Here is a 43,638-nt window from a genome sequence, read left to right as displayed (position 1 = left end):
GGCCCGTTCGGCGGCGGCCGCCGCCGCGGGCTCGGCCCGTCGTCCGCTCCGCTCGGAGTGGGGCCGCCCGGCCCGCGCCGTGCGCCGTCCGCACCGCCCTGGCCCCGACCAGTGGCGCCGCTCCTCCTGGGGCTGAGATGACGAAGGTCGTGCTGGCCTCGGCCTCCCCCGCGCGTCTGGCGACCCTGCGCGCGGCGGGGATCACGCCCGAGGTCGTGGTCTCCGGGGTCGACGAGTCGGCCATGACCTCCCACGACGCGGCCAACCTCGCCGCCGCACTCGCCCAGGCGAAGTGCCGGGCCGTCGCGAAGGACCGCCCCGGCGACCTCGTCATCGGCTGCGACTCGGTGCTCGCCTTCGAGGGCGAGATCTTCGGCAAGCCCGGCGACGCCCGCACGGCGGCGGCCCGCTGGCAGCGCCTGCGCGGCAAGTCCGGCCTGCTGCACACCGGCCACTGCCTGCGCCTGGGCGACCAGGAGGTCGTCGAGACGGCGTCGGCGGTGGTGCACTTCGCCGATGTCAGCGACGCCGAGATCATCGAGTACGTGTCCAGCGGCGAGCCGCTCCAGGTGGCGGGCGGCTTCACCGTCGACGGCCTGGGCAGCGCCTTCATCCGGGGGATCGAGGGCGACCACCACACCGTGACCGGCATCAGCGTCCCGCTGCTGCGCGAGCTGGTGGCCGACTTCGGGCTGCGCTGGACCGACCTGTGGGACCCGGCCCACCGCCGCGCCCGCTGAGCGCTTCGTCACCCCGACGCCCGGAGAGGGAGGGCGTTCCAGGACAATCAGCACGACGACATCGCGGACCGCGCGCGGTGTCCACGGCAGGGAGAGCCATGCGACGACCGATCACTCACCTCGCCATCGGGGCGGTGGTCGCCCTGATGGCGCTGGTCGGCGTGCCGGCCGTCGCCGAGGAGCCGAGCGCGACGCCGTCGGGCGCGCTGATGGTCGTGCTGAGCGCCTCGTCGTCGATGGCCGACTCCCTGGACGACGGGCGACCTCGCGCCGACGCCGCCCGTGACGCGCTGACGGCGATGGTCGACGACACACCCGACGACCAGCCCCTCGGCCTGCGCGTCTACGGCGCCACCCCCGACGCCACGGACCCCTGCGTCGACAGCCAGCGCGTCGTCGACCTCGGGGCCGACGACCGCGGCGGCCTCACCGACGCCCTCGCCGCGTATCAGCCCGTCGGCGAGGCTCCCCTCGCCCACGCGTTGCAGGAGGCCGCGCTGGACGTCGGCGAGACCGGACAGCGCTCGATCCTGCTCGTCGCCGACGGCTCGTCGACCTGCGATCCGGACCCTTGCGAGACAGCCCGCCAACTCCGCGCCGCCGACCCCGCCGTGCGGATCGACGTCGTCGGCCTCGGCGTCGAGGGTGAGGCGCGCGACCGGCTCGTCTGCGTCGCCACGGCCGGCGGCGGCTCCTACACCGACGCCCGGGACACCCCGTCGGCGACCACCGCCCTGGCCACGGCGCGACTGCGCGCGACCCGGCCCTTCGACCTGACCGGCGCTCCGGTCGTCGGCGCTCCGACCCCCGAGGCCGCCGCGACGCTCACCGCGCCCGGCCGACACCTCGACACCCTCGCCGTCGACGACGGCCGGTGGTACGCGATCGACCGCACGGTCGACGCCAGCACCGTGCACGTCGGACTCGCCCACGAGTCGAGCGCGCCGCGCGAGCAGCTCGAGCAGGTCGAGGCGAAACTGTACGCCGACGCAGGCCAGACCGTCTGCGACGAGACGCTCTCCTCCTCGCGCGGCAGCCACGGCTTCGCGGCGCTCGACTCCTGGCAGCCGGACACGGCTGGTCCGTGCGCCACCGCCGACCGGCTCTTCCTCTTCGTCCGCGTCTCCCGCGACGACGACGGCGTCCTAGCCGGCACGCCGTTGGAGATCGACGTCTACGAGGAGCCCCCGCTCTCCGGCGACGCCCCCGCCGCGCCCGCAGCCGTCGCCTGGACGCCGCTGGAACCCGCCGAGCCGGTCACCGACGTCACGCCCGGCAGCGGTGACGCGAGCGCCCCGGTGGTCGAGGACGGCACCTACTCCTTCGTCGTCTCCCCCGGCCAGACGCAGGTCGTCGCGGTGCCGCTCGACTGGGGCCAGAGCCTGCAAGCGCAGTTCGACGGCGCGATCACCGACGAGCACCGCGACGGCGACTTCGAACGTCCCGACGTGCAGATCCTCGCCCCGCTGCGCCAGCCCGCCGACGACGACCTCTTCGGCGCTCCGGACGACCCGGAGGACTGGACGAGCTACCCCGACCGGCTGCTCTACGGGACCGAGGTGTTCCGCATCGGGGCCCAGACGGCCGCCGTCGGCTACGCCCAGCGCTCCGGGGACGCCGCCTCGCTGCGCGGCGCCGCCCTGCCGGGCCTGCGCTATGTGCACGTGTCCTATCCCGCCGACAACGACGCGCCGCTGGCCTACACGCTGACGCTGCGCACGAACGGCACCGCAGGCGAAGGCGCCCCCGACTACGACACGGCGACGCTGCCCGCGCCGCGGCCCGACGCCGACCTGACCGTCGCGCCGACGGCGACGCCCGACGACGGGAGACGAGCGAAGACAGGCGAGGCCTCCGACGGGTCGCATGCGACCGCGCTGTTGCTCGGCCTGGCCGGGCTCGCCTCGCTCGGCGGAGCGGGCTTCCTGCTGCGGAGGTCGGGCCGCCTCAGCCGCTGAGACGCCTCACCAGGTGAGGAAGGCGGCGATCAGCAGGATCACGCCGAGCACCGCGAGCACGATGGTCGCGGCGAGCACCGGGTCGAGCCGGTCGCGCAGGTCGGCGATCAGCGTCTCCACCGCGTTCGGGCCGGTCTTCGGCCCACGGGCGGGCTTGGACGCCTTGACCGACGGGACCGGGCGTCCGCCGGGACCGTCCGCGCCCCACCCCTTCGGCAGCGGGCGCAGGCGTGAGCGGACGTCGAGCCGTCGGCCGAGCGCGGGGGCGACGGCGACGGCGGCGAGGTCCCAGCGCGCCTCGCCCGCCGAGGCGTCACGGTCCTCGGGACGTTCGGCGACGAGGCGCGCGAGGGCCTCGGCCAGCGGGCCCTCGGGGATGGTCAGCTCGTCCCAGACCTGGCGGACCCGCCCGGTGAGCAGGTCGATCAGGCACAGGCCGACGGCGTAGAGGTCCTGGCGCGGCTCGGGGCCGGCGCCGGCGAGGGCCTCGGGAGCGACGTAGCCGGGGGTCGGCTCAGCGCCGAAGCCGGACAGGCGCACGGTCGGCGTGCCGGTTGCGGTGGCCTCGACCCACACGTGCGCCGGGGCGAGGGCGCCGTGGACGCCTCCGTCGGCGTGGACCGCCTCCAGGGCCTCCAACAGCTGTCCGGCGAGCGCCTTGACCCACCAGGGGTCGAGCGGGCCGCGGTCGGCGATCAGGTCGGCGAGGGTCTCCCCCTCGACGAGCGGTGTCACCACGAGGGCCTCGCCGTCGCCGTCGACCCAGTCGGTCGGCGTCAGGACGTGCGGGTGGTCGATCACACGGGCCTGCTCGAAGCCGCGACGCCACGCGTCGGCCTCGCCCGCCGGGACGAGCGTCGCCATGACGTAGCCCCCGTCCTCACGGTCCCAGGCGCGTCGCAGCGCGCCGTCGGCGCCGATCACGTCGACGATCTCGTAGCGTCCCTCCACGTCGTCTCCCACACCGGCATCCTAGACGGTCGCGCCGCTCATTCCCCGGAGCGTGAGGCCGGGCGACGCGTCTGCGCGGCGACTCGTTCGGCGTGGGCGACCGCCGCGTCGAGACGTCCCGCGCCGTAGACGCGCAGCAACTCGGCGATCTCGGGGTGGCGGTCGGCGAGCAGCGCGGCGGCGTCCAGGTGGTCGGTGGCCGACGCGACGCCGCGGAAGAGCGCCTGGACCACCCCGGCGGTCTCCTGGAACGAGACACGGCGCGTGGTCCCGGTCAGCGCCTCCCCGGCGGCGCCGGAGTCCTCCACCCGTCGCAGCGCCTCCTCGACGCTGAGCTCGCCGCGCTCGACCTCCGGCAGGGTCGCGACCATCGCCTGCAGCCGACGGACCGCGGCGGGGTGGCCGATCTTGATGCGCTGACCGCTCGTCACCTGCGACACCATGGGCGCCGACAGACCCAAGGCCTCGGCGAGACGGGCCTGGTTCAGGCCGAGCACGGCACGACAGCGGCCGAGGACGTCGCCGAGCGGCTCGCCGTAGAGCTCCCGTTGGGCGGCTCGGTTGGCCTCGACGTCGACCATCGCGATCTCCTCCGAAAAAATTTGCAGATGCGAACGCTGACATCTTGACACGGCAACGATCACGAGGCACAGTCAGAACAAGAATTTGCAACTGCAAAGATTTCGGGGGAAATCATGCTCCGCTTCATCACCGCGTCCGCGCTCCTGATCCTCGCCACCGTGACCGGATGGCCCGCCCAGGCCGACGAGACCGCGCCCGCCTCCGAGGCCCCGGTCGGCCGGCTCATGCTCGTGCTGGACGCCTCCGGCTCGATGGCCGAGCCCACCGGCGACGGCGCGACCCGCATCGAGGCGGCCCGCGAGGCCCTGCACGCCGTCATCGACCAGCTCCCCGACGACCAGCAGGTCGGCATGCGCGTCTTCGGGGCCACCGTCGACCCCGCCGTCGCCGGCGGCACGACCGAGTCCTGCACCGACTCCCAGCGCGTCGTCGACCTCGGCGCCGACAACCGCGAGGAGCTGGCCGAGGCGGTCGACGCCTACCAGCCGCTCGGCGAGACCCCCGTCGGCCACGCCCTCTCCGAGGCAGGGAAGGACCTCGGCGACGAGGGCCAGCGTTCGATCATCCTCGTCTCCGACGGCGAGCCCAACTGCGAGCCCGACCCCTGCGTCGTCGCCGCCGACCTGTCCGACAGCGGCGTCGCGGTGCGGGTCGACGTCGTCGGCCTGAACGTCGCCGGCGTCGCGCGCGAGAAGCTCCAGTGCGTCGCCGACGCCGGCGGCGGCACCTACTACGACGCCGACGACACCGACAGCCTCGTCGACTCGCTCACCACCGCCCAGACCCGCTCCAGCCGCCCCTTCGACTTCACCGGCGAGCCGGTCGAGGGCGCCCCCGAAGCCACGGGCGCCCCCGTGATCGAGCCGGGCGTCTGGCTCGACGCCCTGCCGAGCACCGGAGCGAAGTGGTACCGCGTGCCCCGGACGGTCGAGGGATCGACGATCCACGTCGGGACGATGATGCTGGGCGCCGCGTACGAGGCGGGCACCGGCGCCCACGTGTCCCTCCTGCCCGAGCCCGACGGGATGAGCTGCGACGACGCGAGCGCCTACGGTGCGACCTTGGGCGAGCGGGCGCCGATCCTCACAGCGAGCGGCGACACCTGGAAGTCCGATCCGGCCGACGAGTGCAACACCGCTGGGGAAATCTGGCTCAAGGTCGAGGGCAGCGGCTCCGGGGACGTCGGCGGCCATCCGATCAGCCTCTACGTCTACGAGGAGCCGCCCGTGTCGCCCGACGCGCTCGACGCCCTGCCCGACGAGCCCGAATCCCCCGCCTGGACAGCCCTGACCCCGGCCGACGACCCGGAGGAGGGCGTCGTCCCCGGCACCTCGTTCATCAACGCGCCGATCGTGTCCGACGGCTCGTACGCGCTGGACGTCAATCCCGGGGAGACCCAGGTGATCGGGGTTCCGCTGGACTGGAACGAGAGCGTGCAGGCCCAGCTGGACGCCAGCTTGACCGCGCAGATCGCCGACGCCGCGGCCGCCGGCAGCGACATCACGATCGACGTCGTCGGCCCGCTGCTCAGCGAGAGCGCCGTCAGCTTCTACGGCGACCAGCCAGAGGACTGGTCCGATCCGTCGCTCGTCGCCGCCGAGGAGGGCGACCCCCTGCGGATCGGCGCCCAGAGCCAGGTGATCGCCTACCGCAACCGCGCGCAGACCGACAGCGAGGTCGAGGGGGCCGCACTGCCGGGCGTGCACTACATCCGCGTGACCCACAACGTGCGCGGCGACGACGCCAACCTGCCCTACACCCTGACGATCAAGACGACGGACTCCGGCGGCGACCACGCGCCCGCGTACGAGGAGGCGAGAGGGCTGACCCCGCCGCAGGCCGACTCCCGGCTCGTCGACATGGCCTGGGTCGAGCAGAACGCCCCGGCCGAGGGCGGCTCCTCGGCGGCCGGCGAAGGTGGCGACACCCCGTGGCTGACGGTCGGCCTCGGCTCCGCCGGGGGTCTGACCCTGCTGGGCGCCGCAGCGGTCGTCGTGCGCTCGCGACTCACCGCACACCGGTGACGACGGCCGCCACGACGAGCCCGACGCCCACCGCCGCCAGCAGCCAGGCCGACGCCGGGACTGACGAGCCGCCCCGCGCGAGGCGGCTCGGCTCGGCCGTCGGCGGGCCCGGCAGCGGCGTGGTCGCCCGCTCCTGGCGGGCCGGGACGGGAGCGGGCGCCGGGGCGGACGTCCGGGCTGGCGCCGGGGTCTCGGCCACCGGGCCGTGCGGCCCCCATCCGGCGGGCCACGGCGGCAGGTGGCCGAAGACCTCGACCGGCTCGTCGTCGCCTCCGGGGACGGGAATCGCGGCCAGCGTCGCAGCGGCGTCGGCGGCCGAGACGGGCCGGGCCCGCGGGTCGGGCGCGGTCATCCGACGCAGCAGCGGCGCGAGCGGGCCCTCGGGCACGACGACCGGGCCTTCCTGCCTCGGCTTCTCGGCGGTGAGCATCTCGACCATCACCACCCCGGCCGCGTAGAGGTCGTGACGCGGGTCGGGGTCGGCGCCGGCGAAAGCCTCCGGCGGCGCGTAACCGGGCGTGTGCACGACCTCCCAGGCGCGGGTCAGGCGCGGCTCGTCGACGACGGCGGCGATGCCGAAGTCCGAGAGTCGCACGACGGGCGTGGCCGTGCCGGTGGCCTCCAGCAGCACGTTGGCGGGCTTGACGTCGCGGTGGACGAGCCCGGCCTCGTGAACCGCGTGCAGCGCCTCCAGGAGCTGGACGCCGACCGCCTGGACCCAGTCCTGCGGCAGCGGTCCGTGGTCGGCGATGACGTGGGCCACCGAGCCGCCGCCGACGATGGGCATCGCGAACAGCACCTCGCCGTCCTCGGCCGACCAGCCGGTCGGTGCCACGACGTGCGGATGCTCGACCCGGGTCGACGACTCGCGCACGAAGCGCAGCAGCGAGGCGCTGTCGGCCTGCCGCTGCCGCTTGGCCGCCCGGTAGACCCCGTCGCGCCGGTCCCAGACGCGCCAGACGTCGCCCATGCCTCCCCGCCCGAGGAGGTCCACGAACTCGTAGCGACCGGCGAACACCTGACCCACGCCCCTCACCCTAACGGCGCGACCCGCCTCCCAACGACCGCGCCAGCCGACCGCTCCCCTAGACTCGGACGGCAGTCCTGACGCCTTGAGGAGATCGATTCGTGAGCACGCCCCTGCGCAAGGTCCTGATCGCCAACCGCGGCGAGATCGCCGTCCGCGTGATCCGCGCGGCGAAGGACGCCGGTATCGGCAGTGTCGCCGTCTACGCCGAGCCCGACCGCGACGCCCTGTTCGTCCGGCTGGCCGACGAGGCGTACTCCCTCGACGGGGCCACCCCGGCCGACTCGTACCTGTCGATCGAGAAGATCCTCGCCGCCGCGAAGCAGAGCGGCGCCGACAGCGTCCACCCCGGCTACGGCTTCCTCGCCGAGAACGCCGAGTTCGCCCAGGCCGTCATCGACGCCGGGCTCATCTGGATCGGCCCGAGCCCGGAGGCCATCGACGGCCTCGGCGACAAGGCCAAGGCCAAGCAGATCGCCCTCGCCGCCGGCGCCCCGCTCGCGCCGGGCCTGAAGGACCCGGTCGAGAACGCCGACGAGATCGTCGCGTTCGCGCAGGAGCACGGCCTGCCGGTCGCCATCAAGGCGGTCTTCGGCGGCGGCGGCCGCGGCCTCAAGGTCGCCCGCACGCTCGAGGAGATCCCCGAGCTGTACGAGTCGGCCGTCCGTGAGGCCGTCTCGGCCTTCGGCCGCGGCGAGTGCCTCGTCGAGAAGTTCCTCGACAAGCCGCGCCACGTCGAGACCCAGTGCCTCGCCGACAGCCACGGCAACGTCGTGGTCGTCTCGACCCGCGACTGCTCGCTGCAGCGCCGCCACCAGAAGCTCGTCGAGGAGGCCCCCGCGCCCTTCCTGACCGACGAGCAGATCGAGCGCCTCTACACCTCCTCGAAGGCGATCCTCAAGGAGGCCGGCTACGTCGGCGCCGGAACGTGCGAGTTCCTGGTCGCCCTCGACGGCACCATCAGCTTCCTCGAGGTCAACACCCGCCTCCAGGTCGAGCACTGCGTGTCCGAGGAGGTCACCGGCATCGACCTCGTGCGCGAGATGTTCCGCATCGCGGCCGGCGAGGAGCTCGGCTACGACGACCCCGAGATCATCGGCCACTCCATCGAGTACCGCATCAACGCCGAGGACGGCGGCCGCGGCTTCCTGCCCGCGCCCGGCACCCTCACCAAGTGGGAGCCGCCGTCGGGCCCCGGCGTCCGTCTCGACTCCGGCTACGTCGAGGGCGAGACCATCCCGGGCTCCTTCGACTCGCTCGTCGCCAAGCTGATCGTCACCGGCCGCACCCGTGAGCAGGCCATCGAGCGCTCGCGCCGCGCCCTCGACGAGTTCGTCGTCGACGGCATGCCGACGGTCATCCCGTTCCACCGCGACGTGCTCGACAACGCGGCCTACAACGCCTCCGGCGGCTCCTTCGACGTCTACACGACGTGGATCGAGACCGACTACGACAACCAGCTCGAGCCGTACGTGGCCACCCCGGTCGACGCCGACGAGCCCGCCGAGCGCGAGCGCGTCGTGGTCGAGGTGGGCGGCAAGCGCCTCGAGGTCGTGCTGCCCGGCTCGCTGGGCGTCTCCGCGGCACCGGCCGCCGGGGCGAAGAAGAAGAAGGCCAAGCGCAAGGCCGGCGGCGGCGCGGGCGCGGCCGTCTCGGGCGACTCGCTCACCTCGCCGATGCAGGGCACCGTCGTCAAGCTCGCCGTCGAGGACGGGGCCGAGGTCGCCGAGGGCGATCTGGTCGTCGTCATCGAGGCGATGAAGATGGAACAGCCCATCAACGCCCACAAGGCCGGCGTCGTGTCCGGCCTGGCGGCCGAGGTCGGCGCCACCATCGGCGCCGGCGAGGTCATCGCCGCGATCTTGGACGCCTGAGACTCATAACGACGATGAAGGCCCGGACCCACGTGTGGGTCCGGGCCTTCATCACACCCCCGTTCGACGCCCCTCAGTCGCCCGGGGCTGACATCGGCTCTGTACTGGGCGTCGGGGTGGTAGACGACATCGGCTCAGTGCTCGGTGTCACCACGGCCTCGGGCTCCGACTCGGCGGCGGCCGACGACGACGAGGGCAGGCCGTCGAACCGGTACAGGAAGGCGGCCATCTGGTCGCGCAACACCGGCTGATACGGACGGAAGGTCGGCTTAGAGCCGCTGCCGGCCCAACCCGTGCTGAGGCCGGTCTGCCACATCCACACGATCTCCTTGTAGAAGACGTGCCCGGGGCTGACATCGGCGAAGGGGCTCTCCGTCGGCAGCGTGACCGCAGGCGCCTGACCGCCGTTACGGATCGTCGCGACCCGGTACAGGAAAGCCGCCATCTGATCGCGCAACACCGCACTCGACGGACGGAACTCTGTTCCTTCGTCCGTCATCCATCCTGCGGTGACACCGCTCTGCGCCAGCCAAGAGATCTCCTTGTAGAACGTCTGTCGAGTGGACAGATCCACGAAGGGGCTCTGCGTCGGCGGCGTGAAGGAGGGCGACCCCTGGAAACGGTAGAGGAAAGCCGCCATCTGATCGCGCAACACCGCACTCGACGGACGGAAGTACTTCCGCCCGTCCTGCGTCCATCCGGTGCTGATGCCCTGCGAGGACAACCAGGCGATCTCGTCGGCGAACGGCGAGGTGGTGTAGACGTCACTGAAGCCGCCGACCGTCGGCGGATTGATCGTCTGGTCGACCTCGGTGCGCAAGGTCGGCAGCCAGTTGATCACCTGTGTGCCCGGACAGGCCGTGGCCTGGACCCGGTAATGGCCGTCGATGCGGTTTAGCGTCTTGCCGCCCAGGGAATACGTGCCAATCGCCGGAACCTCGTGCAGCGCGTGGCGCCAGGCGATCAGACGGACCAGAGCGGACTTCATCGTGGCGTTGGGCGCGACGTCGACGAAGGTGCCCATGAGCGAGACACCCGTTGTGTTCAGATTGACGTCCCAATTGCCAGCGTGGGCACCGCGCGGGGTCTCCGTGATACCGCCAGCGCGCCCCTCGTAGATCTTCCCGTACTGGTCGATGAGGAAGTTGTAGCCGATGTCGCACCAGTTCTGGCCGTCCATGTGATACGCCTGGATCGAACGGACGATGCCGGGGGCCTGGTCCGCCGTGTACGAGTTCGAGCCGGCCGTGTGATGCACGATGGTCCCGCTCATAGTGCCGAAGCGTGGCGTGTCACAGGTAGAGCCGGACCGGGCACCCCACGCTCCTCTGGTCACGATCCCCGGCTGCGAGACGGCGGTCGGCGTGAGTGTGGCGCCCTCGCCGGAGTCGACCGTCACCAGCGTCAACTCCTCAGGGTTCACCTCGCCGGTCGCCACGACACGCACCTCGGCTGCGTCGGAGGGGCCGATCCACTTCGGGGCGGTGCCTGGGATGCCTCCCTCGACCTCAGCATCCTCGACCTCCAACAATGTCCAGTCCGACCAGACCCCCTCTTGACGCCAGCGCGCCTGCACCTCGGAGTTCTCCGGGGTCATGCCGCCGGTCCAGGTGACGCCCAGCAACTCGAAGGTCGGCAGGTCGTTCGGCGCCATCTCGGCGACGATCTTGCCCTCCTCGAGGCGCGGCGTCTGCGGGTCGACCACCTCGACCTCGGCCGCCTCCTCGGGCGTGTAGTCGACCTGCTCTTCGACAGGGATCGCCTCGACCTCCTGGCGCTCGATCGTCGCAGGCTCGACGGTGGCGTCCTCCTCGGGAGGAGACGCCACCACGACGGCAACCGTCAAACCGGCCATGACGGCCGCAACCGTCATCAGCGGAAGAACTCTCACGGCCAGGGAGCCACGTCGAGGCCGCACCACCCTATGCCGTTCCCGCCTGCTGACCATGCTTCTCTCCGTTCAACGGCGACATCGAAAACAGGTGGTGTCGTCACCGCCACCCTCGATTAGACACCACACGACCCCGAACGCGCATCTTCGCGTCCGCTTTCGAGGGATTCTCCTCACCGTGAGTCACTCGTGTCGATGCGGGCGACCTCGGCGACGGTGCCGGACAGCGACGGGTAGACGGTGAACGCCTCGGCGACCTGATGGACGGTGAGGTTGGCGCTGACGGCGAGCGAGACGACGTGGATGAGCTCGCTGGCGCGCGGGCCGACCACGACGCCGCCGACGACCGCGCCGCTGCCGCGGCGGGCGAAGATCTTCACGAAGCCGTCGCGCACGCCCTGCATCTTGGCGCGGGCGTTGGCCGCGAGCGGCAGCATCGCGACGTCGGCGGGCAGGCCCTGCTCGTCGATCGCCTTCTGCGACAGCCCGACCGTCGCGATCTCCGGGGAGGTGAAGATGTTGCTGGAGACGAGCTCGAGGTCGAGCGGGTGCACGGCCAGGCCGAGGATGTGCGCCATCGCGATGCGGCCCTGCTGCGCGGCGACCGACGCCAGCATGAACACGCCGGTGCAGTCGCCGGCCGCGTAGACGCCGGGCGCGGAGGTGCGCGAGACCCGGTCGACCTGGATAAAGCCGCCGTCGTCGAGCCGGACGCCGTTCTCCTCCAGCCCCAGGTCGGCGGTGTTCGGGATCGAGCCGAGCGCGAGCAGGCAGTGCGAGCCCTCGACCGTCCGCCCGTCGGCGAGCGTCACGCGGACGGTGTCGCCGACCCGCTCGACGGACTCCATGCGCGAGTTGCCCAGCACCTCCATGCCGCGGCGCAGGAAGACGTCCTCGATGGTGTCGGCGGCGTCGGCGTCCTCGCCGGGCAGCACCCGGTCGCGGCTCGACACGAGCGTCACCCGCGCGCCGAGGCCCTTGTAGGCGCTGGCGAACTCCGCGCCGGTGACGCCGGAGCCGACCACGATCATGTGCTCGGGGATCTCCCGCAGGCCGTAGACCTGCTCCCAGGTGAGGACGCGCTCGCCGTCGGGCCGGGCGGAGTCGACCACACGCGGGTGGGCGCCGGTGGCGACGAGGACCGCGTCGGCGGCGATCTGCTCCACCGTCCCGTCGGCGGAGGTCGCCTCGACCGTCGTGCCCTCGACCAGGCGGCCCGTGCCGCGCAGGATCCGCACGCCGTTGGCGCTCAGGCGCTCGCCGACGTCGGAGGACTGCGCCTGGGCGAGGGCGAGCACCCGCGCGTTGACCCGGGCGAGGTCGGCGTGCACGCCGGAGGGCAGCTCGACGCCGAGCTCGGCGGACTCGGCCACCTCGGTCAGCACGTCGGAGGTGGCGATGAGGGTCTTGCTGGGGACGCAGTCGGTCAGGACCGTCGAGCCGCCCCACCCGTCACGTTCGACGATGGTGACCTCGGCCCCCTGCCGCGCGGCCACCAGCGCCGCCTCGTATCCGCCGGGGCCGCCGCCGATGATCGCCACATGAGTCACCCCGTCATTGTGGCCCGGACCGACGGCCGGCGGCGAGTCAGGCGAGCCTCAGGCGGACGCAGGATGATGAGTCGAGGCTGTGATGGCTGCCCCGATCCATCATCGTGCGTCCTCGTGGGGTCGCCGCTGGTCACGATCTGTCCGGCCCGGACCGTTCCTGGCATAGAGTGGGCCGGTGAGCCCCTACGAGAACGCCCAGCACGCCGCCGAGGAGTTGCGCGCCCGCACCGCAGGCCTCGACCACGACGTCGCCGTCGTCATGGGGTCGGGCTGGCTTCCGGCCGCCGACCGCCTCGGCGAGCCGGAGTTCGAGGTCCCGCTGGCCGAGCTGCCCGGCTTCAGCGCGCCCGCCGTCGCCGGCCACGGCGGCACCGTGCGGTCGCTGCGGCTCGGCGACCGCCGCGCCCTCGTGTTCTGCGGACGCACCCACTACTACGAGGGCAAGGGCGTCGAGGCCGTCGTCCACGGCGTCCGCACCGCCGCCGCGGCGGGCGTCCGTGCGCTCGTGCTCACCAACGGCTGCGGCGGGCTCGTGCCCGAGTGGACGCCCGGCTCGCCGGTGGTCATCAGCGACCACATCAACCTCACCGCCACCTCGCCGCTGGTCGGCGCGACCTTCGTCGACCTGACCGAGGTGTACTCGCGCCGCCTGCGCGACCTCGTCCGTTCCGTCGACCCGACGCTGCCCGAGGGGGTCTACGTCCAGGTCACCGGACCGCACTACGAGACGCCCGCCGAGATCGGCATGATCCGCGCCGTCGGCGGCCACCTCGTCGGCATGTCGACCGCGCTGGAGGCCATCGCCGCCCGCGAGGCCGGACTCGAGGTACTCGGCCTGTCCATCGTCACCAACCACGCCGCCGGGACCACCGGCGAGCCGCTCCACCACGAGGAGGTCCTGGAGGCCGGACGCCTGGCCGCCGACCGCATGGGCGCCCTCCTCGCCGACGTCCTGCCGCAGGTCTGATGATGAACGACGCGAACCCCCTGCACGAGGCCGCCCTCGCCTGGATCGCCCAAGACCCCGACCCCGTCACCCGCGAGGAGCTGCAGGCCCTCGTCGACGCGGGCGACGACGACGCGCTCGCCGACCGCTTCTCGGGCCGTCTGGAGTTCGGCACCGCCGGGCTGCGCGGCGAGCTGGGAGCCGGGCCGAACCGGATGAACCGGGTGGTCGTCGCCCGGGCCGCCGCCGGGCTGGCCGCCTATCTGCTCGCCCAGGGCGACGAGCCGTCGGCCGTCGTCGGCTACGACGCACGTCATAACTCCGACGTCTTCGCCCGCGACAGCGCCGAGATCCTCGCCGGGGCGGGCGTGCGGGTGACACTGCTGCCCGAGCCGCTGCCGACGCCGGTCCTGGCCTTCGCCATCGGACGGCTGCGCGCCGACGCGGGCGTCATGGTCACCGCCTCGCACAACCCCCCGCGCGACAACGGCTACAAGGTCTACCTCGGCGACTCCGCGCAGATCCGTCCGCCGGTCGACGCCGAGATCTCCGCGGCCATCGACGCGGTCGGCCCGGTCGACGAGCTGCCCCGGAGCCAGGACTACGAGGTCGCCGACGACGAGCTGACGCTCGGCTACCTGGAGACCGCCGCGCTGACGGTGCCCAACGGGCCGCGCACGATCACCGCGGTCTACACGCCGATCCACGGGGTCGGCGCCGAGATCATGGAACGGGCCGCGGGCGCGGCGGGCTTCGCGCCGCTCATCGTGGTGCCGGAGCAGCGCGAGCCCGACCCCGACTTCCCGACGGTCGCCTTCCCGAACCCGGAGGAGCCCGGCGCCATCGACCTGGCGCTGGCGCTCGCCCGCAAAGCCAACGCCGACCTCGTCCTCGCCAACGACCCCGACGCCGACCGGTGCGCGGTGGCCGTGCCCGACGGGGCCTCGTGGCGCATGCTCAGCGGCGACGAGGTCGGGGCGCTGCTGGCCGACCTGCTGCTGCGGCGCGGCGTGCGGGGCGTCTACGCCAGCTCGCTCGTCTCGTCCGACCTACTGGGCCGCCAGGCCGCCGCAGTCGACCAGCCGTGGCGGCAGACGCTCACCGGCTTCAAGTGGCTCGGCGCGATCCCCGACCTCGTCTTCGGCTACGAGGAGGCGCTCGGCTACAGCGTCGCCCCGCACATCTCGCGTGACAAGGACGGTGTGACGGCCGCGCTGGCGGTGCTCGACCTGGCCGCGACGCTGCGCTCCGAGGGTCGCACGCTGCTCGACCGGCTCGACGACATCCACCGCCGCCACGGCGTGCACCTGACCGGCCAGGTGTCGGTGCGGGTCGAGGACCGCTCGCTGATCGAACAAGCCATGACCGGCCTGCGCTCGACGCCCCCGTCGCTGATCGGCGGGCTCGCGGTGGCGTCGGTCCACGACCTCGCCGAGGGCTTCGAGGGGCTGCCGCCCACCGACGGCGTGCTCGCCCGGCTCGACGGCGGCGCCCGCGTCATCTGGCGTCCGTCCGGCACCGAGCCCAAGTTGAAGTGCTACGTCCAGGTGGTCGAGGAGGTCGCCGGCGACGACCTCGCCGCCGCCCGCTCCCAGGCCCGCCGCCGCCTCGACGCGGTCACCGCCGACCTCTCCCTCGCGCTCTGACCAGGACGCGACCCGCTCAGTAGGAGGAGGCGTCCTCGGAGGCGGGGGTGATGGCGCCAGACTCGCGGGCCGCGGCGTCGTCGAGGATCGTCGCGGTGGCGCTGGTGCCGAAGCGGGTGACGCCGAGGTCGCGGAACTCCAGCAGGGTGTCGAGGCCGCGCACGCCGCCGGAGGCCTTCACCCGAACCGCCTCGCCGACGCTCGCGCGCATCAGCCGCAGGTGCTCGGCCGTGGCCCCGCCCGAGGCGAAACCGGTGGACGTCTTGACGAAGTCGGCGCCGGCCGCCTCCGCCGCCCGGCAGCCCGCGACGATCTCCTCGTCGGTGAGATAGGCGGTCTCCAAAATCACCTTGACGATGCAGTCCCCCGACGCCTCGACCACCGCCGCGATGTCGGCCTGGACGTCGCCTGTCAGACCCGAGCGCAACCAGCCGATGTTCACCACCATGTCGAGTTCGACCGCACCGTCGGCGAGCGCCTGGCGCGCTTCGGCGACCTTCGCCGCCGTCGAGGTCGTGCCGTGCGGGAAGCCGACGACCGTGCCCACCGCGACCCTCGACCCGGCCAGCCCGCTCACCGCGTGGGCGACGTCGCTCGGCCGCACGCAGACGCTGAAGATGCCGTACCGGGCGGCCATCGCCAGGTCCGCGTCGACCTCGGCGCGGGTCAGCTCCGGCTTGAGGATGGCGTGGTCGATGGTCGCGGCGATCTCGGCGGCGGTCACGGTCTCGGGCATGCCCCCATCCTAGGCGCTCGGACCGCGCGCGTAGCCGGGCTTGATGACGTCCTCGATGATCCGCAGCCGCTGGTCGAAGGGCAGGAAGGCGCTCTTCATCGCGTTGATCGTGAACCACCGCAGGTCGGCGAGGTCGTAGCCGAACGCCTGCGCGATCAGCGTCATCTCCCGCGTCATCGACGTGCCGCTCATCAAGCGGTTGTCGCAGTTGACCGTCACCCGGAAACCGAGGTCGGCCAGCGGGCCGATCGGATGGTTGGCCACGCTCGCCATGCCGGGCACCGCGTGCGTCTGCAGGTTCGACGACGGGCACATCTCCAAAGGGATGCGGTTGTCGCGCACATACGCGGCGAGCCGTCCGAGGCGCGGACCGCCGGGCGCGTCGAAGTCGATGTCGTCGACGATGCGCACGCCGTGGCCGAGCCGGTCCGCGCCGCAGCGCTGGACCGCCTGCCAGATCGACGGCAGCCCGAAGGCCTCCCCCGCGTGGATCGTGAAGTGCGCGTTCTCGCCGCGCAGGTACTCGAAGGCCTCCAGGTGCAGGATCGGCGGGAAGCCGTCCTCGGCGCCGGCGATGTCGAAGCCGACCACGCCCCGGTCGCGGTGGTCGACCGCCAGCCGCGCGACCTCCAGGCCCCGGTCGGCGTGCCGCATCGCCGTGACGAGCTGGCCGACGACGATCTCGCAACCCTGCGCGGCCGCCTCGGCGCGTCCGGCGGCGATCCCCTCCTGCACCGCCTCGACGGTCTCGGCCATGCTCAGCCCGCCCGCCAGATGCTGCTCCGGCGCCCAGCGCAACTCGGCGTAGACGACGCCGTCGGCGGCGAGGTCGAGCACCGCCTCGCGGGCGACGCGGGCGAGGTCCTCGGGCCGTTGCATCACCGCGACGGTGTGCTCGAAGGTCTCCAGATAGTGCGGCAGCGACCCCGACGAGGCCGCCTGCTCGAACCAGGCGCCCAGGCCGTCGGCGTCGTCCACCGGCAGCTCGTGGCCGATCTCGGCGGCGATCTCGGCGACCGTGGCCGGACGCAGGCCGCCGTCGAGGTGCTCGTGCAGCGCGACCTTCGGGACGCGCGCGATGTCGGCCGGATCGGCAGGGGTCTTCCCACCGCGCCGCGTGCTCACAGCGAGTCCCCCTCCATCAGCAGCACCACCGTCTCGGCGACGCAGGCGGGCTTCTTGACGCCTTTGATCTCGACGGTGTGCCGCATCGTCGCGCGTTGCCCCTTGGCGATGTCCTCGACGGTGAGCAGGTCGACCACGTCGCGCACCCGGTCGCCCTCGCGCACGGGGTTGATGAAGCGCACCGTGTTGAGCCCGTAGTTGACCCGCGCGACGTCACCGGCGAAGGCGAACACCTGCGCGCCGAGGAAGGGCAGCATCGACAAGGTCAGATAGCCGTGCGCGACCGTGCGGCCGAAGGGACCGTCGGCGGCCCGCTCGGGGTCGACGTGGATCCACTGCCGGTCGCCGGTCGCGTCGGCGAACAGGTCGATGCGGTCTTGGGCGATCTCCAGCCATTCGCTGTGGCCGAGCCGCGTCCCCGCGGCGGCTTGGATCTCCTGGCGGTCGTTGAACACCTTCATCGGTCACACTCAGTCGTCGTAGGCGGATACGTCGCAGCGCCTCGACCATAGCCGAGGACGCGGTTCACGGGGCGCGAATCGCCCTCCGGTCGGCGTCGGCTCCGCTCAGCCCACCCGGGCGATGAGGGAGTTGGTCGTCGCCGGCTCCTCGGCGGCGATCTCGAAGGCTCCGGCGAGCGCCTCCTCGGCGCGGGCGAAGCGCTCGGGGGTGTCGGTGTGCAGCTCGATCAGCGGTTGTCCGGCGCGCACGCGGTCGCCGGGCTTGGCGTGCAGCACGACGCCCGCCACCGCCTGCACCCGCTCGCCCGGACGCGACCGTCCCGCACCGAGCCGCCAGGCCGCGACGCCGACGGCGAGCGCGTCGAGACGGGTCAGGAAGCCGTCGGACGGAGCCGTGATCATGTGCGTCTCCTTCGGCGTCGGCAGCGGGGCGTCGGGGTCGCCGCCCTGCGCGGCGATCATGCGCCGCCACACGTCCATGGCGCGGCCGTCGGCGAGCGCGTCGGCCGGGTCGACGTCCGTGCGGCCCGCCGCGGCCAGCATCTCGCGGGCCAGCGTCACCGTGAGCTCGACCACGTCGGCCGGCCCGCCGCCCGCGAGCACCTCGACCGACTCGGCCACCTCGACGGCGTTGCCCGCAGTGAGCCCGAGCGGGGTGGACATGTCGGTCAGCAGCGCCGTCGTGGTGACGCCCGCGTCGCGCCCGAGGTCGACCATCGTCCGCGCCAGCTCCAGCGCGTCGTCATGCGACTTCATGAACGCGCCGGTGCCGACCTTGACGTCGAGGACGAGCGCGCCGGTGCCCTCGGCGATCTTCTTGCTCATGATCGAGCTGGCGATCAGCGGGATCGCCTCGACGGTGCCGGTGACGTCGCGCAGCGCGTAGAGCTTCTTGTCGGCCGGGGCCAGGCCCGCTCCGGCCGCACAGATCACCGCGCCGACCTCCTCCAACTGGGCCAGCATGCGCTCGTTGCTCAGCTCGGCCCGCCAGCCGGGGATCGACTCGAGTTTGTCGAGCGTGCCGCCGGTGTGCCCGAGGCCGCGCCCGGACAGCTGCGGCACCGCCACCCCGCAGGCCGCGACGAGCGGCGCGAGCGGCAGCGTGATCTTGTCGCCGACGCCGCCGGTGGAGTGCTTGTCAGCGGTCGGACGGCTGAGCGAGGAGAAGTCGAGCCGCTCCCCCGAGGCGATCATCGCGTTCGTCCACCGGGCGATCTCGGGGCGCTCCATGCCGTTGAGCAGGATCGCCATCGCCAGCGCCGACATCTGCTCCGGCGCGACGACGCCACGCGTGAACGCGTCGACCACCCAGTCGATCTGCTCGTCGGCGAGGCGATGGCCGTCTCGCTTGGCGGTGATCACCTCCACCGCGTCGAAGGGCTCGGGCGTGGCGGCGGTGTCGGTCATGCGGCCACTTTCTCAGAGGGCCGGTTCAGGGTGTGGATCGCACGGTGAGTCACACCCCTTTCCGACACTGGGGAGGTACCTCAGCAACCCTACGAGTGAGACGAAGGTAGCTCAGTAACCTTTCAACACGGTTATTCGGTTACTGAGCTACCTCCCACCCGTGGGAAAGGTTGCTGACGTACCTCCCGACGCTCCGTAGGGTTGCTGAGCTACCGCTCTCCGCCCGGATCATCCTCAGCCCCCTCGCTGTGCCCGGCGACCACGGAAAGCCGCGTCGGTCAGGCGACGACAGCGCGAATCAGGCGCGAAGAACCTCAGCCCAGGTCGCAGATCAGCTTGTCGTAGCCACGCAGCACCCAGGTGGGGCGGCGGGGGGCCTCGACCAGCTCGATCCGGGAGAACTGGTCCAGCAGCACGCGCAGGCTGATGCCCAGCTCCAAACGGGCGAGCGGGGCGCCGAGGCAGAAGTGGCGCCCCAGGCCGAAGCCGACGTGCGGGTTGGGGTCGCGGGACACGTCGAAGGCGTCGGCGTTCGCGAACACGGCGGCGTCGCGGTTGGCCGAGCCCATCAGGCAGGCCACCTTCTGACCGGCGCGCACCGTCGTCCCGGCGATCCGGGCGTCCTCGGTCGAGGTCCGCTCGAACAGTTGCAGCGGCGCGTCGAAGCGGATGAGCTCCTCCAGCGCGGTCGGCACGTCGACCTCGCCCGAGCGCACCCGGGCCTCCTGCTCCGGATGCGCCAGCAGCGCCACCAGTCCGTTGCCGAAGGTGTTGACCGACGCCTCGTGACCGGCGTTGAGCAGCAGCACGACCGTGGCGACCAACTCGTCGTCGGACAGCTTCTCACCCTCGTCACGAGCGGCGATGAGGTCGGTGACCAGATCCTCGCCCGGATTCCCACGCCGCTCCTCGACGACCGCGCGCACGTAGTCGGCGAACTTCACGCTCGCACGGGCGGCGGCCCGCCTCGTCGCCTCGTCGACGGCCGGCTCGTACATACGCACGATCGCCTGCGACCACGCGCGCAGCGAGACGTGGTCGTCGCGCGGGAAGCCCAACAGGTCGGCGATGACGAAGACCGGCAGCGGCTCGGCGAAGTCGGCCAGCAGATCGGCGCGCGGGCCGAGCGCCCCGGCCATCTCGGCGGCCAACGCCTCGATCCTCGGCCGCATCCGCTCGACGTGGCCGCGGCCGAACGCCCCGGCCAGCAGCCGCCGCATACGGGTGTGCTCCGGCGGCTCGTTCTCCATCAGCTGGTTGCGGTGCAGCGTGTTGAACGGCTCCATCTGCTCGGTCGGCTCATGATCGGCCCACAGCCGTCCGAAGGCGCGATGGCGCAGCACCGCGCTGACCGCGCCGTGCGTCGTGGCCAGCCACCGTTCGCTCGGCTCGTGCCAGAGCAACTCGCCGCTCGCCCGGGCGCGCGCCAACGCGGGATAGGGGTCGGCGACGAAGCCTGGATCGGTGAGATCCAGGTCGGAGGTCAGGATCACTCCGCCGAGGCTCCAGCGCGGCGCAGGTCGGAGGCGTCGAAGGCGTCCGGCAGGACCTCGCTCATCGGGCGGACGCCCGACGGCGTCTGCACCTGGAGGTCGGCTCCGCCGTTCTCCCACAGCACCTGACGGCTGTGTCCGCAGGGCGTGACCAGCTGGCCGCCCGGGCCGACGATCGCGACCGCGACGAGACGTCCGCCGCCGGTGGCGTGCAGCGCCGAGACCAGGCCGGACTCCGCGCACAGGCTCATCGCGTAGGAGGCGTTCTCGACATTGCAGCCGAGCACGACCCGGCCGTCCTCGACGAGCCCCGCCGCGCCGACTTTGAAGCCCGAGTAGGGGGCGTAGGCCCGCTCTCGCACCTCGGAGGCGTACCGCGTCAGCGCCGCCCAGTCGATCGGGTCGTCCGCGTTCTTGATCCCCAGGGCCACTATCCCGCTCCTCCACGTCGATATGGTTTTCCGTCGGCTGCGGGCATGCGCAATCGCTGCGACGCCACCGCCAACACGAACAATGTCACCACATAGGGCGTCATGCCGGTGAAGGAGGCGTCGACCGAGTCGGCTGCCAGGTACCAGACGAAGGCGCCCAGGGAGATGGCGCCGATGACCAGCGCGGCCACCGGCTCTCCCCGGCGCAGCTTCACCGCGGCGTAGGCGACCAGCAGGATCGCGATGAGCAGCAGCAGCGCGTGGACGATGGAACCCGCCCCGGACAGCAGCGCGATGCCGTCGGTGTAGCCGAACATGAGCGAGCCCGCCAGCACGCCGCTGGGCCGCCAGTTGCCGAAGATCATCGACGCCAGACCGATGTAGCCGCGGCCGCCGGTCTGGCCGGCGGTGAACGCCGACGCCGCGACCATCGCCAGGTACGCGCCGCCGAGACCGGCGAAGGCGCCCGAGATCGCGGTGGCCAGGTACTTGTAGCGGTAGACGTCGACGCCGAGCGTCTCGGCGGCCTGCGGGTTCTCGCCGCAGGAGCGCAGCCGCAGCCCGAAGGGGGTGCGCCACAGGACCCACGCGGTGAGGCCGACGAGGGCGAAGGTCAGCACCGTCAACGCCGACAGCCGGGTGGTCAGGCCGCCGACCAGGCCCGCGAGGTCCGAGACGACGAACCAGTGCTTCCCGGCCAGCGACGACGCCCCGTCGGACACCCAGGGCACGGTGAACTCCGGCGGGGTGTCGTAGCCCGACAGCTTGCGCGGGCCGCCGCCGTCGAGGTCGGTGAAGAACATCGACGCCAAGAACCCGACCGCGCCGAGGCCGATCATGTTGACGGCGACGCCCGAGATGATGTGGTCGACGCCGAAGGTCACCGTGGCGACGGCGTGCAGCAGACCGCCGATCAGTCCCATCGCCGCCGCGCCGGCCACTCCGGCCCACGCGCCGTAGTGGTAGGCGAAGAACGCCGCGCCCCACGTGCCGAGCAGCATCTGGCCCTCCAGGCCGATGTTGACGACGCCGGCGCGCTCGGCCCAGAGCCCGCCGAGACCCGCGAGCAGGATGGGGCAGGCGCCGATGATCGCCATGCGCAAGGTGCCGGGCGCGGTCATCCGGTCGACCCCGGTCCACAGCCGCACCAGGGACACGGTGACGAGGACGGCGAGCGCGACCAGCCACACGACGTGGCGGGCGAGCCGCGCGCGGATGACCTCCGGACTGACCGCCGTCGTGCTCATGCCGCGACCTCCTCTCGCTCCAACGCCCGGGAGACCCGTTCGGCCTCCGCTCGGGCGCGCCGTCGGCCGACGACCTCGTAGGCCACCACCACGGCGAGCACGATCGCGCCCTGGGTGATGTCGATGACGTCCTTGGAGACGTCGGCCCGCTGCAGCGCGTTGCTCTGGCCGGACATGAAGGCGAACAGCAGCGCGGCGAACACCACGCCGACCGCCTGGTTGCGGCCGAGCAGCGCCACGGCGAGGCCGAGGAAGCCGAGGCCGGCCTGGAAGTACTCCGGGACGCCGAAGGCGTGGACCGAGCCGAAGTAGGCCGGCATCCACACGAGTCCGGCGACGCCGCCCGACAGCGCCATCGTGACGAGCGTCATCTTCTCGACGTCGACGCCGCTGGCCCGCGCGGCGCTGGGCGACGCGCCGGTGGCCCGCAGGTCGAAGCCGAAGCGCGTCTTGGCCAGCAGGAACCAGTAGCCGACGCCCAGGATCGCCGCGAGGGTCGCCAGCGCCCACACGTCGGCGTCGACGCCGGGGAAGATCGCGAAGCCGAGCGGCTGGCTGTCGAGCGGCAGTGGGGCGGTCGCATAGGTGAGGCCGCGCTTCTCGCCGTAGGTCGTGACCAGGTAGCCGGCCATGGTGAAGGCGATGTAGTTGAGCATGATCGCACTGATGACCTCGCTCACCCCGCGGAACACTTTGAGCACGCCCGCGACGGAGGCGTAGAGCGCGCCGGCCAGCGCCGCGACCACCAGCGTGGCGAGGATGTTGAGCGGTCCGGCCACCAGGCCGCTGCCGGCGAAGAACGCGCCCGCGCAGGATCCGACGATGTACTGGCCCTCGACGCCGATGTTGAACAGGCCCATGCGGAAGCCGATCGCCGCGGCGAGGCCGGCGATGGTGAGCATCGACGCCTGGTTGACGATCGTCAGCAGCGCGCGCTCGCTCGGCATGCTGACCAGGGCGCGGAGGAAGTCGACGGCCGAGCCGCCGGAGACCACGATGACGAGGCTGGTGGCCGCGAGCGCGGCGACCACCGCCACGAGGGGCGGGACCAACGCCGCCCCGACGGATCTGAGTCGCTCGTTCATGCCCTCGTCCCTCCGGTCATGGCCTCGCCCAGGTCGCTGGCCGTCACCCGCGCCGGGTCGAAGGTCGCGGTGAGCCGTCCGCGCAAGACGACCTCCAAGCGGTCCGACAGGCCGATCAGCTCGTCGAGGTCGGCCGAGATCAACAGCACGCCCAGCCCCTCGCGGCGGGCGGCGCGGATGTGCTCCCAGATCGCGGCCTGCGCGCCGACGTCGACGCCGCGGGTCGGGTGGGAGGCGAGCAGCAGACGCGGCGAGCCGCTCATCTCACGGCCGACGATGAACTTCTGCTGGTTGCCGCCCGACAGCGCCCGGGCGCTCGTCTCGTCGCTCGGCGTGCGCACGTCGAACTCCTCGATGATGCGTCGGGAGTCGTCGCGGGCGCCGGCCTGGTCGATCAGCCCCCGCTTGGCCACGGGCTCGCGCGTCTGGTGGCCGAGCACGCGATTCTCCCACAGCGGCGCGTCGAGCAGCAGGCCGTGGCGGTGGCGGTCCTCGGGCACGAAGCCGACGCCCCGCTCGCGCACCTGCCGGGTGCCGAGCCGGGTGATGTCCTCGCCCTCGAGGCGGACCGCCCCCGCGCTGGGACGGGCCAGGCCCATGACGACCTCGACCAGCTCGGACTGGCCGTTGCCCTCGACGCCGGCGATGCCGACGATCTCTCCGGCGTGCACCCGCAGGCTGACGTCGTGCAGGAGGTCGCGGCCGCCGTCGTCGGTGAGCCGCACCTGGTCGAGCTCCAGCACGACCCGGTCGGTGACGGTCGACTCCGAGGTCTGCGGGGAGGGAAGCTGCGCGCCGACCATCAGCTCGGCCAGCTCGCGCTTGGTCGCGGTGGCCGGGTCGGCCGAGCCGACCGTCGTTCCCCGGCGCAGGACCGTGATGTCGTCGGCGATGTCCAAGACCTCGTCGAGCTTGTGCGAGATGAAGAGCACCGAGCAGCCCTGCGCGACCAGTTCGCGCAGATTCGCGAAGAGCGCGTCGACCTCCTGCGGCACCAGCACCGCGGTCGGCTCGTCGAGGATGATCAGCCGGGCCCCGCGGTAGAGGACTTTGAGGATCTCGACCCGCTGCCGGGCGGCGACGCCGAGCCCTTCGACCAGCGCGTCGGGGTCGAGGTCGAAGCCGAAGCGGTCGGAGATGGCGCGGATCTCGGCTTTGGCGGCCGCGCCGATGCCGTGCAGCCTCTCCGCGCCGAGCACGATGTTCTCGGTGACGGTGAGGTTGTCGGCGAGCATGAAGTGCTGGAACACCATGCCGACGCCCGCGGCGATGGCGTCGGTGGGCGAGCTGAAGGCGACCGGCTCGCCGTCGATGAGGATGCGCCCCTCGTCGGGCGGCTGCACGCCGTAGAGGATCTTCATCAGCGTGGACTTGCCCGCGCCGTTCTCGCCGATCAGCGCGTGCACCCGCCCAGGCTCGATCACGAGGTCGACATCATGGTTGGCGATGACGCCGGGGAAGCGTTTGCCGATCGCCTGGGCCTCGACGCGCATGCTCGTCACGGCGGCATCCTCTCGCAGATGTTCGTCTGGGAACGACGGGGGACGGACGAGGGCGGACGACTGGTGCTCCAGCCGCCCGCCCCCGGATCCTCAGATCACTTCACCTCGGACGGGACCTCGATCTCGCCGTCGATGATCTGCTGCTTGTACTCCTCCAGCGCGTCGATGGTCTCCGGAGTCAGGAAGTCTCCCGACGTGGAGTAGCCGACGCCGTCGTCGGCGAGCGTGAAGGTCTGGAAGCCCTGTGTGAACTCACCCTCGGTCAGGCCCACGATGAAGTCGTAGGTGGCCACGTCGACCCGCTTGAGCATCGACGTCAGGATGCTCGGGGCCAGCGCGTCGCCCGCGGTCAGATACTGGTCGGAGTCGACGCCGATGGCCCAGTTGCCCGAGTCTGCGGCGGCGGTGAACACGCCCTCGCCCGAGCCGCCCGCGGCGTGGAAGACGATGTCGGCGCCGTCGTCGTAGAGGCCCTCGGCCGCCGCCTGGCCGCCGGCCGGGTCGCCGAAGCCCTTCGGGTCGCTCTCCTCGATGTACGTCGAGATGACCTCGACGTCGGGGTTCGCCGCCTCGGCGCCGGCCTCGTAGCCCGCCTCGAACTTCTGGATGAGCGTGTTGTTGACGCCGCCGACGAAGCCGATCGTGCCGCTCTCGGACTGCAGCGCCGCAGCCGCGCCGACCAGGAAGGAGCCCTGCTCCTCGGCGAAGGTCAGGTAGGAGACGTTGCAGTTGACCTCCTCGTCGGGGTCGAAGCCGTCGATGACCGCGAAGGCGACGTCGGGGAAGTCCGGCGCGACCTTGTTGACCGACTCGCTGTAGGCGAAGCCGACGCCGACGATCGTGTTGTAGCCGTCCTCGGCGAAGCCGCGCAGACGCTCCTCACGGACCTCCTCGGACTCGTTCTCGGCGGCCTCGCCCTCGGTGTGCTCGACGCCGAGCTCGTCGACGGCCTTGGTCAGGCCCGCGTAGGCGGCGTCGTTGAAGGACTGGTCGCCCTGACCGCCCACGTCGTAGGCGAGGCCGACCTTGACGTCGCCCTCGATCGTGACGGGCTCGCAATCGGCGGCGGCGTCGTCGGACTCCTTGTCAGCGGCGGTGCCGCACGCGGACAGCATCAGCGCGCACGTCGCGATGGCGACGCCATAGGTGGTCACTCGGCGCACATTTCCTCCTCAGGTCGACTGCTGGCGAACGCCAGCCTGCGCCTGACTCTAAGCCCGTCCAGGTTCATCTGGGAAGGAAGACGCGCGACCGTCACACGATTGTCACGAATCAGGCGAGCGCGGCCGCGGCGAGCACCCGCGCGCCGACCGTGACGGCCCGCTCGTCGACCCGCAGATCCCCCTGGTGCAGGTCGAACGTGCGGCCTCCCGGGGTGCGGGTGCCGAGTCGTCCCATCGCCCCCGGGACGGCCTCGACGTACCAGGCGAAGTCCTCGCCGCCGAGGCTCTGCGCGGTGCTCGCGACGGCGTCGGGGCCGAGCGCCGAGCCGACCGCCCGGCGCAGCGCCTCGGTGGCCTCGAAGTCGTTGACGACCGGCGGCACGCCGCGCACGTAGAGCACGTCGGCGTCGACGCCGAAGGGGCGCACGATGTCGCCGATGAGGTCGCGCACCAGCGCCTCGGCACGATGCCAGGCGTCGGCCTCCAGCGTGCGCAGCGTGCCGGTGAGCTCGCCGCTGGCCGGGATGACGTTGGCGGCGTGGCCGGCCTGGAGCCGCCCCCACACCATCGAGACGCCCGAGCGCGGGTCGAAGCGGCGCGACAGGGCGGCGGGGAGCTGGGTGACGAGGCTGCCGAGGGCGTAGGTGAGGTCCTCGGTCAGGTGCGGGCGGGAGGTGTGCCCGCCGCGTCCGGCGAGGGTGACCGTGACCTGGTCGGAGGCGCCGGTGATGGGCCCTTCCCGCAGGCCGACCTGGCCGACGTCGAGGGAGGGGTCGCAGTGCAGCGCGAAGATGCGCGAGACCCCGGTGAGCACGCCCTGCGACAGCAGCTTCAGCGCGCCGCCGGGCATGACCTCCTCGGCGGGCTGGAAAATCAGCCGCACCCGCACCGGCAGCGGCTCGCGGCGGTGCGCCTCGGCCAGCGCCAGCGCGGCCCCGACGAGGGCGCCGGCGTGCACGTCGTGGCCGCAGGCGTGCGCGACCCCGGCCACCGTGGAGCGCCAGGCGTCGGTGGTGAGGTCGGGGATCGGCAGGGCGTCGAGGTCTCCGCGCAGGGCCACGAGCGGCCCCGCCTCCGGTCCGACCTCGGCGACGACGCCGGTGCCGGGCAGACGTCGGTGCTCGACGCCGTGCTGGTCCATCCACCGGGCCACGAGGGCGCTGGAACGCTCCTCCTCCCACGACAGCTCCGGATGGGCGTGGAGGTCGCGGCGCAGGTCGATGAGGTCGGGGGTGATCTCGTCGATCACCCGGTCGACGACCTCCAGCGGGGTGGTCATCGCGCCAGAATACGCCCGGACTGGCGAGCGTCGTCGGCGATGGACGACCATCGAGACATGACCCTCCACCTCTTCGCCGGGCTCCGCGTGAGCGATCACGACGCCGCCGCCGACTGGTACACCCGGCTGCTCGGCCACGACGTCGCGACCTTCCGGCCCAACGACCGCGAGACGGTGTGGACGCTCGGCGAGCACAGCCACGTCTACATCGAGGCCGACCCCGACCGCGCCGGAGGAGGCGTCGTGACCCTGTTTGTCGACGATCTGGACGCGGCACTCGCCACCGCTTCCGCCGGCGGACTGGAACCGAGCAGGCGGGAGACCTACGACGACGGGGTGCGCAAGGCCGTCTTCATCGATCCGGACGGCAACGAGATCGGCATGGGCGGCGCCCCCGCGTCCTGATGAGACAGGAACCACAGCACAGACGCGAGCAACCCGGCGCCCATGGCGCATCGAGCGCCTCGGCTCACGAGGCCGCCAGGCGGGTCATGATCGCGGCGGCCTCGCGCAGCACGGCGCGCTCGCGGGCGTCGAGCTCGCGCAGCCGCACGTGCAGCCAGGCGTCGCGGCGCCCGCGCTCCTCGGCGAGCACCCGCTCGCCCTCCTCGGAGACGCTGACGAGCACCTGGCGGCCGTCGTCGGGATGGGTCTCACGGCGGACGAGCCCCTCGTCCTGCAGACAGGACAGCGCGCGGGTGATCGACGGCGGACGCACTTTCTCGTGGGCCGCGATCGCTCCGGGAGTGGTCGTCCCCAGCTCGCGCAGCGTGCCGAGCAGGGACAGCTGCGAGGGCGTCAACTCCGAGTGACGCTCCTGCCGGAGCCGTCGGTTGAGCCGAGCCACCGCTGCGGCGAGTCGTTGGACGTCGGTAGGCATAGTTAGCTCAGCAAATTACCCATGCGAACTATTCCCACCCTCCCCCGAGCTCACCCCTCTGACGAGATTTGCTCCCTTATCCACCGAATCGTGAAGGCGAAACGGTGGATAAGGGAGCAAATCTGGAGAGAAGGCGACCCGTCAGCTGCCGATGGCCTCGCGGGTCAGAGCGCCCATGAGGTCGCGGTTGAGGCGGCTGATGACGTCGAGCGGGATGCCCTTGGGGCAGGCCGCCGCGCACTCGCCGATGTTCGTGCAACCGCCGAAGCCCTCGTGGTCGTGCTGCTCGACCATGCCGAGCACGCGGGAGTCGCGCTCCGGCTGGCCCTGCGGCAGCAAGCCCAGGTGGGTGATCTTGGCCGCCGTGAACAGCATCGCCGAGCCGTTCGGGCAGGCCGCGACGCACGCGCCGCAGCCGATGCAGGTCGCCGCCTCGAAGGCGTGGTCGGCGTCGGCCTTCGGCACCGGGATGTTGTTGGCCTCGACCGCCGAGCCCGTCGGCGCGCTGATGTAGCCGCCGGCCTGGATGATCCGGTCGAAGGCGCCCCGGTCGACCACGAGGTCCTTGACCACCGGGAACGCGCCCGCGCGCCACGGCTCGATGTCGATGACGTCGCCGTCCTCGAAGGAGCGCATGTGCAGCTGGCAGGTCGTGGTGACCTCCGGGCCGTGCGCGATGCCGTTGATCACGACGCCGCACATGCCGCAGATGCCCTCGCGGCAGTCCGAGTCGAAGGCCACCGGATCCTCGCCCTCGAGCGTGAGCCGCTCGTTGAGCACGTCGAGCATCTCCAGGAAGGACATGTCCGCGACCACGTCGTCCAGCTCGTAGCCGACCATCGTGCCCTTGTCGTCGGCGTTCTTCTGACGCCAGATATTGACGGTGATCTTCACTTGTAGCTCCTCGCCTTCATCTCGATGTACTCGTACTCGAGAGGCTCCTTGTGCAGGATCGGCTTCTCGTCGCCCCACTCCCAGGCTGAGACGTAGGCGAACAGCTCGTCGCGCCGCGCCGCCTCGCCCTCCTCGGTCTGGCTCTCGGCCCGGAAGTGGCCGCCGCACGACTCGGCGCGGTTGAGCGCGTCGATGCACATGAGCTCGCCCAGTTCGATGAAGTCGGCGACGCGACCGGCCCGCTCGAGCGTCTGGTTGAGCTCCTCGTTGACGCCGGTGACCTTGACGTCGCTCCAGAACTGCTTCTTGAGGTCGCGGATGAGGCCGATGGCCTTGGTCAGGCCCTCCTCGGTGCGCTCCATGCCGCAGTACTCCCACATGATGTGGCCGAGCTCCTTGTGGAAGGAGTCGACCGTGCGCGAGCCGTCGATGCTCAGCAGCTTCTCGATGCGCTCCTCGACCTCCTCGCGCGCCTTGATGACGGCAGGGTGGTCGTCGTCGACGGGCGTGAAGCCCGTGCTGCCGGCCAGGTAGTCCGGCAGCGTCGACGGCAGCACGAAGTAGCCGTCGGCCAGGCCCTGCATGAGCGCCGAGGCGCCCAGGCGGTTGGCTCCCTGGTCGGAGAAGTTGGCCTCGCCGCCGACGAACAGGCCCTTGAGGTTGCTCTGCAGGTCGTAGTCGACCCACAGTCCGCCCATGACGTAGTGCACCGCCGGGTAGATGCGCATCGGCTCGCTGTACGGGTCCTCGCCGGTGATCCGGGCGTACATGTCGAAGAGGTTGCCGTACTTGGCCTCGACCGCCGGACGGCCCATGCGGGCGATGGCGTCGGCGAAGTCGAGGTAGACGCCCAGGCCGCCGGGGCCGACGCCCTTGCCGTCGTCGCACTGGTACTTCGCGGCGCGCGAGGCGATGTCGCGGGGCACCAGGTTGCCGAAGGACGGGTAGATGCGCTCCAGGTAGTAGTCGCGCTCGTCCTCGGGGATGTCGGAGGCCTTGCGGGTGTCGCCCTTCTTCTTGGGCACCCAGATGCGGCCGTCGTTGCGCAGCGACTCCGACATCAGGGTCAGCTTCGACTGGTAGTCGCCGGAGACCGGGATGCAGGTCGGGTGGATCTGCGTGTAGCAGGGGTTGCCGAAGTACGCGCCCTTGCGGTGCGCGCGCCAGGTGGCGGTGACGTTGCAGCCCATCGCGTTGGTCGACAGGAAGTAGACGTTGCCGTAGCCGCCGGTGCACAGCACGACCGCGTCGGCGGTGTGCGTCTCGATCTCGCCGGAGACCATGTCGCGCACGACCACGCCGCGGGCGCGCTCGGTGCCGTCCTCCTCGGGGACCATGATCAGGTCGAGCATCTCGTGGCGCGTGTGCATCTCGACCGTGCCGGCGGCGATCTGCCGCTCGAGCGCCTGGTAGGCGCCGATGAGCAGCTGCTGGCCCGTCTGGCCGCGCGCGTAGAAGGTGCGCGAGACCTGCACGCCGCCGAAGGAGCGGTTGTCGAGCAGGCCGCCGTACTCGCGGGCGAAGGGCACGCCCTGCGCGACGCACTGGTCGATGATGTTCACCGACACCTGCGCGAGGCGGTAGGAGTTCGACTCGCGCGAGCGGAAGTCGCCGCCCTTGACGGTGTCGTAGAACAGCCGGTAGACGCTGTCGCCGTCGTTGCGGTAGTTCTTGGCCGCGTTGATGCCGCCCTGGGCGGCGATCGAGTGGGCGCGGCGCGGGCTGTCCTGGTAACAGAAGTTGACCACGTTGTAGCCGGCCTCGCCGAGGGTCGCCGCCGCGGCCGCGCCGGCCAGGCCGCTGCCCACGATGATGACCTTGATCTTGCGGCGGTTGGCCGGGTTGACCAGCTTGGCGTTGAACTTGCGCTCGTCCCAGCGGCGCTCGATGGGGCCGCCCGGAGCGGCGGTGTCGGCGATCTCGTCGCCGACGACGATGTAGTCGTCGATCACATCGGTCATTAGGTCAGGCCTCCAGTCCGAGCAGGATCGCCCACGGCGGCAACAGGAAGCCGATGACGATGACGAGGGTCACCACGACGGCGATGCCGCTGAGGCGGGAGTCGATGCGGTTGCTGCTGCGGTTGCCGCCCAGCGTGGTCAGAGCGCTCCAGACGCCGTGCCACAGATGGAAGCCGACCGCGAGCAGGGCGACCGTGTAGCTCACGACGACCCACCAGATCTCGAAGCCGTTGACGACCCGCTCGTAGGGGCTGTCGGACGCGCCGCCGGGGTGGATGGTGTTCGCCGTGAGGTGCAGGAGGTGGTAGACGATGAACGTCAGGACGACCAGGCCGCCCCAGCGCATCGTGAACGACGAGTAGCTGCGCTGCACGCCGGTCTTGTTCTGCTTGGAGTGGTAGCGCTTGCCGCCGACGTAACCGGCCGCCTTGCGGTTGCGGCGCCACAGCACCACCACGCAGTACACGTGCGTGACGATGGCCGCGAGCAGCACCACGCGGACGATCCACAGCAGGCCCTCGTGCGGCAGCATCGGCTCGCCGAACTCCCGCAGATGGTGGGCGTAGGCGTCGAACGCCTCCTGCCCGGCGAAAATCTTCAGATTTCCGTACATGTGCAACAGCAGGTAGCCGATCATGACCAGACCGGAGACCGCCATCAAGATCTTCAGCACCACCGTCGACCGTGTCGCGGGCGCGCGTTTCGCCTGAGATGTAGTGACCACGGCCTCACAGTAGAACGATTTGACGATTCTGGCTAAGTCTGACTGAGGTGCGCTTTCATAACCTTTGGGCATGACACACTGGCGCCGTGCAGATCCACCAGCTCCGGTACTTCGTCGCCGTCGCCCAGGCCCGGCATTTCACCCGCGCCGCCGAGCTGACCGGCGTCTCCCAGCCGAGCATGTCCAAGCAGATCCGCGTGCTGGAGAACTCCCTCGGCACCCCGCTGTTCGTGCGCCATCGCGGCGGCATCGAGCTGACCAGCGCGGGCGAGGCGCTGCTGCCGCACGCCGAGCGCATCGTCATCGGCGCCGAGGCCGCCCACGAGGCCGTGCAGGAGGTCGCCGGGCTGCGCCGCGGCCGGGTGCGGCTCGGCGCGACGCCCTCGCTGTGCGACAGCCTGCTGCCCCAGGTGCTGACCGCCTTCCACCAGCGCCACCCCCGCATCGACCTGGAGGTGCACGAGTCCGGCTCGCGGCTGCTCACCCGCGACCTCGCGCGCGGCCGCCTCGACCTGTCGCTCAACATCGTCTCGCGCCAGCCCGAGAGCGACGACCTGGTGACCACCGAGCTGCTGACCGAGGAGCTGGTGCTCGTCGGCCCTCCCGACGTCGAGCTGCCTGCGGAGGTCGGCGTGCGGGAGTTGCGCGACACCCCGCTCGTCATGGTGCGCGAGGGCTACGACCTGCGCGAGCGCACCAACGCCGCCTGCCGCCAGGCCGGTTTCGAGCCGGTCATCGCCGTCGAGGGCGGCGAGATGAGCGCCGTGCTGCGCTTCGTCGAGGCCGGGCTCGGCCGGGCGATCGTCCCGGAGATGGTCGTCGCGACCCGCCCCCACCTGTCGGTCGCCCGCCTCGTCTCCCCCACCCTCACCCGCACCATCGGCGTCGCGCACCGCGTCGAGGAGGCGATGTCGTTGGCCGCCCGCGCGTTCCGCGAGGAGCTGCTGGCGCAGTTGTTGGAGTGAGGCTGCGGATGATCCGAGCGTGGAGCGGTAGCTCAGCAACCCTACGGAGCGTCGGGAGGTACGTCAGCAACCGTTCCGGGCCCCGAAAGGTAACGGAGCAACCTTATTCACGCCACGTAAGGTCACTGCGCTACCTCCGCCTCGCTCGTAGGGTTGCTGAGGTACCTCCCCGGCGTCGGAAAGGGGGCGGACTCACCCCGGTAGGACGAAGCCGGAGCGCTCGTAGACCGTCCTCAACATCGGGACGGTCATCTCGCGGGCCTTCTCGGCGCTGGTCGCGAAGATCCGGTCGAGCTCGGCGCGGTCGTCGAGGTAGCCCTGCGCCCGCTCGCTGAAACCTCCCACGAAGTCGGCCAGGAGGTCGCCCAGCTCGACCTTGAGGTGGCCGTACTGGCGGCCCTCGTAGTCCGCGACGACCTCCTCGACCGTCTTCCCGGTCACCGCCGAGTAGATGGTGAGCAGATTGGAGACGCCGGGCTTGGCCTCCCGGTCGAAGTAGATCTCCGAGCCGGAGTCGGTGACCGCCGAACGGACCTTCTTGGCGACCTGTTTGGGGGTGTCGGCGAGGTCCACGACGCCCGCGTGCGACGCGTTCGAGCCGCTCATCTTGCGGGTGGGGTCCTGCAGGTCGTAGATTTTCGCGGTCTCCTTGACGATGTGCGCCTCGGGCACCGTGAACGTCTCGCCGAAACGGTGGTTGAACCGCTGCGCGAGATTGCGGGTCAGCTCGACGTGCTGGCGCTGGTCCTCGCCGACCGGCACCTTGTCGGCCTGGTAGATGAGGATGTCGGCGGCCATCAGCATCGGATAGGTGAACAGGCCGACGCTCGCCTTCTCCGCGCCGTTCTTGGCCGACTTGTCCTTGAACTGCGTCATCCGGCTGGCCTCGCCGAAGCCGGTCAGGCAGTTGAACACCCACGCGAGCTGGGCGTGCTCGGGCACCTGGCTCTGCACGAACAGGATGCTGCGGTCGGGGTCGACGCCGGAGGCCAGCATCTGCGCGGCGGCGATGTACGTCCGCTCGCGCAGCAGCGCCGGGTCGTAGTCGATGGTGATGGCGTGCAGGTCGGGGATGAAGTAGAACGCCTCGAACTCGTCCTGCATCGCGGCCCACTGGCGGAACGCGCCGAAATAGTTGCCGAGATGGTACGAGTCGGCGGTCGGCTGGGCGCCGGAGAGCACCCGGGGCCGCCGCGAAGGGGAGGCGTCAGACATGCCCGCCATTCTGCCTCAGCCGGACTGCTGCGCCGCCGCCCACTCGGCCACCCGCCGCGCGCTCTCGGCCTCCGACAGATCCTCGACCCGCGACATCACCGACCAGCGCACGCCGAACGGGTCGCGGATCGAGGCGAAACGGTCGCCGGAGACGAAGTCGGACGGCTGCTCGCGGACGGTGGCGCCCGCCGCGACGGCCCGCTCGACCAGACCGTCGACGTCGGCGCAGTACAGGCCCATCGAGTAGCAGTCCGACTCCCCCGCCGACGGCGGCACGAGGGCGTAGGCCGGGCTCGGCTCGCCGATCTGCAACAGGCCCTGGCCGAAGTCGAGGTCGGCGTGTACGACCACCCCGCCCATCTCGGTCACGTCGACCACCCGCGCGCCGAAGACCGAGCGGTAGAACTCGACCGCCTCGGCGGCCCGCTCGACCGCGAGGAACGGTGTCAGACTGGTGGCGCCGTGGGGGACGCCGTCGGTGGTGTGCTCTCCGGTGACCCCGCGACGGGGCGTGTTCTCATCACTCATATCCGAACGGTAGAGCGCGGGCGGCGGGCTCGGCTTGAAGATTCGCGACAGGAGGCCCGATGCGCGACGTCGAGGATCCGCGCGGCGTGCTGCGTCCGTCGCGGCTGCCGTCCTTCCACCGGATTCCGGCGCCGGACGGCCTGGCCGACCGGATCCGCTGGTTCTGGATCCCCCGCTGGTCGCTGCCGCCGGGCGAGACGTCGCGGCAGGAGCTCCTGCCGTTCCCGGCGTCGAATCTCGTCGTCGAGGCCGACGGCGTCGCGCTGAGCGGGCCCAGCACCCGGATCGCGCACCGCGACCTCTCCGGGGAGGGCTGGGCGGTAGGCGCGCTCTTGCGGCCGGCGGGGGTCGTCGCGCTCGGCGCGCGCCCCGAGGAGCTGCGAGACCGCGAGGTGGCCTTCGCCGCCCCCGACCTCCACGCCGCCGTCGCCGACGCGATGGCCGACCCCGACGAGGAGTCCGCCCGGGAGCGTGCCGTCGCCGCCTACGCGTCCTGGGCCGCCGAACACCTCCCGCCCGCGGGCGCCTTCGGCGCGCTCGCGAACGCGATGGAGGAGCTGATCGCCGACGACCGCTCGATCACCCGCGTCGACGCCGTCGCCGACCGGCTCGGCCTGTCGGTCCGGGGCGTGCAGCGCCTCGCCCGCGAGCACGTCGGACTGCCGCCGCTGGCGATCATCCGCCGCTATCGCCTCCAGGAGGCCGCGCAACGGCTGCGCGAGGACGCCTCGGCCACCGTCGCGGAGGTCGCCGCCGACCTCGGCTACGCCGACCACGCCCACCTCGCCGCCGACTTCCGCACGACCCTCGGTTTCACTCCCTCGGCCTACCGCGCCGCTGACAACCACTGACCTGTGGACGACGGCGCGCGGAAATCGCGGATGTCGCCTAGTCTCTCGCGGGTGAGTCAGATCAAGCAGTGGTTCGTGCCGGGGCGGGTCAACCTCATCGGCGAGCACCTCGACTACAACGGCGGGATCACCCTGCCGTTCGCCATCGACCGGGGCGTCACCGTCAAGGCGCGGCGACGCGACGACGACCGTCTCGCGCTGTGGAGCGACGGCGAGCACGTCCAGGTGCCGGTGGCCGCCCAGCCGGGCGAAGTCGAGGGATGGGCGGCCTATGTCGCCGGGGCGGCGTGGGCGCTGCGCGCCGCCGGACACCCCGTGGGCGGCGCCGATCTGGTGATCGAGTCGAATCTGCCGCAGGGCGCTGGCCTGTCGTCCTCGGCCGCGCTCGTCTGCGGCGCGGTGCTCACGCTGGCCGACCTCGGCGGGACCGACCTCGACCGCCACGACGCGGCGGCGATCGCCCAGCTCGCCGAGACCGACTTCGTCGGCGTGCCGGTCGGCCGCATGGACCAGCTCGCCGTGCTGCTGTCCCAGCCCGGACACGCGCTCGCCATCGACCACCGCCCCGACCCGCCGGCCACCTCCGACGTGCCCTGCGACCCGGCCGCCGCCGGACTCGCGCTGGCCGTGATCGACACCCGCACCCGGCACGCGCTGGCCTCCGGCGAGTTCACCGCCCGCCGCGCCGAGTGCCAGGCCGCCTGCGATGAGCTCGGCGTCGAACAGCTCGCCGCCGCCCCCGTCGACGCGGTGCTGCGGCTGACCGACCCGACGCTCGTCAAGCGCACGCGACACGTCATCACCGAGCAGACCCGGGCGCGCGGCGCGATCCGCGCCCTCGGCGCCGGGGCGTGGACCCAGCTCGGCGGCATGCTCTTCTCCTCACACGAGTCCCTGCGCGACGACTACGAGGTGAGCTGCCCCGAACTCGACCTCGCCGTCGAGGTGGCGCTGGAGCACGGCGCGCTCGGCGCCCGCATGACCGGGGGCGGCTTCGGCGGCGGCGTCATCGCGCTCGTGCCGGTCGAGAGGGCCGCGGGCATGGCGGCGGCGGTCGGCGAGGCCTTCGCCCGCCGCGACCTGCCCGCGCCGGTCGTCGCGCCCGTCCGCCCGTCGCCCGGTGCGACACTGGTCCGGTGACTTCTCCCAGCGCCGCGACCGCACGCATCGCCTACCAGGGCGAGCCGGGCGCCAACTCGCACATCGTCTGCCAGCAGCACTATCCGTCGATGGAGTCGGTGGCGTGCGCCTCCTTCGAGGAGGTCTTCGCGACCGTGCGCGGCGGCGACGCCGACCTGGCGATGATCCCCATCGACAACTCGATCGCCGGACGCGTCGCCGACATCCACCACTTCCTGCCCGACTCCGGCCTGCACATCGTCGCCGAGCACTTCCTGCGCATCCAGTTCCACCTGATGGCGGTGCCGGGGGCGAGCCTCGAATCGCTCCGGACGGTGCACAGCCACGTGCACGCGCTCGGCCAGTGCCGCCGGGTCATCGCCGAACACGGTCTGACCACCGTCATCTCCGGCGACACCGCCGGCGCCGCGCGGGAGATCCGCGACGCCGCCGACCCCACCCAGGCGGCCATCGCGCCGCCGCTGGCCGCCGAGATCTACGGGCTCGACGTGCTCGCCGCGGACGTCGAGGACGAGGACCACAACACGACCCGCTTCATCGTGCTGTCCCGCGAGGACGTCCAGGCGTCCGCCGGGAACGGGCCGGTGGTGACGACGTTCGTCTTCAACGTCCGCAATCTGCCCGCGGCGCTCTACAAGGCGCTCGGCGGTTTCGCGACGAACGGCGTGAATATGACGAAGCTGGAGTCGTACATGGTCGACGGGGAGTTCACCGCGACCCAGTTCCTCGCCGAGGTCGACGGCCATCCCGACGACCCGCCGGTCGCGCGGGCGCTGGAGGAGCTGGCCTTCTTCACCACCGACGTCAAGCTGCTCGGCGTCTATCCGGCCGCTCCGTTCCGTGCCACCATGGAGTCATGAGGCCCCCGTACGCGACCTGTGGAAAACATGCTCGACGTTTGAGCGTTTCTCCCTACCGTTGTCGTATGACCTCTACCACATATCCGCACAAGATCAGCCAACTCGACCAAGATGTCATCGCGATCTACGAGATCCTCGCGTCGCTCGAGACCTGGGCCGACGTCGCCGACGAGCGCTTCAACCGCTTTGAGGAGAAGTTCCGCCAGGTCGACGATCAGTTCCAGAACGTCAACGCGCGCTTCGACCAAGTCGACCACCGCTTCGATCAGGTCGAGGCTCGCCTCGACAAGATCGAAGACCGACTCGACCGAGTGGAGGCGCGACTCGACCGAGTGGAGGCGCGACTCGACCGGGTGGAGGCTCGCCTCGACCGAATCGAAGACCGCCTCGACCGCGTGGAGGCGCGACTCGACCGAATCGAGTCCGACGTCGCCGAGCTGAAGACCACCACCGCCGCCATCCTGCGCCTGCTGGAGGAACGGTTGCCCGCGCGTGAGTGAGCCGGCGCTGACCTGGCCGCTCAGCGTGCCGGTGCTGACCGACGGCGAGGTGGTGCTGCGCGCCCACACCTCCGCCGACCTCGACGCGATGACGGTCATGTGCCAACGACCGGAGGCGAGCCGCTACACGACGATCCCGGCCGACTACACCCGTGAGGCCGCCGAGGACTACGCGCTGAACGTCGTCCCCGCCGACTGGGACGCCGGACGGACCCGCGTCTGGGCGGTCGAGTCGCCGCACGGCGCCGGCCCCAGCCGGTTCGCCGGCCAGATCAGCCTCGGATCAGGCAGAGCTCCCGAGATCGGCTTCATCCTCCACCCCGACGCCCGGGGCCGTCAGGTCATCTCGAACGCGGTCCGTCTGCTCGTCGACTGGGCTTTCACCGAGGGCGGCGCGGAGGCGGTCCGTTGGAAGGCGGTCGTCGGCAACACCGCCTCGCTCCGTGTGGCCCACGCCTGCGGCTTCCAGCTCGTCGCCGCCGTCCCGTCGCTGCTCGACCACCCGGCGGGCGTCTTCGACGGCTGGACCGCCGTGCTGCGCTTCGGCGAGCCCCCGTACCCCCGCACCCCCTGGCTGGAGCCGGTCGGGCTCGTCGGCGGCGGCGTGCGGCTCCGGGAGTTGCGCGTGAGCGACGCGCCCCGCATGGCCGAGGCGTGCGCCGACCCCGAGACCCGCCACTGGTTCGCGAACCTGCCCCCGGCGCCCACGCCCGCCGTCGCCGAGAGCATGGTGCACGAGTCGGTCTGGCTGGCCGCACGCGGCGAGCAGCTCAGCTGGGCGGTCGCCGACGAGGCCGACGACCGGCTGCTCGGCTACCTCAGCGTCGCCGACCTCGCGCACAGCCGCCACACGAGCGGCGAGCTCGCCTACTGGACCCACCCCGACGCACGGGGCCGGGGCGTCATGAGCGCCGCCGTCGCCCTCGCCGTCGGCCACGCCTTCGATCCGGACGGCCTCGGCCTGCGCCGGCTCAGCGCGGCCGCCGCCCCCGGCAACGCCGCCAGCCTGCGGATCATCGAACGGGCGGGGTTCACGCCCACTGGACGGGTCACCGGCGTCGAGCCGCTGGGCGACGGCACGTGGTCGGACCTGCTGGAGTTCGAGCTGCTGGCGTGAGACCGCTCACACCATGGTTGCCGATGGCACATAGGTCGGCGGCAACCGTCACACTGGGTCGGTGACCGACACCCGCGACCCCGCCACCGGACTGCCCGCCGACTACCGCCCCTGGCCCGCGCTCTGGGCCATGGTCGTCGGCTTCTTCATGATCCTGCTCGACAACACGATCGTGTCGGTCGCGACCCCCGACATCATCACCGAGCTGCGCACCGACGTCACCGCGGGCATCTGGGTCACCAGCGCCTACCTGCTCTCCTACGCGGTGCCGCTGCTCGTCACCGGCCGCCTCGGCGACCGCTTTGGCCCGAAGCGGATCTACCTGATCGGCCTGGTCATCTTCACGCTGGCCTCTCTGTGGTGCGGCCTGACCGGCTCCATCGGCGGGCTCATCACCGCCCGTGCAGTCCAGGGCGTCGGCGCGTCGATGATGACGCCGCAGACGATGGCCGTCATCACCCGCACCTTCCCTGCGGCCCGGCGCGGCGCCGCGATGACGCTCTGGGGCGCGACGGCCGGCGTGGCGACCCTCGTCGGCCCCATCTTGGGCGGCGTCCTGGTCGACGTGGCCGGCTGGGAGTGGATCTTCTTCATCAACGTGCCCGTCGGCGTCGTCGCCTTCGTCTTGGCCTGGCGGCTCGTGCCGACGCTGCCCACCCACAACCACTCCTTCGACCTCGTGGGCGTGGCGTTGAGCGCGGTCGGCATGTTCGCGCTGGTCTTCGGCATCCAAGAGGGCGAGCACTACGACTGGGGCACGATCTCCGGCGTGCTCAGCGTCCCGCTGCTGATCGGCGGCGGCCTCGCCGTGTTGGCCGCCTTCGTGTGGTGGGAGTCGCGGACGCGGTCGGAGCCGCTGGTGCCGCTCGGACTGTTCCGCGACCGCAATTTCGCGGTGGCGAACGTCGGCATCGCGCTCGTGTCGGCGGCGATCACCTCGATGAGCCTGCCGTTCATGTTCTACGCCCAGGGCGCGCGCGGCTGGAGCCCCATCCAGGCGGGCCTGTTCATGCTGCCGATGGCCGTCGTGATGATGGTCTTGTCGCCCATGGCCGGCCGGGTCGTCGACCGGGTCCACCCGCGCAGCGTCACGCTCGTCGGCTTCGCCGCTGCGGCGCTGTCGATGGGGTGGAGCGCCTTCCTCATCGCCCCGGACACCGCCCCGTGGAAGCTGTTGGTCCCGATGGCGCTGTTCGGCGTGGCGAACGTCTGCCTGTGGGCTCCGCTCGGCGCGACGGCGACCCGCAATCTGCCGATGGCGGCCGCCGGAGCCGGGGCGGGCGTCTACAACGCGACGCGGCAGGTGGCGGCGGCCCTCGGCAGCGCGGCGGTCGCGGCGCTCATCGGGGCGCGGCTGTCGGCCCACGGGTTGGAGGGGTCGGCCGACTCCTTCCAGACGTCCTCCGCGCCGATGCCCGCCGTCGTGCAGGAGCCGTTCACGCAGGCGATGGCCGAGTCCTACGTCCTGCCGGTGGCCGCCTTCGCCGTCGGCCTGGTGGTGGTGCTGTTCTTCCGCGCGCCGACCCACGAGCGCGGCTGAGCGTCGAACCCTCTCGGAGGAAAGGCCTACCTCGCCCCGGCTACCGCAATGGCCCTCGCCCATTCTTCAAGGGTCGGAACAGCCACCTCGATCTCACGAAGGCGGGCGAGCAACCCCTGCGAGAACATCTGAATAGCCTTGTTCAGCGGCAGTCGGGACCACAGCGACGTGGAGAACAGGAGGTCAGAGGCAGACTCGAATGTCTCAACCTGAATGTCTTCGAGTCCTGCTTCGCGAGCGATGCTTCTCATATCGAGCGCAGGCTGTTGTGGAGCATCGACGAACATCACGGCGCGTTGGAGACCCGCCTCGGCGCAACTACGAGCGAAACTCGAAAGATCGATGCGCGAGACAGCCTTACCTCGGACCTCGACCGCAAGAACCACCTTCGAGTCGTTGAACGCGTGGACATCTCCGGGCACGTCACGAGAGGGATCATTGATCCGGCGGGTCTTGACCTCGTCGAAAAGAAGATCCAGGCAAGCAGCGGCAAACGCCTGCAGACGCTGGGGACGATCATCGGCGTCGTATCGCAGAAAGTCCGCGACGGCGACCCGCGCGCCCACGGAAGTCAATCCGCCAGCCTCGACCTTGATCTTCTGTGCCTTCGCGTTGACTTCCAGGGCTACCTTAAGGAACGAGGCGAGAGCAAGTTTCGCTTCGTCAGACGAGAGTTTGTCAGCGCGCTTCGCAATGTCGAGGAAGTGGTTGAAGTCATCCGCATGACGCACACGATCGATCTTGTCAATTCGGTCATAGCGGAAGAACGGCTGGTTATTCAGGGGCTCTCTGCCGGTGTTCCTGATGGAGAAATCGTGTTCCAGCGCAGCGGGGACCACGACCTTGTGCCCAAGCCCGCGAAGACTGTAAGCGTTGGGGTTGCCGACCTCTGCCTTGATGCTAAGCGCGTCCACACGCTCGTCGGTCGCTTTGGCAAGGAGGAGTGTGGCAAAGGCAGGCGTCCAAGTCTTGTGCTCAAGAGCGAAGACAGTCCTAGCGTGGCTCACCCACTCGACGGGCAGAGGAAAACCAGCCTGGGCCACCGCGAGTGCTTCGAGGAGAACCTGTTCGGCAACGACGTAGTCGATCTTGACCGGCATGACAGAGCCTTTCCCGGCTCTCCTGCGACGAGGTCAGGCAACCAGAGCCGAACGTTTCGACGACCGAATCAACTTGTCCTCACGGTCGTTCTCAGCGTCAAGGTACCCGAGTTGGAGGCTCAGCGCTCGCAGCACTGCCTTCCCCAACTCGAGCGGAACGGCGTTGCCAAGCTGTCGCTGAATATCCGCACGGCCACCAATCACTCGGAAGTCGTCGGGGAAGGTCATGAGACGAAGCAGTTCTGGTACACGGAGGCGACGCGCCCTCAACTCACCTTCCTCATTGGGAAGGTTCTCCCAGTGGAATGGGCCTACATAGGGACCTGGCTGCGCCTGGAGAGTCGAACTCGGCTTATCATACGCCAGGCGGAGCAAGAAAGTCCAATAGCGAGACCGCCACTCGAACACGTCCCGCCCTCCGTAGCGAGGAGTATGCCAAAGGTAGTTCTGTCCGCCTGGGATCTCGACCGCAAGTTCGCCGAACTTGCCCTCGACCAACTCCCCGGGCTCCGGAGAGGTCCGAAGTCCAGCGAAGGCCTCACCTGCGGTGACATGCGGCGGCTTCGCCGTATCCCAGGTTCTTGTCGTCTCGCTCGGTCCCGCATGAGTAGGCTCGGGGAACCTGAAGGCTTGGCCGTCCCTTCGTCCGACGATAAAGACACGCTTGCGAAGCTGTGGCACCCCGTAGTCAGCCGCGAGAAGAACCTTCCACTGAGGGTTGTAACCAAGTTCGGCGAAAGCGGCAAGGAGTTGCTTGAAGTGCTCCTGGTGGGTTTTGTAAGTGAGCGCCTGAACGTTCTCGAGCACGAAGGCTTCAGGCTTGGCCTGCGCGACGACGCGCACATATTCTTCTAGAAGCGAGGCATTGGGGTCTCTCGACTCACGCTTCTCAGCAAGCCAGAACCCCGATTTGGAGAACGGCGTGCAGGGAGGCCCGCCGATCACGATCGCAGCGTCTCCTTCAGCCAAGGAGCCAGCTCGCAGAAGCTCCGCCGTGGGAGTCTGCCGTATGTCGCCTGGGACGAGAGCCGTCGACCGGAGGTTCAACGCAAGCGTGTCGAGAGCCTGGGGCTCGTAGTCTGTGGCCACGGCGACCCGAAGCGGCCCCGCCATCGCTGCGACAGGTGCCGCGAGCGGCGCGTCGGCGACTCGTTCGGCCGCCATGTCGAGTCCACCAGCGCCGGAGAACAAACTGATGACAGGCAACTGGCCGTCCGATGTCATGCGTGTTCTCCTCAGCGTTGGGGTGTTTTCGAGTGTACAAACAGCCTCGGACACTCAAGGGCGACGGAGAAAGCTTCGTCACGCGCCGCGTGATGAGCCTTAGAGGTTCCGCAGATAGGTGCGCGTCGTTGACGTGATGCAGGCACAAGCACCGGTAGGAAATTGAGGTGTCGAAGTCTCGTTCTTCCCCACGAGGTGCCTGTGCCTGCTCTGCCATCATTCATCATCGACCCGTTGCGGGGCCAGTTCGCCGCGCTGTCACCTGAGCGTGAGGTGTTCCATCCATTGGGATGTCACCGGCCGCGTATCCCCGACAGGGTGGTGTTCGACAAGCTCGTCCAGGTCCTCGTCCTGGGCGCGGCCTACGACAAGATCGCCGACCACACATGCTCGGCGACCAGTATCCGTAACCGTCGTGACGAATGGATCGCCGCGGGCGTGTTCGAACGGCTCGAGCAGATCTGTCTGGACGCCTACGACCAGATCATCGGCCTCGACCTGGACGACGCAGCCGTCGACGGCTGCGTCGTCAAAGCCCCCTGTGGCGGCGAGGCCGCCGGGAAATCCCCGGTAGACCGGGGCAAACAGGGCACCAAGCGGTCCCTGATGACCGAAGCGACCGGTATTCCAATCGGCTGTGTGGTCGCACCGGCGAACCGGCACGACTCGCCCTTCCTGCGCCCCACACTGGAAAAGCTCGGCCGCTTCAACGAGGGCCTCGGGGTCGGGCTGCCCAACCGCGTCACCGTCCGCCTCGACGTCGGCTCCGACAGCAAGACCACCCGCGAACTGCTCGACGAGCTCGGCTGCGACGGCGTGATCAGCATCAAGGGATTCCCACTCCAAGCCGGCGCCCGCCGGGTCGTCGAGCGCACCAACTCCTGGCACAACCGGGGCTTCAAGAAACTCCACATCTGCACCGAACGACGCGCCCGGGTCATCGAAGCGTTCATCGCCCTCGCCAACACGATCATCATCATCCGCCGCCTCATCCGCATCGCCTGGACCACCCACCGCTGGG

Annotated in this window: 40 protein-coding genes; 16 read left to right on the top strand and 24 right to left on the bottom strand. The window is 71.0% G+C overall.

The window, feature by feature from the left end:
* From QM621_RS05870 to QM621_RS05860, 3 genes are all read left to right on the top strand, one after another.
* Positions 1-136: acyl-CoA carboxylase epsilon subunit (locus tag QM621_RS05870; protein WP_414989431.1), on the top strand; the 136-nt coding region annotated here is incomplete at its 5' end.
* Between the two features lies 1 nt (position 137).
* Positions 138-740, top strand: coding sequence for a Maf family protein (locus QM621_RS05865; protein ID WP_414989427.1), 603 nt, complete (start codon positions 138-140; stop codon positions 738-740).
* A 98-nt stretch (positions 741-838) separates the two neighbouring features.
* Positions 839-2,698 (top strand): hypothetical protein, encoded by a 1,860-nt coding sequence (locus QM621_RS05860; RefSeq protein WP_414989426.1) that lies wholly within the window; start codon positions 839-841, stop codon positions 2,696-2,698.
* Positions 2,699-2,704: 6 nt separating this feature from the next.
* Here QM621_RS05860 and QM621_RS05855 read toward each other — a convergent pair whose 3' ends face one another.
* On the bottom strand, positions 2,705-3,661 hold the full coding sequence (locus QM621_RS05855) for a serine/threonine protein kinase (RefSeq protein WP_414989425.1): 957 nt from the start codon (positions 3,659-3,661) through the stop codon (positions 2,705-2,707).
* Between the two features lie 26 nt (positions 3,662-3,687).
* Positions 3,688-4,293: a DNA-binding protein gene (locus QM621_RS05850; RefSeq protein WP_414989424.1), complete on the bottom strand. Its 606-nt coding sequence runs from the start codon at positions 4,291-4,293 to the stop codon at positions 3,688-3,690.
* Positions 4,294-4,344: 51 nt separating this feature from the next.
* Between QM621_RS05850 and QM621_RS05845 the strand changes: the two genes are divergently transcribed.
* The gene (locus tag QM621_RS05845; protein ID WP_414989423.1) at positions 4,345-6,255 is read left to right on the top strand and encodes a vWA domain-containing protein; all 1,911 of its coding nucleotides are present in this window, start codon (positions 4,345-4,347) and stop codon (positions 6,253-6,255) included.
* Here the strand turns inward: QM621_RS05845 and QM621_RS05840 are convergent.
* Positions 6,239-7,282 carry a serine/threonine-protein kinase gene (locus QM621_RS05840; RefSeq protein WP_414989422.1) on the bottom strand — a complete coding sequence of 348 codons (1,044 nt, stop codon included), beginning with the start codon at positions 7,280-7,282 and terminating at the stop codon, positions 6,239-6,241. The two genes, QM621_RS05845 and QM621_RS05840, sit on opposite strands and share 17 nt — an antisense overlap.
* Before the next feature lie 113 nt (positions 7,283-7,395).
* Between QM621_RS05840 and QM621_RS05835 the strand changes: the two genes are divergently transcribed.
* A complete protein-coding gene (locus QM621_RS05835) occupies positions 7,396-9,156 on the top strand; it encodes an acetyl/propionyl/methylcrotonyl-CoA carboxylase subunit alpha (RefSeq protein ID WP_414989430.1) in 1,761 nt (586 codons plus the stop codon).
* Positions 9,157-9,229: 73 nt separating this feature from the next.
* On the opposite strand, the gene QM621_RS05830 is transcribed toward QM621_RS05835, so the two are convergent.
* On the bottom strand, positions 9,230-11,029 hold the full coding sequence (locus QM621_RS05830; protein WP_414989421.1) for an N-acetylmuramoyl-L-alanine amidase: 1,800 nt from the start codon (positions 11,027-11,029) through the stop codon (positions 9,230-9,232).
* 191 nt (positions 11,030-11,220) lie between these two features.
* Positions 11,221-12,597: an NAD(P)H-quinone dehydrogenase gene (locus tag QM621_RS05825; protein WP_414989420.1), complete on the bottom strand. Its 1,377-nt coding sequence runs from the start codon at positions 12,595-12,597 to the stop codon at positions 11,221-11,223.
* Positions 12,598-12,772: 175 nt separating this feature from the next.
* On the opposite strand from QM621_RS05825, the gene QM621_RS05820 reads away from it, so the two are divergent.
* Together QM621_RS05820 and QM621_RS05815 are read left to right on the top strand one after the other, a co-directional pair.
* Positions 12,773-13,564: a purine-nucleoside phosphorylase gene (locus QM621_RS05820; protein ID WP_414989419.1), complete on the top strand. Its 792-nt coding sequence runs from the start codon at positions 12,773-12,775 to the stop codon at positions 13,562-13,564.
* Complete coding sequence (locus QM621_RS05815; RefSeq protein ID WP_414989418.1) at positions 13,564-15,189, top strand: phospho-sugar mutase; 1,626 nt, start codon at positions 13,564-13,566, stop codon at positions 15,187-15,189. Before QM621_RS05820 ends, QM621_RS05815 begins: the two co-directional genes overlap by 1 nt.
* A 16-nt stretch (positions 15,190-15,205) precedes the next feature.
* Here QM621_RS05815 and deoC read toward each other — a convergent pair whose 3' ends face one another.
* The 11 genes from deoC to QM621_RS05760 all read right to left on the bottom strand — a co-directional run bounded on the left by deoC (position 15,206) and on the right by QM621_RS05760 (position 27,118).
* Positions 15,206-15,925 carry a deoxyribose-phosphate aldolase gene (deoC, locus tag QM621_RS05810; protein WP_414989417.1) on the bottom strand — a complete coding sequence of 240 codons (720 nt, stop codon included), beginning with the start codon at positions 15,923-15,925 and terminating at the stop codon, positions 15,206-15,208.
* Positions 15,926-15,934: 9 nt separating this feature from the next.
* On the bottom strand, positions 15,935-17,050 hold the full coding sequence (locus QM621_RS05805; protein WP_414989416.1) for an adenosine deaminase: 1,116 nt from the start codon (positions 17,048-17,050) through the stop codon (positions 15,935-15,937).
* Positions 17,047-17,511, bottom strand: coding sequence for a MaoC family dehydratase (locus QM621_RS05800; protein WP_414989415.1), 465 nt, complete (start codon positions 17,509-17,511; stop codon positions 17,047-17,049). The genes QM621_RS05805 and QM621_RS05800 overlap by 4 nt, the downstream gene beginning before the upstream one ends.
* A 105-nt stretch (positions 17,512-17,616) precedes the next feature.
* The gene (locus tag QM621_RS05795; RefSeq protein ID WP_414989414.1) at positions 17,617-18,918 is read right to left on the bottom strand and encodes a thymidine phosphorylase; all 1,302 of its coding nucleotides are present in this window, start codon (positions 18,916-18,918) and stop codon (positions 17,617-17,619) included.
* A gap of 314 nt (positions 18,919-19,232) precedes the next feature.
* A complete protein-coding gene (locus QM621_RS05790) occupies positions 19,233-20,411 on the bottom strand; it encodes a cytochrome P450 (protein WP_414989413.1) in 1,179 nt (392 codons plus the stop codon).
* Positions 20,408-20,842, bottom strand: coding sequence for a cytidine deaminase (locus QM621_RS05785; protein WP_414989412.1), 435 nt, complete (start codon positions 20,840-20,842; stop codon positions 20,408-20,410). Before QM621_RS05785 ends, QM621_RS05790 begins: the two co-directional genes overlap by 4 nt.
* On the bottom strand, positions 20,842-22,089 hold the full coding sequence (locus tag QM621_RS05780) for an ABC transporter permease (protein WP_414989411.1): 1,248 nt from the start codon (positions 22,087-22,089) through the stop codon (positions 20,842-20,844). Before QM621_RS05780 ends, QM621_RS05785 begins: the two co-directional genes overlap by 1 nt.
* On the bottom strand, positions 22,086-23,174 hold the full coding sequence (locus tag QM621_RS05775) for an ABC transporter permease (protein WP_414989410.1): 1,089 nt from the start codon (positions 23,172-23,174) through the stop codon (positions 22,086-22,088). The genes QM621_RS05780 and QM621_RS05775 overlap by 4 nt, the downstream gene beginning before the upstream one ends.
* Positions 23,171-24,667 carry an ABC transporter ATP-binding protein gene (locus QM621_RS05770; RefSeq protein ID WP_414989429.1) on the bottom strand — a complete coding sequence of 499 codons (1,497 nt, stop codon included), beginning with the start codon at positions 24,665-24,667 and terminating at the stop codon, positions 23,171-23,173. Before QM621_RS05770 ends, QM621_RS05775 begins: the two co-directional genes overlap by 4 nt.
* A 104-nt stretch (positions 24,668-24,771) precedes the next feature.
* Positions 24,772-25,839 (bottom strand): BMP family lipoprotein, encoded by a 1,068-nt coding sequence (locus tag QM621_RS05765; RefSeq protein ID WP_414989409.1) that lies wholly within the window; start codon positions 25,837-25,839, stop codon positions 24,772-24,774.
* A 109-nt stretch (positions 25,840-25,948) separates the two neighbouring features.
* Positions 25,949-27,118, bottom strand: coding sequence for an amidohydrolase (locus tag QM621_RS05760; protein ID WP_414989408.1), 1,170 nt, complete (start codon positions 27,116-27,118; stop codon positions 25,949-25,951).
* A 57-nt stretch (positions 27,119-27,175) separates the two neighbouring features.
* Here QM621_RS05760 and QM621_RS05755 point away from each other — a divergent pair, with 57 nt between their 5' ends.
* On the top strand, positions 27,176-27,523 hold the full coding sequence (locus QM621_RS05755; protein WP_414989407.1) for a VOC family protein: 348 nt from the start codon (positions 27,176-27,178) through the stop codon (positions 27,521-27,523).
* A 64-nt stretch (positions 27,524-27,587) separates the two neighbouring features.
* Here the strand turns inward: QM621_RS05755 and QM621_RS05750 are convergent, their stop codons facing one another.
* The 4 genes from QM621_RS05750 to QM621_RS05735 form a co-directional block, all read right to left on the bottom strand.
* On the bottom strand, positions 27,588-27,998 hold the full coding sequence (locus QM621_RS05750) for a MarR family winged helix-turn-helix transcriptional regulator (RefSeq protein ID WP_414989406.1): 411 nt from the start codon (positions 27,996-27,998) through the stop codon (positions 27,588-27,590).
* A gap of 141 nt (positions 27,999-28,139) precedes the next feature.
* Positions 28,140-28,892, bottom strand: a complete 753-nt coding sequence (locus tag QM621_RS05745; RefSeq protein ID WP_414989405.1) for a succinate dehydrogenase/fumarate reductase iron-sulfur subunit — start codon at positions 28,890-28,892, stop codon at positions 28,140-28,142.
* Entirely contained in the window at positions 28,889-30,853 is a 1,965-nt protein-coding gene (locus QM621_RS05740; RefSeq protein ID WP_414989404.1) for a fumarate reductase/succinate dehydrogenase flavoprotein subunit, read from the bottom strand. Before QM621_RS05740 ends, QM621_RS05745 begins: the two co-directional genes overlap by 4 nt.
* Before the next feature lie 4 nt (positions 30,854-30,857).
* Positions 30,858-31,577 carry a succinate dehydrogenase cytochrome b subunit gene (locus QM621_RS05735; protein ID WP_414989403.1) on the bottom strand — a complete coding sequence of 240 codons (720 nt, stop codon included), beginning with the start codon at positions 31,575-31,577 and terminating at the stop codon, positions 30,858-30,860.
* Between the two features lie 86 nt (positions 31,578-31,663).
* Here QM621_RS05735 and QM621_RS05730 point away from each other — a divergent pair, with 86 nt between their 5' ends.
* Positions 31,664-32,542 carry a LysR family transcriptional regulator gene (locus QM621_RS05730; RefSeq protein WP_414989402.1) on the top strand — a complete coding sequence of 293 codons (879 nt, stop codon included), beginning with the start codon at positions 31,664-31,666 and terminating at the stop codon, positions 32,540-32,542.
* 192 nt (positions 32,543-32,734) lie between these two features.
* Here QM621_RS05730 and trpS read toward each other — a convergent pair whose 3' ends face one another.
* Positions 32,735-33,757 carry a tryptophan--tRNA ligase gene (gene trpS / locus QM621_RS05725; protein WP_414989401.1) on the bottom strand — a complete coding sequence of 341 codons (1,023 nt, stop codon included), beginning with the start codon at positions 33,755-33,757 and terminating at the stop codon, positions 32,735-32,737.
* 15 nt (positions 33,758-33,772) lie between these two features.
* Positions 33,773-34,285 carry a VOC family protein gene (locus tag QM621_RS05720; RefSeq protein ID WP_414989400.1) on the bottom strand — a complete coding sequence of 171 codons (513 nt, stop codon included), beginning with the start codon at positions 34,283-34,285 and terminating at the stop codon, positions 33,773-33,775.
* Between the two features lie 59 nt (positions 34,286-34,344).
* On the opposite strand from QM621_RS05720, the gene QM621_RS05715 reads away from it, so the two are divergent.
* The 6 genes from QM621_RS05715 to QM621_RS05690 all read left to right on the top strand — a co-directional run bounded on the left by QM621_RS05715 (position 34,345) and on the right by QM621_RS05690 (position 40,293).
* Positions 34,345-35,136: a helix-turn-helix domain-containing protein gene (locus tag QM621_RS05715; protein ID WP_414989399.1), complete on the top strand. Its 792-nt coding sequence runs from the start codon at positions 34,345-34,347 to the stop codon at positions 35,134-35,136.
* A gap of 51 nt (positions 35,137-35,187) precedes the next feature.
* The gene (gene galK / locus QM621_RS05710; protein ID WP_414989398.1) at positions 35,188-36,276 is read left to right on the top strand and encodes a galactokinase; all 1,089 of its coding nucleotides are present in this window, start codon (positions 35,188-35,190) and stop codon (positions 36,274-36,276) included.
* Positions 36,273-37,136 carry a prephenate dehydratase gene (locus QM621_RS05705; protein WP_414989397.1) on the top strand — a complete coding sequence of 288 codons (864 nt, stop codon included), beginning with the start codon at positions 36,273-36,275 and terminating at the stop codon, positions 37,134-37,136. Before galK ends, QM621_RS05705 begins: the two co-directional genes overlap by 4 nt.
* A gap of 65 nt (positions 37,137-37,201) precedes the next feature.
* The gene (locus tag QM621_RS05700; RefSeq protein ID WP_414989396.1) at positions 37,202-37,636 is read left to right on the top strand and encodes a hypothetical protein; all 435 of its coding nucleotides are present in this window, start codon (positions 37,202-37,204) and stop codon (positions 37,634-37,636) included.
* On the top strand, positions 37,629-38,753 hold the full coding sequence (locus QM621_RS05695) for a GNAT family N-acetyltransferase (RefSeq protein WP_414989395.1): 1,125 nt from the start codon (positions 37,629-37,631) through the stop codon (positions 38,751-38,753). The genes QM621_RS05700 and QM621_RS05695 overlap by 8 nt, the downstream gene beginning before the upstream one ends.
* A gap of 130 nt (positions 38,754-38,883) precedes the next feature.
* Entirely contained in the window at positions 38,884-40,293 is a 1,410-nt protein-coding gene (locus QM621_RS05690; RefSeq protein WP_414989428.1) for a DHA2 family efflux MFS transporter permease subunit, read from the top strand.
* Positions 40,294-40,319: 26 nt separating this feature from the next.
* Here the strand turns inward: QM621_RS05690 and QM621_RS05685 are convergent, their stop codons facing one another.
* Entirely contained in the window at positions 40,320-41,393 is a 1,074-nt protein-coding gene (locus tag QM621_RS05685; RefSeq protein WP_414989394.1) for a restriction endonuclease, SacI family, read from the bottom strand.
* A gap of 33 nt (positions 41,394-41,426) precedes the next feature.
* Positions 41,427-42,617: a DNA cytosine methyltransferase gene (locus tag QM621_RS05680; RefSeq protein WP_414989393.1), complete on the bottom strand. Its 1,191-nt coding sequence runs from the start codon at positions 42,615-42,617 to the stop codon at positions 41,427-41,429.
* 201 nt (positions 42,618-42,818) lie between these two features.
* Here QM621_RS05680 and QM621_RS05675 point away from each other — a divergent pair.
* Positions 42,819-43,638: IS5 family transposase (locus QM621_RS05675; RefSeq protein WP_414989392.1), on the top strand; the 820-nt coding region annotated here is incomplete at its 3' end.

Source organism: Aeromicrobium sp. (genome assembly GCF_047606445.1).
GTDB lineage: Bacteria > Actinomycetota > Actinomycetes > Propionibacteriales > Nocardioidaceae > Aeromicrobium.
This window is presented reverse-complemented; position numbering and strand designations above follow the sequence as displayed.

What these genes read in the sequence shown, in the direction of transcription:
- QM621_RS05815 (WP_414989418.1), top strand. Translation starts at nt 13,564, where the DNA reads ATGATGAACGACGCGAACCCCCTGCACGAGGCCGCCCTCGCCTGGATC.
- deoC (WP_414989417.1), bottom strand. Translation starts at nt 15,925, where the DNA reads ATGCCCGAGACCGTGACCGCCGCCGAGATCGCCGCGACCATCGACCAC.
- QM621_RS05865 (WP_414989427.1), top strand. Translation starts at nt 138, where the DNA reads ATGACGAAGGTCGTGCTGGCCTCGGCCTCCCCCGCGCGTCTGGCGACC.
- QM621_RS05685 (WP_414989394.1), bottom strand. Translation starts at nt 41,393, where the DNA reads ATGCCGGTCAAGATCGACTACGTCGTTGCCGAACAGGTTCTCCTCGAA.
- QM621_RS05780 (WP_414989411.1), bottom strand. Translation starts at nt 22,089, where the DNA reads ATGAGCACGACGGCGGTCAGTCCGGAGGTCATCCGCGCGCGGCTCGCC.
- QM621_RS05740 (WP_414989404.1), bottom strand. Translation starts at nt 30,853, where the DNA reads ATGACCGATGTGATCGACGACTACATCGTCGTCGGCGACGAGATCGCC.
- QM621_RS05770 (WP_414989429.1), bottom strand. Translation starts at nt 24,667, where the DNA reads ATGCGCGTCGAGGCCCAGGCGATCGGCAAACGCTTCCCCGGCGTCATC.
- QM621_RS05720 (WP_414989400.1), bottom strand. Translation starts at nt 34,285, where the DNA reads ATGAGTGATGAGAACACGCCCCGTCGCGGGGTCACCGGAGAGCACACC.
- QM621_RS05760 (WP_414989408.1), bottom strand. Translation starts at nt 27,118, where the DNA reads ATGACCACCCCGCTGGAGGTCGTCGACCGGGTGATCGACGAGATCACC.
- trpS (WP_414989401.1), bottom strand. Translation starts at nt 33,757, where the DNA reads ATGTCTGACGCCTCCCCTTCGCGGCGGCCCCGGGTGCTCTCCGGCGCC.
- QM621_RS05755 (WP_414989407.1), top strand. Translation starts at nt 27,176, where the DNA reads ATGACCCTCCACCTCTTCGCCGGGCTCCGCGTGAGCGATCACGACGCC.
- QM621_RS05715 (WP_414989399.1), top strand. Translation starts at nt 34,345, where the DNA reads ATGCGCGACGTCGAGGATCCGCGCGGCGTGCTGCGTCCGTCGCGGCTG.
- QM621_RS05690 (WP_414989428.1), top strand. Translation starts at nt 38,884, where the DNA reads ATGGTCGTCGGCTTCTTCATGATCCTGCTCGACAACACGATCGTGTCG.
- QM621_RS05800 (WP_414989415.1), bottom strand. Translation starts at nt 17,511, where the DNA reads ATGAAGGTGTTCAACGACCGCCAGGAGATCCAAGCCGCCGCGGGGACG.
- QM621_RS05750 (WP_414989406.1), bottom strand. Translation starts at nt 27,998, where the DNA reads ATGCCTACCGACGTCCAACGACTCGCCGCAGCGGTGGCTCGGCTCAAC.
- QM621_RS05680 (WP_414989393.1), bottom strand. Translation starts at nt 42,617, where the DNA reads ATGACATCGGACGGCCAGTTGCCTGTCATCAGTTTGTTCTCCGGCGCT.
- QM621_RS05845 (WP_414989423.1), top strand. Translation starts at nt 4,345, where the DNA reads ATGCTCCGCTTCATCACCGCGTCCGCGCTCCTGATCCTCGCCACCGTG.
- QM621_RS05830 (WP_414989421.1), bottom strand. Translation starts at nt 11,029, where the DNA reads ATGACGGTTGCGGCCGTCATGGCCGGTTTGACGGTTGCCGTCGTGGTG.
- QM621_RS05700 (WP_414989396.1), top strand. Translation starts at nt 37,202, where the DNA reads ATGACCTCTACCACATATCCGCACAAGATCAGCCAACTCGACCAAGAT.
- QM621_RS05860 (WP_414989426.1), top strand. Translation starts at nt 839, where the DNA reads ATGCGACGACCGATCACTCACCTCGCCATCGGGGCGGTGGTCGCCCTG.
- QM621_RS05775 (WP_414989410.1), bottom strand. Translation starts at nt 23,174, where the DNA reads ATGAACGAGCGACTCAGATCCGTCGGGGCGGCGTTGGTCCCGCCCCTC.
- QM621_RS05795 (WP_414989414.1), bottom strand. Translation starts at nt 18,918, where the DNA reads ATGACCGACACCGCCGCCACGCCCGAGCCCTTCGACGCGGTGGAGGTG.